Raw genomic sequence first — 55729 nt, 5'->3', positions numbered from 1 at the left:
CGGTTCAATATTCGCTTGGCCTTCCATACGAAAAGACCTAATTGCTTACTTTGATGAACGGTTTGAAGGAAATGACACAGTTTAATGAACACTCCCGGACTGATGACTTCTTTCAGAATACTGAACACTTCCCACTGCTTACTATACTGGGACTTCCTACTGAACACTGCCTACTGAATACTGAACACTGCCTCCTGATTCCGCCTAAACCATCTCCCCCATCACCCAATTGGTCCTTGCGGCTGTGCGGCCGGTACTTGGACAAGTCCCTGTTCCCAATAAGTCCTCCACAATGGTTTTGATCAGTGGCTGTTGGATATGCTTGGGCAGGTCGACATGGTAATGGATTGGATCCTCCTGGTCTGATTCCAAGGTAAATTCCCCTTTTCCAAAGGTCTCAAAACGGATCAGCCCCTTGCTGCCATAAATGATTATCTCATCGATCTCCGCTGTCTTGGAGGTAGTAAAACACCAATTTCCTGATCCCAAGACGCCGTTTTCAAAGACAAAACTTCCTGTCACAATATCCTCTGCATTATAAGCTTTGGCTTGGTTGGAGGAAAAACCGCTTGCCTTGATCACAGGTCCAAAAAAGAAATCCAGCAAATCCAGCTGATGTGAAGCAAGGTCAAAGAAATACCCCCCACCTGCAATTTCCGGATTGATGCGCCAGTTGTTTTCCAGGTGTACGACCACATCAGGCTTGAGTACCTGCTTCAGGTTGATGTGGACTGTTCTGATTGCGCCGATGGCACCGGATTCCATGAGCTCCTTGATCTTCAAAAAATGCGGCAATGCCCTTCTGTAATAGGCCACATACAGCGGAACTCCGGCTTCCTCACAGATGGCGATCATTTCCCTGCACTCTGCATAGGTCCTAGCCATGGGTTTTTCGACATAGACAGGTTTGCCGGCAGCAGCCACCAACCTTGTCAGCGGCAGGTGCATGTGTGGCGGGGTAGCAATGTAGACCGCATTGACTTCCGGGTCGTGGACCAATTCCTCAGCCGATGTATACCACTTGGGAACGCCATGACGGAGTGCATAGTCCTTTACCTTTGCCTCATCACGTCGCATGACGGCTACGAGTTTGCTGTGGGAAATATGCTTCATGGCCGGTGCGGACTTGACTTCGCAGACATTGCCGACACCCAACACCCCCCAACGGACTTCCTGGTCTTGGATCTTTTTCATGGTGTTAAAAGTAGGGAAAAAGTGGGAAGGCTGGAAGTTTGGAAGGTGGGAAGTCAGGAGGATAGGAAGTGGGAGGTTTGGAAGTTGGGAGGTACCAAGTACTAAGTACTATGTACCAAGAGTTAAGGAATGACCGAAATCAAGAAACAGGATAAGCCTATCCTTGTCATTTCGAACGCAGAGAGAAATCTAAGAAAATGAGTCTCGCAAAGACGCTGAGACGCAAAGAAAGACTTGTAAACAGAAGTGATTTTGGGACTCCTCCATATGGTATGCAGGAAGGTGACAAGGCAAGATTTTATACATTCTCGGGAGGGAAGTCGGGAGGTTGGGTGGTGGTGTCAGTTAAACAAATAACCAATTAACCTATAACCCAATAACAAATAACCACTTTTTAAAAAAAGGATCGTTAAATTGAAATACTGACCAAACGCAACAACATGCTCCGATCTGATAAACTCAACAAAAACCCAAAACTTTACATTTTTCTTCCGCTCTATTATAGCCTGTGGGCGGACAGCGAACTCACCACAACTGAAGCGGAAGGCATGCAGCAACTCATCGAAAAGCAGCCTTGGGTAAGTTCAGAAGAAAAAGACTGGCTGCAGTCCCACCTCGAGCCTTCAAAACCACCAAAGCCCAAGGAACTGAAATCCTGGAAAGCCATCATCCAAAAGCTGGAACTCGAAGGCCTGACCGACCTGTATGAAATCGGGAAATCATTGGCGCAACAACATGCCGGAGATGAACCGATATCATTTAAAGAAAGTCTGCAGGAGGAATTTCATCAAACTGAACTTTCACTTGGGCTCTTGAGCAAGGAAGCAAAATACAACTTCAAATCCGGGCATGAAACCATTTCAACCGAATACAAAAAGGAAAGCAACTTTGATATCGCCAAAATGGCTGCGCTGCTCGATGGCAATCAGGCTGAACTGATCCAAAAAGTAAAGCAGGTGATCTCCCAACCTTCATTTGCGTACCGGGAATATGATTCACTGACTGAGCAAAGGGAACAAGTTTTGACTTGGTGTCAGGAGCTCAGCAAACACGGTTTTGGAGCCTGGGCATTTCCCGACTATGCCGGAGGCAAAAACGACATGGAAGGTTACTTCACCATCATGGAAACGCTCAGCTACCATGACCTCAGCATGGTAATCAAGTTTGGGGTGCAGTTTGGGCTTTGGGGCATGAGTGTTTACTTTTTGGGAACAGGAAAACACCACCGCAACTACCTCAAAGACATCGGAAGTCTGAAGCTTCCCGGTTGCTTTGCCATGACCGAAACAGGTCACGGTTCCAATGTCCGTGGCTTGGAAACCACCGCCACCTACGATCACAAAAACAAAACCTTTACCATCCATACGCCAAATCCGGATGCGAGAAAGGAGTATATCGGCAACGCAGCCCTGCACGGACAAATGGCAACTGTCTTTGCAAAGCTGATCATAGATGGAGAAGATTATGGGGTCAATGCTTTTATTGTACCACTCAGGACTACAGATGGCAAGATGATTCCGGGTGTCCGGATAGAAGACTGTGGCAGAAAGATGGGACTCAACGGGGTTGACAACGGCGTTATTTATTTTGACCAAGTAGTCATCCCAAAAGAAAACATGCTCGACAAATACGCTTCGGTCAGTGAAGAAGGTGAATTTGAAAGTTCCATCAGTTCGGACAACCGGAGGTTTTTTACCATGTTGGGAACACTTGTCGGTGGCCGGATCGGGATCCCGAGATCGGCCATCTCCGCCACCAAAACAGGGCTGACTATCGCCATCCGGCATGGAGAAAACAGGAAACAGTTTGGGCCGGAAGGAGGGGAAGAAATCCCGATCCTCAACTACCGCATGCACCAAAGGAGACTGATGCCGCCCTTGGCAGAAGCCTATGCCATCCATTTCGCTTTGAAATACCTTACCCAAAGGTTCCTCGACCGGACCGAAGCAGAAGCCATGGAAATCGAAGCTTTGGCGGCAGGCCTGAAATCCTATGCTACTTGGTTTGCCACGGCCACTTTGCAGGAATGTAGGGAAGCATGTGGCGGCAAAGGGTATCTCTCCGAAAACCGGATCGATGCCCTGAAAAATGACACCGATGTCTATACCACCTTCGAGGGCGACAACACCGTCCTGATGCAGTTAGTAGCCAAAAACAGGCTGACGGAATTCAGGCGGGAATTTGGAGACATGAACATTTCCACCATTTTCAATTTTGTGGTCAGCCAAGCCCGCACTTCTTTCACAGAGAAAAACCCCATCATCGTCCGGAGTACCGCCACGGAACACCTCTTGGATTTTGAATTCCACCTCAACGCCTTCCGGTATCGGGAAAATTCCATCCTCAGCAGTGCTGCCCAAAGGCTCAAACGGCACATCGAGCAGGGCATGGATTCCTTTGATGCCTTCAATGTCGCACAGCACCACCTCGTCAATGTAGCACAGGCCTATATCGAAAGGATTGTTTTGGAGCAGTTCCAAAAGCAGGTGAATGAAACCGAGGACGAAAGCTGCCAAATGGCCATAGCCCAACTCTGCCAACTTTATGCCCTCCACACCATCGAGAAAAACAGCGCTTGGTACCTCGAGCAGGGCTATATGGAAGGCGTCAAATCCAAAGCCATCCGCAAGGAAGTCAATCAACTTTGTTGGGAAGTGAGGAAAAATGCCTTGGCTTTGACAGATGCTTTTGGGATACCGGAAAGCTGCATAAGTGCTCCTATTGCAGTAAAATCAATTTAAAAGAAACGAGAGACGAGAGACGAGAAGCGAGAAACGAGAGACGAGAAGCGAGAGAAAAAGTTAATGCTGAATTCTGAATTCATAATTATAAATTGCTGGAGCCGTCATTCTGAACCGGAGCTTGCGGAGGTGAAGAATCTCTTTGTTGGGAAAAAGAAGCGAGAAACGAGAGGCGAGAAGCGAGAGAAAAAGTTAATGCTGAATTCTGAATTCATAATTATGAATTGCTGGAGCCGTCATCCTGAAGGAGGTACGACTGAAGGATCTCATTTACTTTACGTGAGACACTTCGCTTTACTCAGGTTGACGTGCGGCCCAAGAGTAGCTCAAGGGTAAGGCAGACACGGAGTATCCTTAGCTATGACACGGAGTATCCCTAGGACAGACACGGAGTATCAGTAGGAGAAAGTATACTAGGGGTAAGGAGAAGTCTAGGGGAAAGGCAGGAGAACCATTAGGGAAAACGGGTTAGATTTAGCCGATACATCACAGCTACCTGCCATTCTTTCAATCAAAAATATGAAATCCAAACCCGGCCTATTATTTCTAATACTTACAATTCTACTTTTTGTAATTGGGATTTTTACGACCGACAGGAGCATCGACATCCAGATTTATGACACCTATTATGTGATTGGCTATTTTCCGATTTTGATGATTTTATGGTTCATTTTGGTTATATCCATTGTTGTTTATTCAGATTTAAAGAAAAAATCTAAATCAATAAGCTGAAGAATGAATTGGATATTTAACTAAAAAATACTATGTTTAAATAATTGGAATATAACTTTACTATTGTTGACATACAATCGTTAGCAGTAATTGGACTGGCTCCGTGGATAGGTCGATAAACCAAAAAAAGATATGAAATATTTATTCTTCATTATTTTATTTGCCTCCTTGACGGGTTGCCATTTCGACAAACAAGAAACAACATCGGCAGATTTAACTCTTTATTTCGACTCTGACATAAAAGTAGACAGCATTCTATTAACTAATATTACTCAAGACAGGGAGTTCCATACATTCAAATATTCCGATAATATTAATGTAAACTTAAATGACAGTATCAATGACCTATATGCTATTAATTTCTTTGTCGGAAATGACCATAGAATGGTTCAGGTTTGGTTAAATGGTGAGAACTTAATAATAAAAGGTAAAGTCTTTGATAAAATAAAAATACAAGTCGATACGGTTATTGGTTCAGACTTATATTACAAATCGCTTGATTTTCGACAAAAATATGAGGACTTATTGACTGATAAGCCTGATTCAACTTTTATAAATAATTTTTTAATTGCCGAATTAAAAAAGGAAATCAATAGTCCGTTTTCTATTGAAATCGCTCAAAACTTCATGATTAGAAATATCAGTAATGCAAATGAACTGAAAAAGCTATTTACAGTCCTATCAATCCAAAATGATTTGATCAAAAATCATTTACTTAATCCATATCGAAAACTTGAGAATATTTTATCGGTTACCGAGATTGACTTTTCAAAATATAAATTTTTTGACAAAGACAATACACTTACATCTATAAGTCTTTCTGAAAACAAGAGATATCTAATCGATTTTTGGTTTATTGGGTGCGCACCATGTATCCAAGACCATAAATCAATAATAAAAAAGCTTAACTCATTAAATGACAAAAATGTAGAGATAATAGGCATATCGATAGACAGGGATCAGGAGCAGTGGAAAGGCTTTTTAAATGAAAAGCAGTATCCATGGAAGAATTATAGAGAAGTAGATGAACATGAAAACAGAATGCGGACTAAAATGATGATAGATGTTTATCCTACTTACCTAATATTGGACAGCAAAGGATTCATCCTATATAGATCAAATGGGTTTTCGGATATAGAAAAGTATTTGGGCATCTAGAAGTCGAGACTTGTAGACAAAAAACTTAAGAAAGGGAACAGCTTGATGACTTAAAAATAACCCGACTGAAATTCAGAAACGACTTGATAACTATGAAGAACGAAATCTAACAATACCCCTCTGGGTGTAGATAGGATTAACCTCTAGATGTAGATTGCCTGCCCTGCATTCTGGCTTCTCGCTAAATAACTTCCTCAAAGCTATTCTTTACGCTCGCCCCTACCTCTTTATTTAGTAGATCCTGTACAGCTGTCGGGATGTAATTCAATTTGCCATGAATTATCTTTCGTTTGGGTGTTTGGTTGAAAAGTCCAATTGCTTCCCTATGGCTATCGTGGATGTAAAGGATAAAGGGTTGGAATTACATGCCGATAGGTATCGGCATGTAATTCCACCCAGTCCACTATCAATCGCTAAACTACACCTATTTGGGTCTTAGAAATATGATGGTCGTCTGAAACCAAATACAAAAAATTTTCTAGTTTCAAAGGGATTGTAAAAGAAGTGACCTAAAAACCAGCAGTGACTTTATTCATATTCTGACCTTGAAGCAAATGGTACAGTCGACACGAAAAATTGACACACATTTAACTTAGAAAACATACCCGATTAATTAACAAGAATTTTTTACTTTGCCACCAAAATATATTTAACCCCCATATGGCTTCAGGATTTTTTGCAATATTAGACGACATCGCTGCTTTGATGGATGACGTTGCTGTCACCGCTAAAATCGCTACAAAAAAAACAGCAGGAATACTTGGTGATGATTTGGCCGTCAATGCCGAAAAATCAACGGGCTTTGTATCCAACAGAGAAATTCCTGTTTTGTGGGCTATTACAAAAGGCTCATTTATTAACAAGTTAATTATTGTTCCGGTAACAATATTGCTGAATGTATTTTTACCTTCTGCCATCATAGTAATACTCATCATAGGAGGTTTTTATCTTGCTTTTGAAGGTGTAGAAAAAATTGCAGAATACTTTTTTCATAAAAAAAAGCCGGAAAAGAAACTGACAGTTGAGGTCCTTAAACAAGACCCTGATTTGGAAAAAGTGAAGATAAAATCAGCCATAACCACCGACTTTATTCTTTCTGTTGAAATTGTAATCATTGCTTTAAGTACGGTTTTAGACAAAAGTCTAAGTGTACAGATTTTAACCTTGTCGGTTGTTTCTATCTTAGCTACTGTTGGTGTATATGGCATAGTAGCGCTGATTGTCAGAATGGATGATTTTGGATATAGCCTGATAAAAGGATCCAATAATAAAGGTCTATTCAATGCAGTAGGCTTGCTTTTGGTAAAATCCCTACCGATCGTTATCAGGATATTAGCTGTCGTAGGAACCATAGCATTATTACTTGTGTCGGGTGGGATATTTGCGCATAATATTGAATTTTTACACCACATATTACCCAATTGGCCAACCATGCTTAAAGAATTTGTACTAGGCATAGTGGGTGGGATAATTGCTTTGGTTTCAATAGCAATTGTTAAAAAAATTATTTTGCTGTTTAAAAAATAGGTGTTCAAAAGCCCAAATTTCAACACTTGAAAACAGCTTGACAGTTGCAAGATTTGAAGCAATATTAAAAGAATTCAAAGCACTTAGCGAAAAGGGTAAATCCCACCCAGACCACCATCAATGGCTAAACTATACCTAGGTGGCAATTGGTAGATGGAACTTGCAAGTCCTCTTTGCCATTTCGCCCAATTTTCCCTACTTTTCTATCTTACTCAAAACACAAAATCCACATGTTAAAAAAGATTCTTATCGGTGTAGGCATATTGGCTTTGTTGCTGGCCGTGGCATTTATTTATCTGAACAACCGTAACCGATCCATGAGCCCGCCCGACACGGCACATCTTGATGTCAATGGACTTCATGTGGAAATCAGTTATAGCCGTCCTTCGGTTAGAGGCCGTGTAATTTTTGGATCGGAAGATGAGGGCGCCCTTCAGCCGTATGGAAGCTATTGGCGCTTAGGCGCAAATGAGGCTACCACCATCACTGTAAGCCAAGATGTGACTTTCAACGGTATGCCATTAAAAGCAGGAAGTTACAGCCTGTATGCCATCCCCGGCGCAGATTCATTTCAGATCGGTGTCAACACAGAAACCGGACAATGGGGTGCTTGGGAGCCTGATTTTAGCAAAAACGTATTCGTCACCGAAGTGCCCGTAACCCGACCTGTGGTGCCTGTGGAGCAATTTACCACACGGATTGAAGAAGGGTCCGGAGGCGCTGTTGTTTATTTCGAATGGAGCAATGTCCAACTCATGATACCGGTTGTCCCTAACTAAGGGATGTAAATAGAAAATATAATATATTACAAGACCTGTCTGCTTCTTCTAAATCAGACAGGTCTTTTTTTTTGTGATGCGGGGAAAAAATATCTCTCACGCAGAGACGGGGAGAAAAAAAAGAGAAATTAGAAAGGATGAAGGAAAAGGGATGAAGGATGATGAATTCAGAATTCAATATGAATGCGATCTCTGCGCCCTCAGTGCGCTCTGTGGTAAATTATTCCCACTGATACTCCTTCTTTTTCCTATGAAGTAAAATCCCATCGACCCTGCAAGGGAGAAACTGGTTGAAGGAATTGTTCCGCCCCTTCAGGGCTCCTGAGAATCCGCCCAAACCTTAAGGATGGGCTGCACCCATCCCTTTGTTATTCCGTCCTTTCAGGGCTTTAACCAAGATGAATTAATAACCGCGCGGTCTCTGTGCCCTCAGTGCGCTCTGTGGTAAATAATTATTCTCGACGATTCTCCCTTTGCGTCCATTGCGGAACCTTCTTTTCCCTTGCGGTAAAAATAAATTACCACGGAGTTCACAGAGTACGCCGAGAAAAAAAGAGAAAAGAAACTCTGCCTCTTTTACGTCTCTGCGTTAAAAACTTTGCAGGAATGCCTATTTACTTTGCAGCCTTGCTGAAACCTAAATCTTTTTCATAAATTCATTCTACACTTTGAAAATTCGATATTGAATTTCAATTCCAGGATAATTTTTCAGACAAACCTATTTTCTATAAAACCATACCTATTGCTTTGATGATGCGGCTTTTAGTAAGATTGAATTTGGTGTTTACTTTTTTTGTTTTTAGCGGGTGTGAAAAAGAGGACCTGATCTCGGTATCTGTTTCAAAAGATAAAATTGAATTCACCGAAGAGGGCGGCACAGCAGATTTTTACATCATTACCAATGCGGATTCATGGGAAATAACATCAAACCTACCATGGATTCAGCTGAGTAAAAGTACCGGTACGCATGGAACCTCTACCATTGAAGTTACCGCTTTGACCAATCCGGACAATGTCATCAGAAGAGGAAATCTGACCCTGAGAGCAGGAAATGCAGCGCCTAAAGAAATCAAAATAAGCCAGAAAGGGCAACTCTATCCAAGTTACAACAGCTCCCCTATCCCACCAGATGCGAGCGGGATGCCGAGTACCGCTATTGAATTGGCTGCCAAAATCAAGTTGGGTTGGAATATCGGTAATTCATTGGAAGCCAGCGGAAGCGAAACAGCCTGGGGCAATCCACTCGTTACACCGGAACTGATCCGATTGGTCAAGCAAAACGGCTTCAACGCTATCCGGATCCCCTGCTCTTGGAACCAATATTTGGAAAACAGTGCCACTGTCAAAATTAAACCTGAATGGCTGGATCGGGTTAAACAAGTGGTTCAATACAGTATTGACGAAGGTATGTATGTCGTTCTGAATATCCATTGGGATGGAGGTTGGCTGGAAAACAATGTCACTCCCGCCAAGCAGGCTGAAAACAATGCCAAACAAAAAGCCTTTTGGGAACAGATAGCTACGCATTTACGGGATTTTGATGAACACCTGATGTTTGCAGCTACCAATGAACCCAATGTCGATAACGCCACAGAGATGGCAGTACTCGACTCTTACCTTCAGACTTTTGTGGATGCTGTAAGGTCTACCGGAGGTAGGAACAGCTATCGGGTACTAGTTGTGCAGGGACCCTCCACCGATATCGAAAAAACGAATGCCTTGATGACTTCTTTGCCTGTGGACAAAATACCAAACAGGATGATGGCAGAAGTCCACTTTTATACCCCATATCAGTTCACTTTGATGGAAACAGATGCTGATTGGGGTAATATGTTTTACTATTGGGGAAAAGATTTCCATTCCCTGACGGACCCTACACGCAATGCAACCTGGGGCGAAGAAGCTACTGTTGACAGCATGATGGGGCTAATGAAAACCAAGTTCGTGGACAAGGGAATCCCTGTGATACTAGGCGAATATGCAGTCAGCAGAAGGCTTATCCTGACTGGGGCAGACCTAGAACTCCACTTGGCTTCTAGGGCATTTTACCTCAAATACGTCACCCAGCAAGCCATCGTAAACGGAATCATTCCTTTCTACTGGGATGCAGGAGGAACAGGCAACAATGGTTCAGGACTTTTTGACCGAAGAACCAATACCGTTTTTGACCAACAGGCGCTCAATGCTTTGATCGAGGGTGCTAAAGATTAATAATTTATAAAGATTGGTGGAAGGTAAATACATCAATGGATCCTGTCCGGATTTCTTAGATAGAACTTTGGTCTATTTCGTCAAGGTAATCTTTTTGACATCCTTTTGGCTTTCACTTTTTCCCTGAAGGTCTAAGCCTTTCAATGTCCCCAAAAATTCTTCGAGGTATTTGTTGAATTCCTTTGGTTGCTCCAAATTGGAAACATGGCCTGCTTTATCGATCACCTTTAGGATAGAGTCCTTAATGCTTTTATGCATCTTTTCAGATTCGCTAAGTGGGGTGACTGCATCTTCCCGACCGCAGATGATCAATGTTGGAACTTTAACCGATGCCAATGTGCTGCAGGTTTCTGTGCGACCGGCAAGTGCCAATAAGCCTTGGCGGATAATTTGGGGGGAATTTGCATAAACCACTTTACTCAAATTTTCTACTAGATCCTTTTTGCTTTTTAAAGAATCTTTGTGAAATACATTTTGGATAAATTTTTCATTGAACTTTTCCACTCCTTCAGCCTCAATATCAAGAATGGTATTTAGCCGTTTTTCCTTGACCTCTGGGGTATCAGCAATGCATTGGGTATCGCATAGAATCAATGCCTCAAATCTCTCAGGAAATCTTTGGTGGGCATTCAAAGTGATAAACCCTCCCATAGAAAGGCCACAGACTACTGCTTTTTCAATGTATAAAGCGTCCATCAAGGCGATCAGATCATCTGCGAACATTTCTATGCTCAACTCTGATTCCTCATCAACCGACTGCCCAAATCCACGGATATCAACCGCAATCACCCTATAGGAAGATTTCAAAAATTCAAGTTGATCGGCCCACATTGTCTTGTCAAATGGAAAGCCATGCAAGAAGATGACCGGAATGATACTTTCTCCCATTTCATCATAGGACATATGGAAATTGCTTACAGAGATGGTCAAATCGGATCCTATTTTTTCGTTTTTCATTTTGGTTTATTCAGCGCGTATTGTCTTTATTTTAGTGAATTGAATCTGTTTTGGGAAAAATTGTGAATGAAACCCATCAGTAATCTTCCTATTGCAAAGCTAAATTTTGCAGGACTGAGATATGTTACACAACTTTTTATGAGCCTTGTACAATTCTCACCTTTGAAAAGGATATCCAATTGTCAGTCTTTTGTGAAAGGAATTTGGGAAGAGGTTGAAACAAAAAAATAAGCGGTATTTTTAAAACAATATTTCCACAAATCCATGTTTCTGAAAAAACGCCTCTACTTAACCACTATTATCACTTTTGCCATTTGGTCATTGTTACTTTGGAATCATTTTCACGGCGGCGTTCCAAGCCACCATATTTTGGCAAGGGAAGATTTGCCCGAAATCTCCAATTGGTGGGGTGGGATTTTGCTTCCGCTTTTGACTTTGTTTTTGTCCTATCGGGTAGAAAAAAGGTTAGAAAAGTCTTTGGGCGTAAATGCTGTCAAGACCAAAATCCCAGAAAGTGTCATTATCGGTTTTGTTGCTGCATTGCTCTACGGGATCACTTTGGCTACATTTTTCAGTTTTGGCAATGAAGAGGTACCCGGTTATTTGTTGATAGGGATTTTTGGAATTTCCCTTTTTTATCCCACCTATCGGGCGGAGTGTCTGCTTGGGTTTGTGATTGGGATGACATATACCTTTGGTGCTATTCTACCGACAGGCATCGGAACCATTTTGGCTTTGATAGGTGCCGTGATTTATTTGGGAATTAGGCCTGCGATTTTGTTTTTAGTTCATAAAGTCAGAAAATTAGCCATAGGAAAGTAAATGAATCCACCCAATCCTGATAAAAGCTTTAATTTGGATTTAAAACCCTATTGGTCAAGGTTATTAAGTTTTGACTGGAAGTTTAGGTTTGTAATTGTAAATCTTATCTAGAAATCCCCAATGAACCACCAACTTCAAGATTTTTACCATAAAAAACCTGAACCAGTGAAGGGTTGTCTGCTCGCCTTGCGGGATATTGTCCTTGCCCAGGATGATCTGGTGACAGAAACAGTAAAGTATGGTATGCCTTGCTTTTGCTACAAGAAAAAGATGTTTTGCTACCTTTGGACTGAAAAGAAATCAGGAGAACCCTACCTCTTGATGGTGGAAGGAAGACACCTGCAGCATCCTGGTCTGGAGAAAGGTAACCGAAGCAGGATGAAGATATTTAGGATTGATTCCAATTTGGATATTCCTGTCGATGAAGTGAAGGGACTACTTAATGAGGCTTTGGATCTCTACCGAACCGGAAAGATCAAAGTTTGACGGAATTAATGTAGCTGTAAGGAGGTGTTTTTATTGTACTGCTTCCGCTCCAAAAAATAGTTTAATGACAAAACAACATATCAAGCAAACACTCAGAATTTTATTTATCCTCGCAAGCATTGGCTCCCTTTACTTCGTGCCATGGGTTCTTGTAAAAGCTTGGATTTTACCTCTCCCTGATACGATACAGGGACAAATGGATGAGGCCATTGGCTATGGATTTGATGGAATGATTGTCTATGTAGACCAAAAGGGAAAACAACCGGAGCTTTATGCTGCCGGCTGGCATGACCGAAAAAAGAAAATACCTGCTTACCCCCAGGCATTGTTCCAAATAGCCAGTATCACCAAATTGTATGTAGCGGTCGCTACCGCAAAACTAGTTAAAGAAGGGCGCTTGTCTTTAGATAAAACACTCGCTGGATACTTTCCGGAATTGGCTGAAAGAATTGAATATTCAGACAAAATAACCTTGAGGATGATGCTCCAACACCGAAGTGGCATTCCCAATTTTGTAGACCATCCTGATTATTGGACAAATCCGCCAAAAAACCGACAAGAAACACTTGGTTACGGACTGGATTTACCTGCTGACTTCAAACCGGATGAAGATTACGGTTATTCAAATACCAATTATATGTTGATTGAGAACCTCATGGATACATTGTTAGGTTATCCGCATCAGCAATATATAAAGGAGCAAATATTGATACCTCTTGGGCTGAAAAATACTTTCGGATCACTCAGTGAAGTAAATATAAAGGATGTAATGAGCGGCTATTATTTTGGCATTGATAAAGATTTTAAGAATGAGGATACAGGCTTAATGCTGGCAACGGCAGAGGACGTGGGGATATTCTTGAGAGCATTGAACGATGGGTCGGTGTTTAAGGAAGGAGAAAAGGAAATCTATTCCTCTATCTATGTGTATGAACATACCGGTTTACTTCCCGGCTATCAGAGTATTGCCAAGTACCATAAAGACATTGATGCAGTTGTCATTCAGTTTAATAATACCAGCAACTTCGATGGATATGACTGGAGTTTGGCAGAAATCATTTATGGCCGAATCATCAAGATCTTAAAAAAGTAAGCCGCATCAAGATGATTTTCAAACAGGCTTTGGACTTTTGAAGGCTAGGTAAAAAATGTATGGGAGGATTGTAAACTTCCTCCAGAAGCATTGGAAGACATCTTTATGCAAAAAGGCAAGTGAAATGGGATTTTGAAAAATAAACTTTTTGGAGGAGGTCAGACCGCTTCTATGCTTATTTAGCCGTAATTTGCAGGAATAAATCAAACCGCCAAGCTAGTAATGACAGGCCATACCATAGAAGAACCTGCAAGATTGGGAAACCTCCTGTTACAGGCCGGGATCGCATTGATCAAATCAGGTGCCGGAAGCAGCCGGGTCATTACCAACCTTTCCAGGTTTGCAAATGCCTATGGCTATGAAGCCAACGTAGACCTTGGCACCCGAAACATTTCGATATCCCTTCACCAGGAAAACCGGGGGAATATCTTTTCAGGATCAAAGAGCATCGCTACCTTACCCGGCGCCAACTTTAAGGTTGTAACTGTTATCAGCCAATTGAGTTGGGATGTGGTGGAAAAAAAAATCAGCCTGGAGGAATCGGAAAAAATCATTAACCAAGTTTTTGACATCCCTACCTACAAAAGGCCTGTCATTTTACTATTTACTGGAATTGCGGGATCAGCCTTCTGCTTTACATTTGGAGGAAATCCACTGGAAATGGCCATTACATTTTTGGCAACCGTCATCGGTCTTTTCTTTAAGCAGGAAATGGTCGTCAAGAAATACAATCCCTTTATGATCACCTATGGCAGTGCTGTGGTGGCTGCTGCAGTCATTGGGATCTGTTGGAAAATTGGGGTAGAAAACGACCTGGATCATGCCTTTGCCACCAGTATTTTATTTTTAATTCCCGGAGTACTTCTGATCAATTCTATCATTGACCTGATCGATGGCCATATCATCAACGGTGTGGATCGCGGTATCAATGCCATGTTGCATGCTTTTTCCATTGCTGCCGGACTGGCGACAGTACTCTATATTTTTAAAGTATTATGATGACTGACTGGATGGATATCATATTCAAGGCCTTTTGGTGCGGATGTGCTGCCGTGGGATTTGCCATTTTGTTCAACAGCCCCGCACGGGCATTATTTGCTATTTTTCTATGTGGGTCTTTGGCAGGATTTTTAAAGTTTGCCGTTCTTCTCCCTCATGTCGGCGGGGGAATTATCATGGCTTCAGCGGCAGGTGCTGCTGCGGTGGGCTTTGCGAGTATTCCTGTATCCCATTGGAGGCATGTGCCGCCAATTGTGATCAGTATTCCTTCGGTCATCCCGCTTATTCCGGGATCATTTGCCTATCAGACCATCTTGGGTTTGATTTCTTTTGTCAGCCATAACGAAATGGAAGTCCTGACCAAAACTGCCCATGACGGGGTAATGACCTTTTTTATTATCCTCGCGCTTTCTTTGGGGGTAACTCTGCCCATGTTGCTTTTTAGGATTGAGAGTGTGAAAAAGGTGAATTATTTTGTGCCATTTTTGGGTAATAGGAAAAAGTGATATTTTGTTATTCCTAGAAGCAAAAGATAAAAACCCAAACTCTGATATTGTTTCAATTTATCTTTTCAAAAAACCCTATTTTGGTATTTATGAAACGATTCCTGATTGTATTCTTTGCCCTGCTGATTTTAAAATCAGGAGAAACCGCCGAATGCAGAACCCAATCTGATTCTGTTTACACCCTTCCTTTCCATATCGATGCCGGTCTTCTCGTATTCAAAGGCCAAATGAACGGCGTGGACACAGATTTTGCATTCGATACCGGTGCGAGTATGGGCTTGGCAAACTCCCTTGCCGAACCGGCCGAAAGGCTGCAGGTCAAAGGCAAAAAAATCAAAATGCGGGATTCCAACAAGCAGGTGGCCAAAGTCCCGACAGGACTGACAAAAGAAATCAGGATCGGCGGAGTCAGCTTTCCCAAAGTACGGAGTCTTGTCAATGACATGGCATACCTCTACTGCATGGATTATTACCTGCTCGGCTCTGACATCATTTCACAGCTCAATTGGGAGATTGATTTTGAAAACATGGTGATCCGTTTTTCGAAAAATCCTTTCCCAGTCGAAAATGGATGGACAGACATTCCGGTTTATTTTTTCAATAAGAGGCCTTATGTTACGGTGAAGTTTGCCGGGGAGGAATTTGAAAACATCCTCATCGATACAGGATATACGCATTTTTTCAGTTTTCCGGCCAACAACCCTTCCATTCAGGATTTCCTGTCACTGAAGGACAGCCTCGGCCTCAGTAATCCCGATATCAGCAGTTCTATGGGGGCATTGAGTATCCAAACAGACAGCACAAGAACGATCTTGGTGGACAGTCTCCAAATCGGCGAAAACTATTTTGAAAAAATCCCGATAAGTTTTGAGCCTATTACCGGGGCGAAACTCGGCATTGGTTTTTTCAAAACTTTGGGCAGCAGCCTGGTCATCAACAATTCCGAATCGAAATACCTCCTCCGCATGCGGAAAGCGGTGAAGTTCAAAGATCCGATCCAAGTCGGGGTGCATTACCTAGAGGGAAAACTCGTCGTCATGAGCAAATCCATCGGGGCAGTCCCTGAAGACATTATGCTCAGCATCGGAGAAGAAATCCTTTCTGTGAACGGCCGCAGGGCGGAAGATTTTGAGGATTCCTGTGATTTTATGAGGTGGTCATTTACCAACAAACCCAAATCCATGACCATCACCAAATTGGATGGCACTTCTTTGGTTTTTGAACCGATAAGGTTGAAATAGGAAAGAACCCTAATTTCTATAAAGCTGCTTTCTCAACTTGCCAACAACTTGCTGGCGATTGGAATACTTACAAAAGAATTCTCAAGCTTGTGACTCGCTATTGAACAGCCCTTATCTGGGGTTTAATATAAAGCCTCACAGATAAAAAAGGTCCGTTTTCTAAGCTTAAATCGATATCATCACTTCCAATTATATCGAAATCATAGGTTCGTCTTGCAGCAATTCCCCCAAAAAGTTCGATGAATAAAGGTCCGACGATTCGATACTGGAATTCAGGTCCCAATCTTACCCGTGAGAATCGAAGCAAGTCCACTTCAGATCCATTGAATGTTTCATTGTTGAGATTATACTGACTCCCATTTACGTCAAACTTTAACCCATAAGAGAATCGATTGGTATAATTCCACATCGTTTTCACAAAGAAAGGTAAGTTAATGTCCAATTTCATTTTATCTCCCACTCTAGTCATACCTAAGGAAGGTAAAATCAAAGGTCTACCAAACCTTGACGTACTGATTACGCCTAAGCTATAAGAAAACTTTTCAGTCTTTTGAGTTTTAAATAAGACTCCACCTTGCATCAAAAAATTATTTCCGGAAAAGCTTCCTGGTTCGTCAGTTGTGGAAATAGCTGGAAAAGCACTAACAATCAATTGTTTATTTTCAGATACACTGAAAACACCCGCCATGCGCAAACCAAGAAAAAACAGGTCATCATTTGATTGACGATCGGCGCTTTCCGGAACTACCAATCGATAGGTGGCTCCGGCCAGGAGGAACCATTTTTCTTTCCGTATCGCAGGTAACAGAAACGAAACTTGGTATTCTGAAATAATGGCCTCAATACTATCAATTTTGCTAAGGGATGTTTTAGGATATCTTGCGTATTCCACTTCTAGCAATTCAAATTCCTGACTCCAGCAATTACCAGCAATAGCCAACAGTAAGATCGTCCCAAATATTTTATTCATTGAAATGATATTTTTTTGTTTGGTAGTAAAGTCCACATACCCCAATTTCAGCTATTGTTGATGCTGTCAATTCAACAGACGGCCATCACCCAATTCTAGAATCCTGTCACTTTTCTGTGCAAACTCATCGTCGTGAGTAACTGCAATAATGGTTTGTCCCCTTTCGGCTGCTAGCTGGCGAAAAATCTCAAACACGATATCTGTATTCTTCGAATCCAGATTGCCTGTAGGTTCATCCCCCATTATTACAGCAGGCTGGTTGATTAATGCCCTTGCTATTGCTACCCGTTGTTGTTGTCCACCGGATAGTTTATTGCTTTGCTTCATTGCTTGGGCTTCAAGACCAAGCATTTTTAGATTTGAATATGCATCTTCTCTGATTTCCTCTTGGGATTTTTTACCTAGTTTGAGTGCCGGAAGCATCACGTTATCCAATGCTGTAAACTCAGGAAGCAGGTAGTGAAACTGGAAAACGAATCCGATGTGCGCATTTCGAAAGGCTGCTAACTGATTTTGGGTCCGTCCTGTAAGGCATTCCCCATTGATGGTAATCTCACCTGTATAATCTGTATCCATGGTAGATAATAGATAGAGCAAGGTTGATTTTCCTGAGCCCGACTTACCGATCATGGATAAGAACTCCCCCTTTTTGACATCAAAAGAAATATCCTTCAACACCTGAAAGGTCTCCGGTTCGTGAAAGTATTTGCTAATTGCTCTGGCTGATAGTGCTATTTCTTCGTTCATCCTCTTATTATTTCTACAGGGTCCACTTGAGAAGCTTTTTTGGCAGGGAGATATCCTGCTACAAATGTTGTGATCAATCCAAAAATGAATGCTAGGATATAATCCTGGGGATCGTAAACCATTGGAAGTGTATCCAATGTTGCCACGCGAAAGGGTATATAGCTTACCAATACTGAAACTAAATAGCCGAAAATGATCCCTACTATTCCACCGATCACCCCTATGATGACAGACTGAACCAAGAATATTTGAATGATGTCTGTTCCGTCAAACCCCATAGCCTTAAGGATTGCGATCTCTTTTATTTTTTCATTCACAGTCATGTTCATTATGTTGAAAATTCCAAAACCGGCTACCAGAAGGATGGTGAGTGAAACAGCTACAGCAATGATATTCCTTAAGTCATTTCCGGCTTGAAGTTGGCCGTTAGACTCATTCCAGGACTCCACTTTATAGGCAACTTTGGGGGCTAGTTGAGTGGCTACTTTGGTTGCCTCATTGAAATTTTTGATGTTGATCTGAATATCAGTAACATAACCCTGATTTTTGGAAATCAACTGCCTTGCTGAGCTGATGCGGACGTAGCCTTTGGCATTGTCTACCCCACCGATAGTTGTTTTGATGATACCGATTACCTTAAAATTGCGACTGACACCATCAGCAGTAATCACCGTCACATTATCATCTAGGGTCAAACTTAATTTCGCAGCCAAGCCTGCTCCTAGTACCACTCCATCACCTCGGTCTTCCAAACTCCTCCAGCTACCCTGTGTAATGTATTTTTCAGTGCCGAAGAGGACACTCTCCTGTTTCACATCGATGCCTGATAAAACTCCGTTGAGTTTGGTGGCTCCATTTCTAAAGAACACATTGACATTGACTTGGGGAGTAATTCCGGTAATGGCAGGATGGTCTTCAATGGCAGCAATAATTTTTGCAGAATTCTTAATTCCTTCTGTATACTGGATCACCTTTGCATTTCTGAGATTTACCAGTTTATCCTCTCCGTATTTCTTTTGTAAAAGATTGGTATTGTCTTCAGGAAGATCATTATAGATATGAATGTGCGCCAGTGTACTGAAAGCGAGCTCAGTTTGTGTATCATTGACACCAGTCATGAACCCATTCATAAAAATGTACATGGATATCCCGAAGGTTACGCTTAGGATCGCCACCATGGTTTGCTTGACCCTTGAGGTAAGATGGGCACGGGATATTTTCAGATTGGTCACCCGACTCATGGCTTTTTCATCTGTTTAATTTGCCTGGATTGGTCAAGTCCGGATATGATCTCCACCCAGTCACTAGTGCGAATACCTACTTTTACTGCTTCTTTTTCCCCATCTTTATAGAGAATACTATCACCCGGCAGAAGGTAATTGCTAGGGATGACCAAGGCATTTTCTTTTTGAGCGATGATGATATTTGCCTGCAGCTGTGTGTTCACATAGAGCTCGGGAGCTTCTACAAATGCTGCTTCACAAATAAAAGATTGCTGCAGCTCGTCAAAAGCGGGATAGATTTTTGAAATGCGGGCCTCGAGTAAGTCGTCTTTTTGGGTATTCAGCGAGATGGTAGTCAGCTGCCCTACTTTGATCTTGTCAATATCCTCCTCTCCCACAAACAATTTTACCAGCGGTTTTCCTCCTCCAATCCTGGCTATAGTTTCTCCTCGTCTTACCAGGTCCCCTTGATTTTTATAAACTTCCAGTACCCTGCCGTCAATAAAAGAGGAGAGGTAATAATCGCTGGTGTTTTCCTTTTGGATATTGAGTTGGGTTTCTGCATTGATGAGGTTAAGCCTCAATTTTTCTACCAGATCACTCAGTGATTTTTGTAGGATATCCACTTGGCGGCTGGAGTTTTCATATTGCACCTTGGCACGCTCGAGCTCTTGCTGCGATACCGCTCCAGTCTTAGATAGATTCTGATATCGTTTGTAATTGGCAGCATCTATTTCAAGTTGCGCTTTGGCCTGTTCGATTTGCAGGCGAAGTTGACTCTGTTGAGGTGAGTTTTCATTCAGATTCTTAAGGGCGTCCTGGTAGGTGGCCTGCGCTCCAGACAACTGCTCGTTTTGCACCTCACTGGAGAGCTGAAATAATGGCATCCCTGCATTTACAGAATCCCCCTCTTGAATCGGTGCTGCCACTAGGTAGCCCTCACTGTTTGCGGTGACCAGGTATTCATTTTCCATGATGATATGACCACTTGCAAATACCGCATCTACTATTGCTATCTGCCGGGCACTGGTAGTTTCTGAAGTATTGCAGGAGCTAAGGATGGCCAAAATGCCACAACAAAGCGATAGGTTTCGGATAGTTTTCATTGGATTCTTGGAATGATTTGGCTGTAATAGGAATAAGTGTTCAACAGAGAATTTAAAAATGCATTTTCAGCTTTTAGGTAATCCTCAAAGGCGTAGAGATAGCGATCCAGGCTGATCAAGCCTTCTGAATACTTTTGAAGGGTAAGTCTTTCGTTTTTTTCATAGAGTCGAAAAGCCTCTAGGGCAAGACTCGCGTTGATCAGACTAGAGTGATACTCCTCAATCAGCTGGGCATCCTGAATTTGGCTCTCGAGATTTACCTGATTCAGCTCATATTCTGCCAGTTCAAGATCCACCTTACTGGCCCTAAGTTTATTTTTAGTAGAGAAACCGGTGAAAATGGGAATGGAAAAGTTCAGTCCGAGGTAACTGTAATTTGTCCAAGAATTATTGCCAAATTCAATCCCGAAATTTTCCCTGAATTGTTGTTTCCCATAATAGCCATATAAAGAAAGCTTAGGAACAAATAGGGATTTTTGGATGTTGACCTGATTTTGTGCCTGCTGCGCACCGATTCTGGCTAGTCTGATTTCCTCATCAGGAACAAGCTCTTTAGTGCTATATTTTGGAGGCAATTCATAATTTATATCAGCCACAACATGTATTGAATCCACTGCCCGCAGTCCCAACAGAAGCTTAAGGTCATTGCTATTGTTATGATATAGTTGTCTGCTGGTAGTTAGGTTTTGCCTAGTGACATTGGAATTGATTCCTGCTTGGTTCGCAGCTATCGCATCCAATGTGCCTTCTCTGAATTTTTGCTCACTCAACGAAGCAATGCTGTCAGCTATTTCCATATCCTTCTCAGCTAGGGCTATGGCTTGCTTGGAAATGACCAGGGAGTAATAAATGAAATGTACCTGCTGATCAAGTAGTTGTAGGTAAGCCGCTTGTTGTGCCTCAGCGGCTTCATAAGTCAACTTAGCCATTTTCACCTTCAGCATAGATTGCCAGTCGATCAGACTCATCGTTAAATTGAGGCCAGCATTGTAGGCGTATTCCTGTCCAAATTGGGCATTTACAGTGCCGCCAGGCTGACCAAAGAAATCGCCTGGAACGGGAGTGACGGGCAGCTCGAAGTTCTTTTGCCCACCGAAGCTGCCGGTGACTGAAGGCAAGAATACTGACTTTGAAGCCTTTACTTCAAAACTGCTCTTTTCCACATTGAGCAAATAGCTCTTCAGATCTGGGTTTTGCGTTCTTATGAGCTTGATAAGCTCTTCCACAGAAGCAACATCCACCAAAACAGGATCGGTCTGAGCACCAGCTTTAAAGGAAATGATCATAAAAAGCAAAAGCATGAATTGCTTATTAAAAGTCATTCTCGGTTTTTTTTTCATGTTTAGAAAATTTGTTTTTCACCGGCCACTTGGAATAGCCTGTACGTTTTGGAATGGAGATCGTCTTTCGACAGGATTATTCATTAGGCATGGCATCCTTTCAGTTAGTTCATCTCACTCGATTCCATTTGCCAATAATGAACTGTAATGCAAGCGTGGAAGTAATTCCTCCGGGAGAAATAATACCTCCTATATTCTTTGATCTTGAAGCATGTAGATAGCCCATGTTAATATCAATCATCATTCTTGGCGAAAGTCTATGGGCAAGACCAAATAAAATATTACCATAGTTGTAGTTCCTACTTTGACGGATGGTTTGTTGATACTGACCTTGTGCAACCGTAAACCCCCCGCTTCCACCTTCAGCCACAGCTTTTATTATCCCTAACTTTAATCCCGTATATATCCGGGTAAAAGCTCCGACATTGAAAAAATACTTGCCCCCAATTCCAACATTAACCATTGCCCCTCCACTGCCACTACCCTCGACTTGTATCCCATTGGGTCCGCCAATTGTCAGGGAAGTGATGGTTTGGTTTTTAGGTAAAGACATAAAATCCAATGCAAGGAAAACTTGGATGTCTTTTGAAACAAAATACCCGCTTTCCAAACCGATAAACGATCTCTTGCTCGTAAAATCTGCTAGGGTGATCGTATCCGGTAAAGTTGACCGACCAGAATTGGACACGAACCTCAGACCATATTCCAATCCGATAGTCCATCTTTTTTTGTAAACCCTTTTAAGAGAGTCTATAAAAACCGGTCTTTTTTCCAGTTCTTCTATCGTTTTGTTGGCATAAGTGAAGGGGACATATCCTGTGGTCTGGGCCATTAAGTTGCCTGAGGTTATCAGCAGGGCTAGCATTACCAGTATCCTTTTCATCCTACTTGAATCTGCGAGCTTATAGTGTCGACCGAGTCCAGGTTTGCTTGCGTGTAAACCCCCGATAGGTTACATTTAATTCGAGCTTGTCTTTTCCGAAACTTACTATTGCAACATCCATTTTCATTCCGCGCTTTGGTGCATAGAGTTTACCGTACCACTTTCCGCTTCGATATTGAAGATTTTCCAGCATATCAATCCCCAAAACCTTACGATTTCTTAAATCCTTGTTTGGGTTGTTTCGGTCGGTGACGGGATTCCCATTTTGGTCTGTAGGTTGCTCCAGCCAAACCACTTTTCCAAAGGAGTTGTCACCCTTTTTGTAGATTTCAATCTTACTGTTCCCTTCCTCTGTCAGCCAGATTCCTTCGATTGATTCTTGTGCATGTGCCTGAAATGCGGCTATAACCAAAAAGATTGTTACTATTACTTTATTCACCTTTTCCATACATTTTGAATTATTATTTAATCAAAATAACATGGGATACTTTTTCTAAAGTAGGCTAAGGTTGCTGAAGCAGAAAAATCAAGGGTTGAACCGTTCTTTATCTGCCTAAATCAGAAGACTCTCCTCCCCACTTCAGGTATTACATCATGGTGATACTTCAGGACAAGGATTAACTGATACCTGATGGATGGCTTCTTTGGCATAAAATTAGAAAATGGCTCCAGCGGATGCCGGTAATTTCTATTGCACCTTCAGGGTTGCTTAGGCAGCATGTTGGGTGAAAAGTTGCTGCTGAGCAAGTGAAAGATGTTCAAGGTCAAGGAAGCAAAAAAGTTTATGGTTGACTTTACTTGTCAAAATCAATAATCCGCCCACCGTTTAAACTCCGAAGCTTTTTCTTTGCTGATGATAATCGGTGAAGGTGGCTCAGGGTGAACCTTGAGCAATAAACGTCCCGTAAAATAAGGCTCTATTTCTTCTATTGCAGATCGGGCAACCAAGTACTGACGATTGGCCCTAAAGAACATTGCCGGGTCCAATTGCTTTTCCAATTCATCCAGAAAAAAATCAATGACATATTCCTTTTGGTCCTTCTTTCGAAGAAATAATCCCCTTTCCTTTACATAAATGAAGGCCACGTCAGATACATCCACGAGGTGCATTTTTTGCTTAAAATCGACTAGAAAGCTCGAGCGGTAGCTTTCAGGCCTAAATTCCCTGGCCAAGGTTATCAATTGATGCATGTAATTTTGACGGTTGTAATCTTTATATGATGCCAGATAATTGTTAATGGCTTTCTCCAGTTCAGTGGGATCTATCGGTTTAAGAATATAATCCAATCCTTTCACTTTAAATGCCTGCAAGGCATATTCATCGAAAGCAGTAGTGAAGATCACAGGTATAGAAACCTCCACGTGCTTAAAAATCTCAAAACTAAGTCCATCCGTAAGCTGGATGTCCATAAAAATCAAATCTGCTTCCTGTCGTGTCCGCATCCAATCCAGAAAACCTTGAACACTATTTACTGCACCTATCACTTCAAACCTTATAGGTAGTTTTTCCAACTCTTTCAAAAGGCGTTTTACGGCAATATCTTCATCTTCAACGATTAGAATCTTAATTATGAGGTTCATAATTGTTTCTTTTTTAATGGCAAAATCACTTTAAACAACTCATTATCTTCACCGTACTCGATTGGGGCCACCAGCAATGAAAAACGTTTCTGTAAATTTTCAAGACCAAGTCCCTCACTGTATGATACAAATGGTTTGGGATTGATATTGTTTTGAATGACTAAAGTATCCTTGGTCTCAAATACTTCGATCCGGAGCGGATTTTCGTGGGTTGCTTGGTTGTGCTTCACTGCATTTTCGATCAAGAGTTGCAAAGAAAGTGGAGGGATCAGCACCTTACGCATTTCGTCAGGGATATTCACTTCGAGATGAACCGCCCCATTAAACCGGATTTTCAGCAACTCCCAATAATCATTTAAAAAGGTCAGCTCATCCTCGAGAAAAACAAAATCCCGCCTGCTGCTTTGTAAAACCACCCGGTACAGATTCGAGAAAACCCTGACAAAGCCAACAGCTTTTTTTTGATCCTCTTCAATCAAATCAATCAATGTGTTAAGGCTGTTGAATAGAAAATGTGGATTGATCTGCTGCTTCATAGTTTCCAATTCAGACTTTAGCTTCTCAGTCTGAAGCAGGAGGTTTTGCGCATAAAGAGACTCCTGCTTCTTGGTCATTTTCAGTGCTTGTTGGAATACTGCAAAGATCAAGGAGGCCATAGTAAGTCTGGTTGCCACAACCCATATGGGTACGGCAGAAGATAGACTTATCCATGATGGCAAAAGGAAATAATCCAAGACCAAAATAAAGCAGATGTATAGGAGATTGGTCAACACAAATACTGCTTTCACCATTTTGGTTTCCCCAACTCTAAAAATGAACCAGCCTGGGTGCTTGATCTGGTAGTCGTTTAACTGCCAAATAGAATATAGAAATAAGACACTTAACAGGTATTTTGGAAAAGCTTGTATCGGATCAAGATCACCCCTATTGCTTATAATACTGAGTCCAGGCAGCAGCAAGGAAAGGATGATGGGTAATATTCTTTCAATTCTATTCATAGCTCAACAAGCATACGAAAAATCATTTAAATAGGAATAAATCTTTGTTCAAAACCTTCAAATTGACAGCTCAAGTTTGATTTTAAAGGATTGAACTCTTCGGTTTTTAATTTCATATGATTATAATTTTTCTTCATAGGCCTTATGGAATCTCGCATGGATTATAATCATCTCTCTGTGTGTCACTTTAGGTCATGCCTGTCTGCCACAGGAAGGCTAGATTTCAACTGTTTATAATTTGTTTTTCAAAGGTCAGATAGGCTTTCCCGATTTATCTTCGGAAGAATACGTCAAGATAATCTTCTCCATGTGTGATCCCGTACATACGGGATCATGGGCATTTCATCATTCCTTTTTTATACCGATACTCCCAATTGAATCCAAAAAAAAATCCTGCATGAACAGAAGCAGTTTGCCACTTCAACTACTATCAAAGCCTATCCCAGTTCCCCCTTTTAACTCCTCAAAAGGGTTGATCGAAAACAATTTTCCGAAAAAATTGTATAAATTATTTATTACACTGCCAACCTGAACCATGAAAATCAGAAGCATATTAGCCCTTCTCAGAAATGTAAAGACCAAATCTTTGCAGCCCGGGGATGTTTTGATCAGCGAAGGTTCCAATAACTAGGAAGTTTTTTTATTTGGAAGGGTTAATTTTGCGCTCGCCCCTATGGGCGCAAAGGAGGTTTGAGGATGGCGGGGGTACAGTTGAACTGATTTAGTAGATATGTTCCTTTGATAGTATGTTTGTTCAATTCACAGACATCCTTGTTCAGTTCACTGCGTTCGATAAATACTAGGAGTGTAATAGGACGTAATTTTGGGGTAAATCAATCATGAAAAAGCATTAAATTTTCCGTGAATTTAGGACAAACCGAAAGTCGGTGAAGACACCTCAGAAGCTCCCTGAATCAGGAATTCCCATTTTTGGTAGATACACCAAAAAATCTTAACTAGTTGCCTAATCCTTGTATTAAATATTCTATTCTTAAAATTGAAACTCAACACAAAAACCATATTTCCCATTGCCCTATCCATGGTTTTGCCCCTTCTGGGGATATATGCAAACCCCGATACGGAGTCCATTTTTAATATGGGTTTCATCGGTAACTGGATAGTTGGGTTCATCACCTGTTACGCATTGTGGTATATGCTTTGGGAACTTTGGAGGGTAAAAAAAACCAAATATAGGGCGTTGCTATTTGTGTTGGGCATCCTTGCTTGTATTGTCGTTTTAAACGGTCTTTTCTTCCTATTTATGCCAGATGGAGTAGAGAATTCATTAAGGGCCCAATCGATACCGAGAATCATATTTGCTTCCATCATTTTTATGATTATTCAATATGCGCTCAAAACGCAGGAAAATATTTCGAAGTTATTGATTGAGAAGGAGCAGATACAGAAGGAAAATTACAGGGTCCAATTAAAAGCTTTGCAAAAAACGGTCGATCCACACTTTCTGTTCAACTCTTTGAACACACTACGTTCCATGGTGCGACAACAGCATCAACATGCCGAGGCTTTCATAATGAAGCTGTCCGACTTTTACAGGCAGATATTGAGGCATGACGATAACTCGACGCTACCGCTTTCTGAAGAGCTGATGGTGCTAGAGTCGTACCTTTTCCTGATGAAAAACCGCAACGAGGCAGCCGTGGAAGTGAAATTTGGGGTTGACGAGAAGTTGCATTCCTTGCATTTACCTGCTATGGCATTGCAGATAGTGGTAGAGAATTGCTTCAAGCACAACAGTATGACCGCCAAAAAACCGCTGACCATTGAGATCCTAAGTACGGATAGCGGTCATATCGAAGTATGCAATAACCTCCAACCGAAAATTGAAGAGACTGAAAGCTCCGGTTATGGCCTGGATGTTTTGAGAAAGCGTTATGCGCTTTTGAATCAGCAGGATGGGGTTACGATTAAAGAAACGGACGGACATTTTCTTGTACAATTAAAACTGCTGAAAAGATGAATGCCTTAATTGTGGAAGACGAAGCACATACCGCCTTACTTTTACAGGAAATCATTGAGCAAGATGACGACTTTATGGTCATCGAAAAACTAGAGTCGATAGCAGAAGCGGTCCAGTACTTGAGTAAATACCAGAAAAACCTGGATATTCTCTTTTTTGATATCCAGTTGGCAGATGGGAAGAGCTTCGAAATCTTTAAACATGTGGATGTAACCGTGCCCATCGTGTTTTGCACCGCCTACGATGAGTATACACTCGAAGCGATCAAAAACAACGGGATAGACTATGTGCTCAAGCCTTTTAAAGAAGAAGAAATCCATGGGGCGCTTCAGAAATACAAAAGGCTGGTCAGCAGTTTGCAAGCTAAAAATGCAGCACCTGTAATCATGCAGACACAGGATGATAAGAAATTTCAAAAGAACTTTCTGACCCAGCACCGTGAAAAATCTATAATCAAAAAAGTGGAAGAAATCGCCGCTTTTACCGTGGAGTATGAAAACGTGTACCTCTACACCTTTGAAGGGGAAAAATATCCCATCTTTAAAAAACTGGAATACGTAGAATCCGTCTGCGATCCGAGCCAGTTCTTTCGGGTCAACAGACAGGTATTGGTGAACAGGAGGGCCATACAATCTTTTGAGCCTTATTTCAACCGAAAAATAATCTTACATCTGAGTATACAGCTACCCGAGCAAGCGGTGGTCAGCCGCTTGAAAGTATCGCCATTTAAGGAATGGTTGGAGAGATAAGGTAGTATCTTTTTTAAAATGTTGAAATTCCCAGTTTTTTGACCGAAGTCTTGCTTTGCACGCTGCATAAAAACCTGCAATCCTCATAAGCTAAACCTCTCCACAAATTACCTGTGCGATCTATTGAAGAAGCAAACAGGAAATGGAATCAAATTAAGGTATATCGGTGTAATTCGCCCCTATTAATATCCTGTGGCTTGTGGTGTAAAAGACTCCATCTTTAAACAGAATTAGCCTTTGTCTATGTACTTCTGCAAACGGGACTTTATTTAATGATCCTGCTGAACAAATTTACGGAGTATGTGAAATTGTTATATAGGCCTTCAAAAAGCTCATTTTTTAATCGATCAATAATTTTTTTGGTACAGACCAACCGATTAAAACCTTAACTCCCAACCTGTTCAATTGACTTGCCTTTTGGTGCAGTTCAGTCAGTTTACACCGAATCAGCACGATCAAATAGGACAATTTTACGATGTATTCAATAAAACAAACACTTTAAATTTTGGTAAAATGAAAACATCTAAATTCAGTTATTTCTTATTTCTACCACTGTTTGTGGTGCTCTTGAGCTGTGTAGAAGATGAAGAGCAACAACCTGAAATCGAACCTGTAGGCTCCTCCGCTTTTCAAGAACTCTATGATCAAGGGGTAGATAGGTACTTGGGCACCATTAAACCAATTTCGTCCGCACAAGCGGGCCCTTCAGGCGTTACCCAATATTTATTTAGTAATCTGGATGGTCCCGTTTGTTTTACAGGCAGCCAGTTTTCCATGTTTACTAGAAATGGGAGTAGCAATAACCTGATGATCTTCCTACAAGGAGGGGGCTTTTGTAGCCCGGTAGTTTGTGAAGCAGTGGAAGAGGGCATTCCTTATATTCCTTTCGGGATTCTTAACCCATCCGACCCGCAAAACCCTGTGGCAAATTTTAATGTAGGGTATGTGCCTTACTGCGATGGGTCTATGATGGCTGGCGACAACGAGGTAGACAGCGACGGGGATGGGGTAAAGGACCGTTTTTTCAAGGGTTTGCAAAACCTATCCGCATCCCTGGATGTGATTGTTCAAAACTATCCCTCGCCCGATAAGATTGTCCTTGCCGGAAACAGCGCAGGAGGCTTTGCGGTGCATACTGCTTTACCCTTAGTTAGAAAATTATATCCCAAAGCCCGTATTTATGTAGTAAATGATTCAGGCCAAGGTCTTGGTAATCCTGGAGGCTTTGAGGGCTTATTTACTTATTGGAATGCTAATGCCTTTATACCTTCAAGTTGCAGTGATTGTATCGGAGCTGATGGAAACTTGACCGGTTTGCATAAGTATCAGCTGGAGCAAGATGATAACATTAGAATGGCCTACATAAGCTCCAAGCAAGACTCCATTAGTTCAGCTGCTCTAGGTGCTCCCGCTTTTGAAGCCCAACTCATAGAAGCTGCTATGGAACTTAACAACGCCCACCCCGAACGCTTCCAAAGTTTGATTGATAATGGTGATGCTCATACCTATATCATCAGAAGTTTCAATCTTGAAATAGGAGGTATATCCGTGAGGCAATGGATAAAAGAAATGATCAATGAAACTGCGGATTGGGAAACAGTTATCGAGTTATAGAAGCTCGTCTTAAAAGCATTTCCCAACAATTTTTTCCATCGAAGATGGATGCTAGCTAATCATTTACATCAAAAATTCAATGTTAAAAAGGATTCCATTTCATTATGAAAAAGCTCCAATTTATACCAGTATTTATATTCTTATCCATTGCTTTATTTATAGTTTCTTGCCAAAATGAGGACATGGAGGTTTCTCCTCTGGAAGAAACAGCAGTTGAAATTTTAACTACAGCAGGTGGCATTGAATTCGTCAGGACTCCTGAAGCACAATTTGAAAATTTACCAGACTGGCCCTACGATTATAAGTATGTTGAAATAGACGGATTACGCCAAGCCTATGCAGAAGCGGGGCCAGCAGATGGTGAAGTTGTATTGTTGTTGCACGGCCAACCAAGTTGGTCTTACCTCTACAGGAAAATGATTCCTGTACTCGCTGAAGCCGGATACCGGGTCATTGCGATGGACCACATCGGCATGGGACGCTCCGACAAACCCATCGATATCAACTACTACAGCTATCTAGGTCATGCTGATCGCTTAGGACAATTTATTCAGACCCTTGGGTTAAGCGACATCAACTTGTTTGTACAGGACTGGGGCAGCTTGATCGGTCTGCGGGTAGCCGGACTTAATCCGGACTGGTTTGCCACGATTAGTGTCGGAAATGGAGATTTACTACTAATACCTGAAGGCGTTCAACCCTTTCCAACTGTAGAAAACCCAAACGAACATGAAGATTTAAACTTCCCGCTTGCAAACCTGCCTGATCAACAGTTCCCCTTCTACAATGGTTGTGAATTGCTCTTTGAAGGAGGAAGTTCGCAGGAGGGCTTTGGACAATGGATAAACTATGCCATGAAAGACACTGCCTTTCACGCTTCTGAGGTAGTAGAAAGTGGCACTTGGTTCCCGTTATCAGAAGCAGAAGAAGCGGCCTACGATGCGCCATTCCCCAGCCGCGATTACATGGCGGGTGTCCGTACATTCCCGTCATTGATCAATCAAATGCCCGGACTCAACGAAGATGCCTGGGCGGGTCTTACTTCATACAAGAAGCCATTCCTGACTATTTGGGGAGGGAATGATCCTGGCAACTTAGGCAGTTGCAAAACGCAGCAAAAGTTTATTGATGAGGTTCCAGGGGCTGAAGGGCAGCCGCATGACCGTCTTCCTGAAGCCGGCCATTTCCTGCAGCATGATCAGGGTGTAGAGATAGCCACTAGATTGGTTGAATTTTACGGCAATTTCTAATTTGAGGTAAAGCCCATCCTATGAGCCATGAAGTGCCCACTTTATGGACCTAGCACCATACCCATCATTCCTGTTTCTGGATGAATTTTACCACAGCCATGAGGCTAAAGTTTGCCGAAATGGTAAATGAGACAGCCAAATGGGAGCAGGTTATAGTAAGATCTCAAAAGCTGATTCAAAGCTGTTTTCCACCAACTTCCTATTCTATCCAAGAGAGCCCTTGGGTACCCTTTTGTATCAAAAATTTAACGATAAAATAAATTCAAATTTTATGAAAAAGCTAAAATTCAAACCCCTACTTCTATTCTTATCCATCGTCTCATTCCTGGTTTCTTGTCAGGAGGATCTGGATTCCTCGCCAATTCTGGCGCCTGTAGAGACTGGACTCTTAAACCGGACATTTTTCCACGAAAATAAACAGCTTGAATATGCCTTGTACATTCCAACTTCTTACACTGGCAATGAAGAAGTACCTCTAGTAGTTTACTTGCATGGTGCTCCAGAGAACAAAGAGCTTGCACAGTCATCTACCGATTTTATTGATGTGTCTGAATCACAGGGCTTCATCATGTTATACCCAGAGGCGGGCCATGCAGGTTCCGGAGGATTTATTTGGGCAGAGGGTCGAGGGGGTATTGCAGACGCGCGCAGCGATGTCAGTTATATCAATGCGTTGGTTGACGCAGTAACTGAGGAATTAAAAATAGATCCATCCAAAAGGTATTTGTGCGGATTTTCCAATGGGGGCTTTATGGTTCAAAATGTGGCCAACCAAGACAATAGCCGTTTTGCAGCAATGGCCACGGTATCGGCTTCTTTACATGAAACATTTGCAAATACTAGTCCCAATCCCATCTCGATGCTATACATCTATGGCACGGATGATCCCATTACCAACTACGAAAACGGTGGCCTTCCGCCTACAGCTTTCAATGTCGATGGCTGGACGGTTCCGGCTTTAGCTATTGAATCTGCAGTTGACTATTGGGTGGGGATAAATGGGTGCAATACAACTCCAAAAGAAACTGACCTGGCTGACTCCGATTCAGGTGACAACTCAACGGTTACTGTATTGGAATATTCCAATGGGACAGGTGGTTCGGAGGTGAAGTTTTACCGCATCAATGGGGGTGGACATACTTGGCCTGGTCTTCCAATAAATAACCGACCTACGGCACTTTTTGAAGACACCAACAAGGATATAAAAGCCGGGAAAGAGATCTGGGAATTCTTTAAAAAGTTTGAAAGGAACTAGACTTCTGAACCACTTAAGTGGAGGGATAGAATGCACTGGATCAGTTTGGGAATCACAAACTGGACCTGATGAACTATTTCTCTTTTTAAATCACCATACATTCTAAACTGAAAACCAATGAAAAAATCCAATATCAAGATAATCGCCCTGTTAGGGATGCTGGCACTAGTTACCAGTTGTGCAGAAGCAGATGAGCCCGTGATTGCAGAAACTCCCGAGAAAGGTCTTTTCGATGAGACCATCAGCCACGGTAACCTTCAGCGGGAATACCTCTTGTACATCCCGGAAAGCTACACAGGTGACGAACCCGTACCCCTTGTTTTCAGCTTGCACGGGGCAGGAGGGACCAAAGAAAGTCAGTATAATTTGAGTCAGTTCAATCTACTGGCCGATCAAGAGGCCTTCATTCTGGTGACTCCACAAGCGACATCTTTGAGGGGAAACAACCTCACATTTTGGAACCAGCAAAGTATGCCCAATCTGCCGGATGATGTCGATTTTATCAATGTCTTAATTGATGAGGTAGCAAGCAGGTATCGAATTGATCTGGCGCGGGTCTACCTGGCAGGCTCTTCAAACGGCGCCTTCATGGCACTGGAAATCACCTGTCAGCTAAATCACAGAATTGCTGCCACAGCTGCTGTCAAGGGGTATATGTCCCCGGATCAGATAACCAATTGCAACCCTTCAAAGCCAACTCCTATTCTTCAGATGCATGGAAACGAGGACCCGCTTGTCCCATACGAAGGTGTATTGCCTACTCTTCAATATTGGGCCGAATTCAATCAAACAGAATCCCTACCCATCATATCCAACTTACCTGATATCGATCCAGGCAATGGAAGTACAGTGGTAAGTTATCTGTACCAAAAGGGTACCAACGGGGTAGAAATAGAACATCTGGAAGTGATAGGAGGTGTACACGATTGGTTTGGTGAGCCGGGCACCAGCTATGACATCAATGCCAGTGAATTGGCATGGGAGTTTTTTAAAAAATTTGATGTAAACGGGAAAAGATAAAAATCAGAAAAATGAAGAAAATAAAATTAATAACGATAGTTGGAATACTGGCTTTATTCATTGGCTGCGAAGAGGAAGAAATGGAACCAACAAATACACCCCCCTCCATTGCTGCCCAAACATTTTCAGTTGCAGAAAATGCCAATATTGGGACGTCTATCGGTACAATTGTGGTATCAGATGTTGATAATGAACCACTTACATTTAGCATTACTGCGGGCAATACAGATGCCACCTTCTCATTGGAGAGTACTTCGGGAGCACTATCGCTTGCAAAAACGCTAGATGATAAAACTACCAGCACCTATTCCCTAACGGTTCAGGTAACCGATGGCAGAAACAATGCTGAGGCAATAATGACGGTGAATGTAACGCCTCAGGTGGTTACCATTAGTACCCCCGGTTTTCCTGGAGGTTCTTTTTTTGATGGGCGTTTAGCCGATGCCGATTATTGGTCTGACCAACCTGAAATCCTTTCTGCTGGTTTGGGCTTTGCTGATATTGTGGGTATAGAAGTGGATGAAATTACTGAAGCGCTAGTAGAAAGTATTGGCGGGGCATGGGCTTCTAACATCGGCTGTGAAGATGCGGCTGACAGAACCTTTACTACTACAAGAACAACTATGGAACAGGTCTTTATAGTTCAAAACCCTTACGCAGATGAGTTTAAAGATGGGGCCATTGGTCTCGACGCTTTGCCAATGGTAATCTCCTGGCCGGTTCGAACCAATACCATTGATTTAAGCGACTTCAGGATCACGGTTAGCAATGGAGATGTGGTGATACCCTCTTCGGCTGGGGTTTTCCCTAATGTCGAAATCAATGAACGCAACGTGATTGTACTTGCAGGTGAATTTGCGAACAAAAAACCAAGCACCGACCCTGATGCTAGGTATGTAACCAAAGTGGAAATAGTGGGAGAACTGATACTGGTCGGCCCCAATGGGCAGGAGTTCAACGCGCAGGGCTTGTTCAAAGAAACATTTTCTAGTCCGTACGATGAAAACAACGGCCCACGATTGGTTGGCGCAAAACTGAATTACTGCGACCCCAATGCAGCTGAGGGCGCATCTATACAACTTCCTGTACAGCAACCGGGCAATGATGAGTATGCACTTTATGGTGATCTATTGGCACAGGCTGAAGCTGACGGGAAGAAAGCTTGTAGGTTGAGGGTACTGACTACCGGAGGTTTTTCACCTAACGGCGTTCAGGGAGTGCTACCTACTGACTATGAAAAATTCTTTAGGGTGCATGTAAAAGGGGCGGATGGAACTACTGTGTTACTGGAGCAGGAAAATGTAGATCATGCGGTGCAAGGTGGTTCATTGAAAGTAATTGGACTTTCAGATTTAGGCGGAAAAGAAGGGGAAAATGGGGTGGTGTATGATGATTGTTATGATGAAGATGGCGATAACTACATTGACATCATATTAGTAGGTGATGATGCGGCGATGCGGAATATTACCCATGTAGAAATCCCCAATTTGGCAGGTGGCTACGCCGCGTTTTATAACCCCGGAGGCCCTGGACCAACACCCTATCCAAATGCCAGTTATACTGCACCAGGCCCGGCCGATCTGGAACCCGTGATCATGGCCTTAGATAATCCGATGCGGGTAAGCAACTAATTTCAATAGGTATGTGAAGAAACCTGGGCATTCTCTAAAAGATTTGACCTCAATGGGAAAAGATAAAAATTAGAATAATGAAAAAATCAAACACCCAATCCCAGTACAAGTAATGCCCTAGGGTCACCTGACTTGGAACCTAGGATCAGGGCTCAGATCAATCCCTTGAGGGTATCAAATTAAAGGAATGAAGAAGCGTCCTTATTACCCTTTGTTAAGTAAAGGCTCAAAGCCTTCCCAATAGATAAACTGTATAATCAAAAGAAAAAATAATATGAAAACACTGACTATGATAAGTATATTTCTGTTAAGCTCAATTTCACTGAAGGCTCAGGAATCCATCCTTGGACACTGGAATACCGGACAGGAAAATACCGTAATTGAAATCAAAGAAACCGATGGCAAAATGGAAGGAAGAATCATCTCATCTGACCATCCAAAAGCACCTCTCGGCAAGCTAATACTCAAAGAGCTCCGCCGAGAGGAGAATCTGCTGAAAGGTAAATTGTATAGTCCTAAATTTGACAAATGGTTTGATGCTTCCTTTTCACAGCAGTCAAATGATTGTGAAGTCACCATCAAAGTCGGTTGGGTAGAACGAAAAGTCAACTGGACCAAACTGCAATAACATGAACATGAAATTGATATTTGCGGGTTTTGTAATTCTTGCCCTTTTTCTGGAGATAATTTGGTCTCAAGCCAAAAAGAAAGAGGTTTTCAGCTCGAGAGAAAGTCTGGCTAATCTTGGGATATTTATTGGAAATACCCTCCTGAAACCGCTCTCTTTGGCTTGGAAATATTTTGCACTGGGATGGGTAGAATCCTTTCAGTTTTTAAGTATTCCTACCAATTTCTTCACCATCGTTCTGACCTTCCTTGTTACGGAGTTTGGGTTTTATTGGTACCACAGGCTGAGCCATGAGGTCCCCTTGCTTTGGACCCTTCATCATACCCATCATTCCGGCATGAAGATGAACCTATCCACGGCAGTCCGATTAAATTGGATAGGCACATTCTTGAGTCCATTGATCTATGTTCCTTTTGTCCTCCTTGGTTTTTCTGCAGATCTGATTATTGTCAGCTTGCTCGTCAATTTATTCTTTCAATATTTCCTGCATACCGAAGCGGTGAGAAAGTTGGGCTACCTGGAAGGATTGTTTTTCAACACCCCCTCGGCCCATCGGGTGCATCATGGGTCCAACGAAAAATATATTGATAAAAATTATGGAGGCATGCTCATTATCTTTGACCGACTCTTTGGCACGTATGAGCCCGAGACTGAAAAAGTAACTTACGGAGTCACCACGGGCTTTTACAGTAATAATCCGCTAAAACTTAATTTTCAGCCGATTATTGATTATATCAGAGGAAATTGGAAACGTGAAAAACAACGCATCAAAGAGGGAAAATCCAACTAGCAGCCGATTGGGTTTGGCAATCCTTTGCTTTTCATTTCTCCATCTTTTTGGATGTGTCAATCGGGAGGTCACCTTATCAGACGCCATTCCGGAAATTGACAAAACACGGGAAGCAAAAATTTTAACTGCCTTTTTTGGTTTGGACAATCCATTTCTTATCGGAGTCCTTATCGGAATTGTGCTCTTCAGTCTGTTCAAGAGCACTTTTGGATTTTTGATGCTTATCCCCTTGTACTTTGTCCATAAGATGGTGAATGACCCAAGAAATAAAAGAATCAAAGAAGTTGAGGCATTGCCGAGCCAGCGAAATCTTAAAAAAACAATGGAGGGAGATCTGTAGTGATGAAAATAGGTTCAATCAGGTTTTTGAGTATTTTTTGCGAATCTTGTTCCTTACAACATCCCAGATTCTTGGGAAGGTAAAAACCCACTTCATAACATGATGAATTTCAATTCAAAGCTTAGGCAGTGGAGTTGCTTTCCAAGTCAAGTCCATTAACCCAAGCATTGGCTTCGGGTTCAGATTCAAAGATCTTGTAAGGAACAGGCTGTTTTTGAAATGAAAAAATCATCTTTAGGATGGCCCTGATCACTGCGTTGGGGATAATATAGGCTGTTCCTGCACAAAAGTCCTTCATGAGTTGTTCATTTTCTTTGAGCCATTTGGCCTGCATTTTTTGGTGATAAAGAGAGGGGATTGCCGCATCCGAAGCATCAAAAATAATCGCCAACCCCTTTGCAAACCGGTAACAAGCCTTCGTTTGGTCGAGATAATTTTGGAAGTTTTGATCTGTACTTTTGTGGCCTGTAAATCGAATCCGGATGATGGGAAAATTTGATTCGTCGATGATTGCATAGCTGTCCATATTGGAGAAACAGGATTTGGAGTAAAGAGTTTTGGAAAAAAATGGATAACTGTTTCTTAGCCTGTATCCAAATATTTGCCGCAGACAGGAGGGAAACAGGTAGACAACGAGGAGGTTTTTAAATTTTAGAAAACCAATATTCCATAAAATCAAAAAAACCTGCCAAATGGCAGGTTTTCAATTTTTTTGTTAGTTTACAAATTACTTTGGTAATAGCACTGCATCTACTACGTGGATAACACCGTTGCTACCTGTAAGGTCAGCAGCAGTGACAGTCGCACCGTTGATCATTACTTTGCCATCCTTGATGGATACTGTCAAGTCCTGGCCGTTCAAAGTTTTAACTACCTGACCATCCGAAAGGTCAGCAGCCATCACATTGCCTGCTACTACATGGTAAGTCAATACAGAAGTAAGTTGGTCTTTGCTTTCAGGCTTCAACAAGTTGTCTACTGTTCCTGCAGGCAATGCTGCAAAAGCAGTGTTGGTTGGCGCGAAGATCGTAAATGGACCTGTTCCGCTTAAAGTTTCAACCAATCCGGCTGCAGTAACTGCAGCAACTAAAGTAGTGTGGTCAGGAGAACCAACAGCGATATCAACAACAGTTTTTGGAGCTTCGGCCGGAGTTTCTTCCACAACCTCAACGGTTGTTTCTTCAACTGTCTCTTCCTTTGGTGCACCGCCACAACTTGCTAGAAAGGTTGTAGCTGCTGTTGCCAACGTCAATGATAAAATTCTAAATGTTTTCATTTTTCTTGATCTTGGTTTAGATATATTATGTAAACAATCAAGTTCCACAATAGTTTAAAATTTCTCTAAAAGTATTGGTTTGAGGAAATTAGCATACCATCAAAGTTCCCCATATACTGACTTGGTCTCATTAGCTTCTTCCTCCTTTAAAACATGTAATTATCCATAGAAAGGATATAAGTATTTTTTTTTTGATTTCCTGACTTTTGTCTCTGCTAAGCCAATTTCTATTTTGAACAAAGAATAAAATTGGTTTTGATTCTATTTTCCCCTTAGACTTTAATTATCCCAAAATTCAACTATCAAGGATTGAAACTCCCAACTATGAAAGTGAAAGGGAAGTTTTGTTCCATGAAATTACCTTTCCAACAACAGTACTTAGTAAGACCTTCACATTTAATCACCCCTATCAAGGTTATGAAAATCTATATTAAAAATATGGCTTGCCAAAGTTGCGTGGCCTATGTCAAAGAAGCATTGGATGAAATGGACATAGTTACGGTCAAGGTAGGATTGGGAGAAATTGAAACCAAAGCGGATGTGACAGATGATGAAAAACGGGAATTCAACAAAAAAATAAAAAAGGTTGGATTGGAACTCCTGGAAAAAAAACAGGGCGTCATCATAGAGAAAATCAGAAAAGTGATGGTTGAATTTGTATATCATTCGGATGAGAAACCGAATATAAATTTCTCGACTTTATTGAGTGGAAAACTAAACCTAAGCTATACTTATTTATCAAACTTTTTTTCAGAAGTAGAAGCCACCACGATAGAGCAATACCTTATTTCACTCAAAATCGAGCGCGTCAAGGAGATGATCATTTTGGAAGAATTTAACCTTTCGGAGATTGCCTACAAATTGCATTACAGCAGTGCGGCTCACCTTTCCAACCAATTCAAAAAAGTGACGGGCCTGTCCCCTTCACATTTCAAAAAACTGAAGGAGAAAAGAAGGATTGCGATTCAGGATCTTTGATATGAACATCCTTCAGATTGAAAATAAAGCCTATCGCCTATTTTTTGATTGTAGTTATTTCTTGATATTTAGAAAGTAGACAAGTGATATTTTGTATTTAAGGTCTTTTTCAGGTCATTGGTCAGATGTCAAATCTCATATTTCTCAAAAAATGGCAGCAGACAATAAGCAGGTGTGGGTTGAAACCGGGTACGGGATTTTTTCAAAAGAAGGTCCGAAAGGCCTCAAAGTTGAGGTGATCGCAAGGAATGTGAATAAAAGCAAATCGTCTTTTTACCATCATTTTGCTGACATGGAAATTTTTACAGGACTTTTGCTTGACCATCATTTGACCCGATCCAAAACAATTGCTGAGGAAGAAAAAAAATGCAGGAATATTGACCCTGAACTTATCATTGTATTGGTTGCTTCCAAAACCGACCTTTTGTTTAACCGCCAATTGAGGGTTCATAGGACTGATACAAACTTTAAGAAATGTCTCCAAAAATCAGATGAAATCGTCAGTCAGGGATTCATTTCGGTCTTAACCAAGGACCTCCAACTAGAGAATAATCCAAAGCTTGCGGCTTCCCTTTTTGCCCTAGCCCTGGAAAATTTTTACCTACAAGTAACCGAAGAAACACTGAATGTCGAATGGTTATCTGCCTATTTCACCAACCTCAAAAAAACTGTTTCACAGTTTAACGTATCCCAATAAAACCCTTGGAATTGTACGGAAGCGACTAAAATCATTCTTTCTGAATTTGGATACTTGTATTCCTGTCTCAAAGAACAATCTATCCTCCTTATGAAAAATCAAAGCCACAACCAATTCATTTTTAAAGCCATCCTAATTACTCAGACCATACTTTTGTTAGTCTATACTGCCTTTGCAGTCCGAAATGAAGGCTGGGGATTTTTACAAATTGCAGTTTCAAATATCGGATCTCTGACCTGGAGCGGTCAGTTTGCATTGGATTTTGCTTGTTATTTGATGTTATCAGGGATTTGGATCATGTGGCGCAATAAGTTTAAAACGCAATCCCTGATCTTGGGAATTGTAGCGATGATCCTTGGGATTGTTTTTTTTGCACCCTCTGTCATTTACCTCTTGGGCAAAGAAAAAGGGGACCTCAAAAAAGTGATTCTTGGGGAACATGCCTGATAGATTTCTTAATTTGTCTAGCGTTCAATTTGGTTAAGGTAAGTCATCAACCCTTCAACATAGTCACATTCCTTTTCAGGTATTTGGCAAGTACATCCGAAAAACGCTGTGCTTCCCAGATTTCCAAGTCCATTGTTGCATCACCAAAAATCCTGATTTCCAGATTTTCCTGATCAAGTTCACAATGTACTTTTTCCACCCATTGATTTTTGGTTTTGTCCAAGGCCACAGCAATCCTTAAAATCCCAACCAATCCTTTGAGCAAAGTCCTTTCTTTGGATTCAAGTTGACCGAAAATTTCATGTTTCTTTTTTGGCCCTGACTTTCTGTGGTAGCGCGCCATGAGTGCCAACATGATCCGTTCTTCATTGTTGAATCCCCTAAGCCGACCGTTTAGGATCAGGTAAGCAGCATGTTTATGGTAATCCTGAAAATTGACAAATAAGCCCACATCAAAAATCAGGCAGGCATTCTGAAGCAACTCCCTTGCGTCCGAATCCATTTGATGGATTTCTTTGAGTTGGTCAAAAAGCTGCAAGGCCAGCATGCTGACATGTTTTTTTTCTTCTATGTCAGTTTCATACCGCATCGCCATAAGAAGGCAGGAGCGTTCCCTGATATTTTTTCCCTCGACGAGGTCACTAAGTTTAAGTCCGTTTTTTTCAATGTAATCTATGATCAAACCTTCTCTAAGGGATGCATCAGATAAAGTAATCTCCTTGGCATCTGCCATTTTGAGCAGTTCCAAAAGCAACAAACCACCGAGGTGGATGGCATCCACCCTGTTTTCACTGATTCCCTTGACATCTGTACGTTTATCAGCGGGCAACTCCAGCAGTTTGTCCACGATTTTTTCCAGGTCTTTGACTTTGATTACTTCCGCATTGACAGAATTAATAATATTCACATCTTTCATTTCCAAAGCTGCCTCGCCCAAGGTCCTGATCGTACCTGATGTCCCGATGACTTTAGAAAATCCTGCCGTAGAAGCTTCCTTCATGGTTTTGCCGGCAACTTCTTTGACATGCTCACGGAGGGCTTCCTGTTTGGATTTATTGAGCGGTCCTTGGTCCCCTACCCAATCCAACAATCTCAATACCCCAAGTTTAAGGCTGTTTTTAAAAAATACTTCATCCTTATTTCCAATGACCACTTCCGTACTTCCACCTCCGATATCGATGACCATGGCATTTTGTTTATTGAGGTCAATGGCTTTTCTGACTGCCAAAAAAATCAACCTCGCTTCTTCTTTTCCGGAAATCATTTGGGGATTCAGGCCCACGTCCTGAATCAGCCTATCGAGAAATTCACGCCCGTTTTTGGCTTCCCGTGTAGCTGAGGTAGCTGCAGTAATGATATGCTCGACGCCGTATTCATCTGCAAGCTGCACATACCTTGATATGGTTTTAATTCCGGCATCAAAAGCCCTTTGGCTCAACATCTTGTTGGTAAAAACCCCTACCCCCAATTTGACCATCTCCTTTTCCTGAACCAAAACTTCATAAGACTGTCCTGAGGTCACTTTGACGATGATCATGTGGATGGAGTTGGTACCGATGTCGATTGCTGCTAAGTTCATGGATGGTTATTGGGTTATTTTTAAATATAAGGAAAAACAGGGGAGATTTCTTTTGAAATATCTTTAAAAAACCAAATTCAAACATTCCATTTTTCCCACAATGGAGATGCTTTATATAGGTATTTTCTTATAACTTTAAATAATCCACTGACTGAAATTATCCCGGTTTACGGGTTTCTTTTTTAGAATTAAAACACCAACATTTTATGAAAATCAAGTACAAATCATATTTCAAAGATCCGGATAAAGACATAGCTTATTTTGAAGATTGGGTCAAAAAATTGGAAAAAGAGAATAAGCGAAATTACCAAAGACATAAGGTAAAAACATTTTTGGGGAATACCCACGTCTGGAGTCTCAATGCAGACAAAAAAGACCTTGAAACTTTGGTGATATTTCCCGGAGCACGGACCACGGCTTTGATTTGGGATTTTGACAAAGGATTGGATAATCTGAAAACGAAGCACCGGATTTTTATGGTTGAGACCAATGGATTGCCCAATCTGAGCGATGGTGCCACACCTGATATCAAAACCTTGGATTATGGATTTTGGGCAAATGAAGTTTTGACAGGCTTAGAAATTGAAAAGGCATTTGTTGCAGGCGCTTCTTTTGGAGGATTGATCTGTATGAAGCTCGCTATCACCAATCCGGAAAAAATCAAAGCAGCATTCCTTCTCAATCCCGGTTGCTTGCAACCATTTTCACTGACTTTTTCAAACCTATATTACAACCTTCTCCCCATCCTCAGCACCAATGCCAAAAATGTTCTGAAGTTTTTGGACAAGGCTGTTTTCTCCAAACCAAATCACCAACTTTCCCCATTCTATGAACAAATGTTGGTGGATTATGAGGTTTTTGCCATCAGCCGGTATAAGGACAATACCCAAAAACCGTATTACATGGACAACGAACTTGCCAAAGTGAAAACGGAGACCTACCTCCTACTCGGGGACAAGGATTTACTTTTCCCATTTGAAAAGTCCAGGGAAAATGCCCAAAAGCACCTCAGCAACCTCAAAGAGATTAAAATTTTTCAACAAGTGGGACACGGGATTGAGACTTTTGAAAAGGCAATGAATTATATTGGGGTAATAATTGCATCTAGCCAAAAATAAATTCACACCAACCTTTTTTATCATGTCCCAAAACCTAATATCCTTCCTCCTTGGCTTTCTTGTTTTGGCGGTCGTAGGCTGTCAATCACCAAGCTCTCAAGAAAGTACCCAAATTGACAGCGTCCTAACGGAAATCGTAATCCCAGAAGAAATCTACGATCCGGATCCGACTGATACCATTCCAGGAAATCTTTATGGTATCAACAGCAGCGCAAAAGAAACCGCAGAATTGGTCAGGAAGACTGTTCAAACCTTGTTCAAAGATGATCTGGACAAGGACATCATCGACGAATACAGCAGGAAGTTTATCTTCTTTGAATATGACCTCAATGAAGATGGCAACAAAGAAATCATGGTGGGATTTACCGGACCGTATTTTTGCGGTTCAGGTGGCTGTACCCTGATTATCTTGGACCGTGAAGGTAATGTCATCACACAATTCACGGTCTCGGATTACCCTGTAGTGATCGACAATACAAAGTCAAATGGCTGGAAAGACCTGTTCATTTTATCCGGAGGAAAATACAGGATTGTGAAATTTGATGGGAAAACCTATCTTTCCAACCCGTCTATGCAGCCCGAACTCAAACTTCTCCCCGGAGACGGATTACCTAGGGCTTTGGATTTTGTCAATGAACCTTATCCTTGGTTCAAATTTTAAGGAATTTGCTTTTCCCTTTTTCCAGATAATACCCACAAAATGAACAAATCTATATCCCCGATCATATCAGCTTCTGATTTACAAACCTTATCAGCTTCGTCAGCATTTGTGCTGATTGACGCCAGATTTGGCAAAGAAAACTACGACAAATCCCATCTCCAAGGCGCTTTGCATGTGGATCTGAACAGTCAACTGTCGGATATCAAGGCGGATTTTGCGAACGGAGGAAGGCATCCTTTGCCTGAAGCAGAGAGATTTTCCCTACTTCTGGAGTCGCTCGGCATCAGCCCTGAGTCCCATGTAGTTGTCTATGATGACAAAAACGGAGCAAATGCTGCAGCTAGATTTTGGTGGATGATGAAAGCAGTAGGCCACGAAAAAATCCAGGTTTTGGATGGAGGAATGGATACTGCGGTTCAAGCAGGATTTCCGGTAAGTTCGGAGCTAGAAAAAATCCCTACAAAGGGAACCTACAAAGCAGATCAATGGAAATTGCGCATTTCAGACATCTCTGAAATCGATAAAGTATCCAAAGACAAAAACTACCTGATCATCGATGTGCGTGAAAATGAAAGGTACCGGGGAGAAAAAGAACCCATCGACTTGGTAGCGGGGCACATACCCAGTGCGGTAAATATCCCCTTTGCCTCCAATCTTGACCCTAAAGGATTGTTTCTTTCTCCTACAGAACTCAAAGCGAAATATGAGAAAGCTTTGGAAGGAAAATCTGCCGAAAACGTCATCGTGCATTGCGGTTCAGGTGTCACGGCCTGCCACACACTGTTGGCTTTGGCGCATGCAGGAATGGATATTCCAAAACTGTATGTGGGTTCTTGGAGTGAATGGTCAAGGAACGGCAGAGAAATAGCGACAGAATTAGGATAAACTTTTAATTTTTAAACTTCTTTGAACCCATGAAACCAGCCGCCAAAGACACCGACGCTTATATTTCGGAATTTCCGGAGGACATTCAGGAAAAGCTCCAAGTCATCCGAAACACGATCAGGCAAGCCGCCCCTGAAGCAGAAGAATGCATCAATTATGGCATCCCTACTTTTAAGATTCATGGCAATCTTGTCCATTTTGCGGCATACAAAACACACTTTGGCTTCTATCCGGGTGCTTCGGGAATAGCCGAATTCAAAAAGGAACTTGAGCCATACAACACCGCCAAAGGAACTGTTCAGTTTCCCTTGGATAAACCCCTTCCTTTGGAACTGATCTCAGACATTGTGATTTTTCGTTTGGATGAAAATATCAGGAATGCCAAACCAACTAGGAAGAAAAAGTAAATTTTTGGCCGATCATAAAAACCATTTATGTTTGGCATCAAATGAATTGTGATTAATTATCAGGTTTTCAGCCTATTTGGGAAAACAACCCATGAAAATCGGCGTATGGATTGGCGTGATGTAATCGAAGAATTCGTCCGAAAATCTAACCAAACCAAAAATGAAAACCTTATTCAAATTCCTTCCCATCCTTCTTGGCTTCTTTGTTCTCACTTCCTGCGGCAACCTCGAAAAGAATGTAGAAGACAAACTCAACAGCATTACTGACAAGGCGTTGAAGCTCGATTCGATTGTAAACAAGGAACTTGACAAAATCAATTCTCTTGATTCGATCATCAATTTGGAAACAGAAAAGGTCAAAGTCCTTGATTCCCTTGTAAACAAATCAAGTTCGAAGGTGGATTCCATCGTCAATGGGAAAATCGAAAAGATCAATAAGATTTTAAATTAACCTGCTCAATGGGATCTAAGGAGAAAAATTAGGTCGATGAAACAAGAAATTCATCTGCCTTTTTTGAATAATATTTTTAAATTCCACAATCGAAATTTTTAAACACCAAAACCATGCTCACAGAAATCAATCCCAAACTTCCCATGCGGAACAAAGCCATCATAAGGGAATATTACATCAACAAATTGGGCTTCCAGGAATATGGAAATGCGAATTATGATGGCTACCTGATGGTGCAAAAGGACAAGATCCAGCTCCACTTTTTTGAATTTAAGGAACTTGACCCTAAAGAAAATTATGGACAGGTTTACATCAGGACTGACGATATCGATGGATTTTATCAGTCCCTATTGGACAAAAAAATTCCCATTCATCCAAACGCACCTTTACAAGAGAAGCCTTGGGGAATGAAGGAATTTTCACTCCTTGATCCTGACCATAATTTACTGACTTTTGGGCAAGAAATAATACTCTAATTTATTTAACCAAAATCATAACTAACCGTTTTTAAGAAAAAATCAAAATTTATGAAAAATTTAATATTATCACCCGTAATATTCCTCTTATTCTTTTTTTCAGGATTTTCGCAAAGCGTCAATCCACTCCCAAACAATCCACAAAATAAACCATACTCTTTTTATGAATTAAAACCATACAGTTTGGGAGACTCTACCTTTCAATTTAAATCATGGAATGATTCTCTGAATCAGAAAAAAATTTTATTGCCAAATGGTGAATTACAGATTACAGAAATTCCTGGTTTAAATTTAAATGACATCTTACCGATGAATAACATGCCCGTTTTTGTACCAAAAGGAAATTATCCTATGCAGGTTTATGTACCTGATTCTACGGTGAATTATACATTAAAGATAAAGAAATACTAGCATCGAAAATTTCTTTATTATTTACAGCCTACAGAAAATTATTTTTTTTCCTTTTCTTCATTTATTCCATTGTCTTCTAAAATATTTAAAAACCAAAACGTTTTATATTTTTTAAATATGGAGACGATGATTAGTAAATTCAAACAAATAAAAGTCCTTCATCTTTTTGCAATTATTATAAGGTATTTGTTGGGAGGATCTTTTGTTCATGCAAGCATTTTCAAAATCCGGGGAATCAGATTTACGCCCGAATCGGGAGAAAATTCACCAATTGATACTTTGCCCCACTTTTTTGAAGCCATGTTTCAGGCTGGAAATTATTGGCAGTTTCTCGGTTGGGGGCAATTGATCGCAGGATTTCTGTTGATGTCTCAGGTTTTCAGCACTTTGGGAGCAGTCGCTTTTTTCCCCATCATGCTGAATATTTTTGTCATCACCATTTCCTTTGAATCCACCGGCATTCTCATTATTACTTCCCTGATGCTTCTTGGCAATATCTATTTGCTCCTTTGGGATTGGGACAAATTGAAGTTTATTGTTTTGCCTCGACCAGGTAATTATATACCTGTTCCACAAGAATTTTCAGATAAAAAGACATGGATTTATCTAGGCTTCGTTTTATGCGGATTGATTATTATTTCCCGGATTTTATAAATCGACCACTGTTTCCAAGTAATTAAATTCTTTGAAACCGAATTAACCTACCATTCAAAAATATAATTGCATGACATTTTCAAAAAAATCATGCAATTTGGCAAAGAACCTTCCTTTATCCATTTTCATGCGGTTGATCCTCTTTATCCTTTTCTTCATTCCTGTTTTACTACAGGCTCAAACCGTATGCACTTTGGAAAGCAGTCAAAGGCTAGATTCTGCTCTGAACATGCTTTCTCTTCAGGACCATTCTCAAAAGTCCATGAATGACCTGACCATCGAAATCGGCACTTGGTTTTTGAATACACCCTATGTGGAGAAAACTTTGGAACTACCCGGTGAAGAAAAACTGGTGGTGAACTTGATGGGTTTGGATTGTACCACGTATTTGGAAACTGTGGTTTCCTTGGCAAGGACAGCCCTGGCAGGGGAATTTACTTTTGAAGCTTACACCCAAGAACTGGAAAAATTAAGATATCGGAATGGGGTCAATGAGGGGTATCCTTCCCGTTTGCATTATTTCTCAGACTGGATTTTTCAGAATGAAGAGAAAGGGATTTTGAAGGATATCAGCAAAGAAATCGGTGGAAGTGTCTACGAAAACAATCCATCCTTCATGACTTCCAACCCAAAATTCTATCCACAGCTTTCCAATCCGGATTATATCAATCAACTCAAAGAAAACGAATCTGAAATAAAAACAAGGTCCTATTACTTTTTGCCGAAGACCGAAATTAGAACTCACGAAAACAAAATCAAATCGGGAGATTTGATTGCTATTACTACATCAATGACCAATTTGGACATTGTCCATGTGGGATTTGCCATCGAAAAAGAAGGTCGCATCCATTTGCTCCATGCGAGTTCGGGATCCAAAAAAGTAGAGATTTCGGAAAAGCCCTTGAGCGACTACCTTATGGCCAATAAATCCCAATCCGGGATTATGGTGAGCCGATTGGTGGCCATTGCAAATTGAGCAGAATTGATCTTATGTTTAGAAAGACGCTATTTTTCTTCCTGACCTCCCTCCTATTTCTGAATAGTATTTTTTGTTTTGGAGAATCGAAATACGATTTTCAAAATGATTCAATTACAAATACAAGATTAAACAAGCTTAGAATCAACGTTCAGCATGTCATATCCCAACACCAAAACCTCAAGGTCGGCATAGCTTTATTAAATGAAGAAGGAAATTTGTGGCTTGAGGTTTTAGGTAATTCAGATCAAGAAATTGATGCAAAGGATACTGAAAATACAATGTTCCGGATTGCATCTTTATCCAAAATGTTTGTCGCACTTTCGATTCTCAAGCTTCAGGAAGAAGGGAAATTAAAATTGGAAGATGAAGTGAAAAGTATTGTCCCTGAATTAAAGTTTGAAAATCAATGGGAAGAAGAACATCCCGTAAGGATTATACACCTGCTAGAACATACTACAGGATGGGATGAAATTCACTTGGTAGAAATGGTTCACAATCAGCATCCTCCCATTTCATTGAAAGATGCTTTGGAGTTTCATCCACACTCGAGGACTTCAAGATGGGTTCCCGGTACGAGGATGGCCTATTGCAATTCAGGGTATGCGGTTGCGGCATATATTGTCGAAAAGGTAACCGGCTTAAAATATGAAGATTATGTAAGGGAATCGATTTTTAAACCGCTTATGATGAACCATTCTACTTTTTTCAATGATCAAATATATCAAAAGTGGGGAGCGGAAATATTTAATTGGGAAATGAAGGAAATCGCTTTCAAAAATGAGCTTTTCCGGCCATCCTCTGCCCTCAATACATCTATTGCTGATATTTCTCAAATCCTACGCTTATTGCTAAACCGGGGAATCGTTGACAGTCTGCAATTTTTAAAAAGTGAATCTATAGATCAAATGGAAATTCCTTACAATAGTCCCGGATCAAATATCGGATTAGAATTGGGTTACGGCTTGGGAAACCAAACTTCTATCTACAACAACTTTACCTACCACGGTCATAGTGGTGCAATGGATGGAGGACTTTCGGAATTGGGTTACTTGCCTGAAGAAAAAATTGGACATGTAATATTGATGAACGCCAACAATGGCGCTGCCATGCAGGAAATATCCACCCTTATCCAGAATTTTGAAACTGCCGATCTCCCTTTAAGACCAGACAAAAAGGAAAAATATCAAGGTGAAATTCATATTGAAGGTGGCTATTATTTGGCTATCAATCCTAGAAATCAAGACCGGTTTTATCAAGATCTAATTTTCAATATTGAAAAAGTGGAAGTTTTTGAAGACAATCTGACCATGACTTGGATCCTGCCAAGTAGCAAATCAACTTACTATCCTGTTTCCCCAACTGAATACACTTATGGGAATAGCGGAAAGATTGGTTTGGTTCAGGATTCCGATCCTTTGGAAGGTAAAGTGCTATATACAGAAAGGTTTGTTTTTAAGCCCATATCAGGATTTAGGGTCTTTGGGCAAATTTCTATTTTGGTTATATGGGTTGTTTTGATGGTTTTGGGAGCATTTATAGCTGTCTTAAGCATGATACTTTTCCTTAGAAATAGGGCTAAATATGCTAATCTATTGAAAATATCAATCCTGCCAACTTGTACTAGCCTAACCATATTCCTTATGTTTTTTATTCCCAGAATGAATATTGAAGGCGCAGATTTACTTTTTTCCACGCCAAGTTATTTGTCAATTTGTGTACTGCTTTGCTCCATCCTTTTTGTAGTGGGATCACTGACTTCTGCGATTGTTATAATTCTTTCAAAAAGATTACCCCACAGCAAGTTGATAACTTGGCCGATCATTGCGCTCACTTTCTTTCATATGTTGGTTACGATTTTTCTGATTTCACAGAAAGTTATCCCCATGATTACGTGGAGTTGATTATTCACAAAATAATTCAAGGAAATTCTCAAAACCCGGTTGAGGGATATTGATTTTGAGAAAAAGAATTTCTTCATCCTGACTCGTCATAGAAAAAAAATATAAATAGCCTAAGACCCGGTCCAATTGATTAAATTTAAGAATTATGTTAGCCAAATGAATCCATGAAAAGCCAATCCATAGTCTTTCTTTTAGTAATAATTTTTATTGTTTCCTGTTCCAAGACGCAGCGAGCGGACATCGATTTTGAACAATGGGGCAAGTATTGGTTTCAGGGAAAGGCGGAAATCAGCAGTTTTGACCTGACACAATACCGGTATGGTGAAGCCAGGGAAGGTGAAGCGGTTTTGATCTTTGTAACGGAGGATTTTTCGAGAAAAAAACAAGTCAAGTTGGATGATCCGAAAGGAAATTCCTCTGATAAAATTTCGGTGCTGAAGATGAACCAAACGAGGGATTTTGTAACAGGTATCTATCCTTACCACATGATGATGTCGGCTTTTACCCCTACCAAAGAGCAAAGTCAGGGTTTGAAATTTACAGCTTCCTCCCAAGAATGGTGTGGGCATACCTTCACCCAACTCAATCTCAAAAGTACTGACAGCTACAACGGCAAGATTTTTTCTTACTTCGAAAAAGAAGGAGACGATTCGTTTTCATTTAATGGCATGGCCGAAGATGACCTTTGGAACCTGATCCGGATCGATCCCAAGCAAATTCCGACAGGAAGTGTGCAGATGCTGCCTTCTCTTTTTCACCAAAGATTCAGCCATCAGGAATTCAAAACAGAGGAGGCATTTATCCGGGTTTTGGACCTCAGTGCAGGCAGAAGTCAGATGGAAGTAGCTTACGCTTCGGGCAGCAGGGTTTTGAAAATTGACTTCGAAAAGGAATTTCCCCATGAGATTATGGGATGGGAAGAAATCCAAACCAAATCCGACGGAACCAAAGAAATCACCAAAGCCACCCGCAAAGGCCTGAAAACCGTGGATTATTGGACAAAAAACAAAGTCGGGGATGAGTTTTTGAGAAAAGAATTGAATCTGAAAAATTAAAGCCCTTCTCAAATAAATCTTAAAAAGGAATTTTGTCAATTCATTTTAAGCCTCATTATTTTTTTCGAAATAGCTTTTGGGAAAATCCAAGGTTCGGATGGGGAAAGGAATATTGATGTTGTTTTTGTCAAATGCTGCTTTGATGGCGATGATTGCCTTGGATTTTGCAATGGCTACCTGTAAGGCAGATTTGCTTTCCACCCAAAATCTTGTTTCAAAATTGATCGAACTATCTCCAAATTCCTTATAGATAAAAATAACTTCCTCCTCGGTATTGAATTCTTTAAATGCCTGAGAAATGGTTTGTTTGACCAGCTTCTTTACAAATTCAAGGTTGGAAGAATACCCAACTCCGCAATCCAAAATAACACGGGTTTTTGGGGTAGTCGAAAAATTCCGGATAGGATTTTCCAAAACAAGTTTATTCGGAAGATAGACAAGGTTATTGTCCCGCTGCTTGATGGTTACTGTCCTGAGATTGATATCGACTACCTCCCCTTCGTAGTCATTGCTTTGAATCCAATCTCCAAACTTGATCTGATCGATATATGAAAGTATGATTCCCGAGTAGGTATTGGAAATCGCACCCTGCAAAGCCAATCCAATGGCTAGACCTGCAACTCCCGCACCTGCCAAAATGGTATTCAAAGTTTTACTCAAATCCAAAATTCCAAGAATCAAAAACATGCCGAAGAAAACCACAAGGACCGACACTAATTTTGATATCAGGTGCTTCATCGACGCTTGAAGGCTACTATTCTTGAGTAATTTGAGCACAATTCTGCTCAGGTATTTTGATAAGAAGAGCACTATCAAAAAAACCAATATAGCGATGATGATATTCGGCAAACTCACGATGAGGCTATTCATCCAAGAGGCCAGCCGGTCCATCATTTTTTTCAAAGCATTAGCGAATCTAAAGTCCATTATAACCGATTTTGGTGAATGACAATTGAAGCAAAATCAACGATTTCTATCTCAAGATACCAAATTAAGTAAGGGTGCCTATTTGGTTTTATACCAAAGGCAAATCAAAATATCCCTCATTGAGTAAAAATCAAGAAATACGAGGGCGTATTAAGTAAACCCAAAACCAACCTCAAAATGTTTAGAATGGGCTAAAAAAATGATTTCATTCATGAAGGACACAGAGAAAAATACAGGCTATGAACACTTACTTTTCAAACCAATCCCATAAAACCTTTGAAATCCTTTTTTGCAAAACCTGAGCCTCGTTGTCATCTTCCCATCTTTGGTCTTCGTTGTTTTTGGTGGCGAAATAGAAGACATAATCGCCTTTTGGGGCATTGACCATCACGAGTTCTGAACGGGAGGCATTGACCATTCCCTGTTTGGAAGCAGTCTGAACCTGTGCAGGGATTGCTGATAGCGCATATTCATCGTAATAAATATTCCCCATCAACCGGTACATGCGGTCCGAAGCTGAGGGACTTATGACTTCACCTCTGCGGATTTTGACTAAAAGTTGGGCCATTTCCCGGGGAGTAGTTTGTCCCCAACCGTATTTTTTCCAGTCCTCTTCCCTACCGGGAGTTCTGGAATTGACGCGAGTATGTTGGAGACCGAGGCTTTCCATGATTTCATTGATCCGCTCTCCACCGCCCGCCAATGCCTGACACCAAAGCGAGGTGGTATTGTCACTGTAGGTAATCATCAGCGACATCAGGACGCTCAGTTCGGTTTCGGTGCTGTCTTTGAAATATTGCATCAGTCCCGAACCGCCGTATTTGATCGAATCCCTGTAAATCATCTTCTGATGATATGCCAATTCTCCCTTTTCGATTTTGTCCATCACACCTACCAAAATCGGAACTTTGACAATACTTGCTGTGGGAAAAATCGTATCGGCTTTGATTGCCGCCTCTTCACCCGTTTTCAGATGTAAGACATAAATGCCAACATCCCCCCGAAAACCTGCCGTTTCCTTTTCCAAAACCTGCTGCAGGGATTGTTTTTGAGCGAAAGTGAAAGGAGATAGAAAAAGAAAAACCGCAAGAAAATAAAGGAGACGCATAGAATTTGGTTATTTTGATAGGGAATTTATCCTTGCTATTCCATAAATCCAAATCAACTTTTCCCCATGGCCTCAACAACCACATATACAAGCCGAGCTTTTTACCATCCTGATATTTGGGTTTTTTTGATAGCCATTCCTTTTATCAGTGCCTTCAATTATTACCTCACTTATTCCAATATTCAGTTCAACAGCTTCTTACTTACCAGATTTACAATTGATACCCTACAAGGCTATGTTGCTTGGCTATTGGTCAGGTGGGTTATTTTTTCTTTGGATCAAAAGATACCCTACAAGCCAGATTTTTTAAGAAGGATTGTCATTCAAATGATCACCACAATGATTGTTGGGTTGGGGTTTTTGGCGCTGAGTACGGAATTGCTGAGTGTATTGATCAAAGGTGAAACTGCCCCGATCCACTTTTACACCAAGGATCTGGTGATTATAAGCATCTGGTTTTTTGTGATCAATGGTTTTTATGTGGGGATGTTTTTTTACAGGCAATGGGAAAGTGCCGAAACAGAAAAACAAAGCCTCAAACCTGAAATGGAAGGTTTTCCGGTGCGGACCGGCAACCAACTTCTATTGATCAAATTTTCTGAAATCGACCTTTTCTTAGTGGAAGAGGATTATGTCCAACTGATTGCCTCTACAGGCAAGAACTACCTTTTAGACCTTTCATTGGACAAAATAGAGCAGAAGCTTTCTCCAATTGATTTTTTCAGAGTCAACAGGCAGTTCATTGTCAGCCGACAAATTGTGACAGGATTTAAGCGGTTGGAGAATGGGAAATTGCTTGTCCAGGTTAATTGTGACATCAAATCGCCCCAAGAACTGACGGTCAGCCGCACCAAAGCACCTGCATTTAAGAGTTGGTTTTTGCCGCAGGGCTGACAGTTCAGGGTAAAATCCCCTACATCTCAGCAATTGGAATCAGGAATTTTTCAATTGACCGGCCAGTCAGTGATAGTTTTGGGAAAAATCCAACAGATATGAAAACTCGATTTTTACTGCCTTGCCTCTTTCTGTTTTTGATCATCCAAAATGGAAATGCACAGGACAACAAAGCCAAAGACTATCAGAATTTCCCGATTGTAGTCACCCTTCAGTTCCAAGCTTTTGCAATGCCCTTCAAGGATCTGAAGTCTAATTTCAAAAATGTCGGGATCGGAATCGGAACAGAAGTCAGTCACAATTCATACCATAATTGGGTTCAGAAGTTTGACATTACATGGTTTAGAAACAAAGCCATGGGAAGCGGATTGCTGTTCTCTACACAGGTAGCTTGGCGGCCATATTTGGTTTCGAATTCCTTTGCAGAAATCAAAGCAGGGCTTGGATACCACATCGCCTTCCGTCCGACAGAATCTTTTATCCAAAAAGAAGGAACTTGGCGGACAGTCCAAAAACAAGGAAAGGGAATGCTAGCCATCCCCGTAGGGGTTTCTTTGGGCTATCACAATTACCAATCCGAAACATTTGTATCCCCATTTGTCGGATACCAAGTAATGTTTTTAAAAAACTACAACAAAAGCATTCCTGTGGTTCCCATGACTTTTGTCCAGATGGGAGCCAGAATCCAACCTGTTTATCAAAACCAAAATTAAACCATGGAAAATTATAGCTATCTCCTGATTTTCATTTGGGCAATCTTGGTCACATCCCCCACTTTCGCGCAGGATTTAAATGTTGTCCAATGCAATGATTCCAAGCCTGTTCCTACCCACCCAAAAACCATTGCTTTGCAGCAAGCAATGGACGACCTGACGGCTGTTGGAATTCCGGGTGTGGTAGCAGCGATTTATGAGGAAGGTAAGCTTTGGACACTTTCCAGTGGCTTGGCAAAAATTGAAGGACAGGTTCCCATCCAGCCTTGCCATTTGGTTTATACCCAAAGCATCGCAAAATCCTATATGGCCGTGGTCATCATCCAACTTACGGAGGAAGGAAGGATCGACCTAAACGGGAAAATTTCAGATTATCTACCAAAAGAAATTTTGGCTATGCTACCCGAGGCAGACCGCATCACAGTCAAAATGCTGCTCAACCATACCTCAGGACTTCGCGAATATAATTATGATCCGACTTACGTCACCAGGCTTCTACAGAATCCTGAAAGGATTTTTCAGCCGGTAGAATATATCCAATACATTGCCGGTAAAGAATTGGATTTTGAACCCGGCAGCAGGTATTCCTACCGCAATATCAATTATGTATTGTTGGCTTTGATTGCTGACCAAATTACAGGGGATCATGGGAAATATATGGAGGAGCATATTTTTGAGAAATTGGGACTGAAAAGCACCTATTACAAAATCAGACAAGGATATTCTTATGAAGATAGGCTGGTCAATGGGTATTGGGATAGGCACAGCAATGGAATTGTTGAAAATGCTTCTGTGCTACAAAATACCAACGTCGCGTCAATGGTTGGAGATGACGGAATCATCACCACAGCCGAAGAAGCCATCCTTTATCTCAAAGGATTGATGGAGGGAAAACTGGTTTCAAATGAAAGCCTGACCCTAATGAAAGAATGGGTTTTGGATAAAAAGGGTGATCCCCAATATGGCTTGGGATTGGATTACACCACTTTCCTCCGAGAACCAGCTATCGGGCATAGTGGTGGCGGATTAGGATCAGGCAGCCAACTTTACTATTTCCCAGAAAAAGAGATTTATATGTTTTTCGGAATCAACCTCGGAACCGTCACAGACAGTCCGATTCATCGGGATGCAGAAAAGATCTTGGAGGAGATTTATGGGGTGGTTTTGGGGAAGTGAAGTTGGTTATTGGTTATTTGGTTATTGGATTTTTGGTTGTAGTGGTTGTAATTGTTGTAATTGTTGTCTGCTACGCGTTGTCAGGTTGTCGGGTTGTTGGGTTGGTGAGCCGTCATTTGGAACCAGAGCTTTCTGAGTTGAAGAATCTCATTTGCAGTTAGGGAAATGGTCCACTTCTGAAGGCTTGAACAATAAGGTCTAAAAGAAAAAGTCCAAGTCTTAAGACTTGGACTAATTGATTTAATGGGTTATTTGGTTATTGGTTATTTGATTAACTGAAACTGTGCAATTGAGACTGTTCAATTAACTGTGTCAATGTTTAATTTATTAAATTTTGACTATGAAAGAAAACGGAGATGAATTTGATTTCAAGGCATTTGCCAGACA

General features: G+C 41.3%; 55 protein-coding genes. 39 read left to right on the top strand and 16 right to left on the bottom strand.

Translation table 11 applies throughout. From position 1 onward, the window contains the following. Positions 1–204 precede the first annotated feature (204 nt). Positions 205–1194, bottom strand: coding sequence for a Gfo/Idh/MocA family protein (locus NK987_RS21120; protein WP_259265467.1), 990 nt, complete (start codon positions 1192–1194; stop codon positions 205–207). A 197-nt stretch (positions 1195–1391) separates the two neighbouring features. Here NK987_RS21120 and NK987_RS21115 point away from each other — a divergent pair, with 197 nt between their 5' ends. From NK987_RS21115 to NK987_RS21090, 6 genes are all read left to right on the top strand, one after another. Beyond that, entirely contained in the window at positions 1392–1559 is a 168-nt protein-coding gene (locus tag NK987_RS21115; RefSeq protein WP_259265466.1) for a hypothetical protein, read from the top strand. Positions 1560–1634: 75 nt separating this feature from the next. Next, entirely contained in the window at positions 1635–3935 is a 2301-nt protein-coding gene (locus NK987_RS21110) for an acyl-CoA dehydrogenase family protein (protein WP_259265465.1), read from the top strand. An 864-nt stretch (positions 3936–4799) separates the two neighbouring features. After that, a complete protein-coding gene (locus tag NK987_RS21105) occupies positions 4800–5825 on the top strand; it encodes a TlpA family protein disulfide reductase (RefSeq protein ID WP_258421513.1) in 1026 nt (341 codons plus the stop codon). Between the two features lie 660 nt (positions 5826–6485). Further along, positions 6486–7352 carry a DUF808 domain-containing protein gene (locus NK987_RS21100; protein ID WP_259265464.1) on the top strand — a complete coding sequence of 289 codons (867 nt, stop codon included), beginning with the start codon at positions 6486–6488 and terminating at the stop codon, positions 7350–7352. Positions 7353–7582: 230 nt separating this feature from the next. After that, positions 7583–8131, top strand: a complete 549-nt coding sequence (locus tag NK987_RS21095; RefSeq protein ID WP_259265463.1) for a DUF2911 domain-containing protein — start codon at positions 7583–7585, stop codon at positions 8129–8131. Positions 8132–8881: 750 nt separating this feature from the next. Beyond that, complete coding sequence (locus NK987_RS21090; RefSeq protein ID WP_259265462.1) at positions 8882–10342, top strand: cellulase family glycosylhydrolase; 1461 nt, start codon at positions 8882–8884, stop codon at positions 10340–10342. A gap of 72 nt (positions 10343–10414) precedes the next feature. On the opposite strand, the gene NK987_RS21085 is transcribed toward NK987_RS21090, so the two are convergent. Further along, complete coding sequence (locus NK987_RS21085; protein ID WP_259265461.1) at positions 10415–11299, bottom strand: alpha/beta fold hydrolase; 885 nt, start codon at positions 11297–11299, stop codon at positions 10415–10417. A gap of 264 nt (positions 11300–11563) precedes the next feature. Here NK987_RS21085 and NK987_RS21080 point away from each other — a divergent pair, with 264 nt between their 5' ends. From NK987_RS21080 to NK987_RS21055, 6 genes are all read left to right on the top strand, one after another. Further along, entirely contained in the window at positions 11564–12121 is a 558-nt protein-coding gene (locus NK987_RS21080; RefSeq protein WP_259265460.1) for a hypothetical protein, read from the top strand. Between the two features lie 120 nt (positions 12122–12241). Continuing rightward, the gene (locus NK987_RS21075; RefSeq protein WP_259265459.1) at positions 12242–12607 is read left to right on the top strand and encodes a DUF1801 domain-containing protein; all 366 of its coding nucleotides are present in this window, start codon (positions 12242–12244) and stop codon (positions 12605–12607) included. A gap of 64 nt (positions 12608–12671) precedes the next feature. Beyond that, positions 12672–13700 carry a serine hydrolase domain-containing protein gene (locus NK987_RS21070; protein WP_258421507.1) on the top strand — a complete coding sequence of 343 codons (1029 nt, stop codon included), beginning with the start codon at positions 12672–12674 and terminating at the stop codon, positions 13698–13700. Between the two features lie 222 nt (positions 13701–13922). Beyond that, on the top strand, positions 13923–14699 hold the full coding sequence (locus tag NK987_RS21065; RefSeq protein ID WP_259265458.1) for a threonine/serine exporter family protein: 777 nt from the start codon (positions 13923–13925) through the stop codon (positions 14697–14699). Next, entirely contained in the window at positions 14696–15205 is a 510-nt protein-coding gene (locus tag NK987_RS21060; RefSeq protein ID WP_258421505.1) for a threonine/serine exporter family protein, read from the top strand. The genes NK987_RS21065 and NK987_RS21060 overlap by 4 nt, the downstream gene beginning before the upstream one ends. An 89-nt stretch (positions 15206–15294) precedes the next feature. Further along, the gene (locus NK987_RS21055) at positions 15295–16446 is read left to right on the top strand and encodes an aspartyl protease family protein (RefSeq protein ID WP_258421504.1); all 1152 of its coding nucleotides are present in this window, start codon (positions 15295–15297) and stop codon (positions 16444–16446) included. A gap of 97 nt (positions 16447–16543) precedes the next feature. On the opposite strand, the gene NK987_RS21050 is transcribed toward NK987_RS21055, so the two are convergent. The 9 genes from NK987_RS21050 to NK987_RS21010 all read right to left on the bottom strand — a co-directional run bounded on the left by NK987_RS21050 (position 16544) and on the right by NK987_RS21010 (position 25294). Then, positions 16544–17416, bottom strand: coding sequence for a DUF6268 family outer membrane beta-barrel protein (locus NK987_RS21050; protein ID WP_258421503.1), 873 nt, complete (start codon positions 17414–17416; stop codon positions 16544–16546). A 66-nt stretch (positions 17417–17482) separates the two neighbouring features. Next, on the bottom strand, positions 17483–18163 hold the full coding sequence (locus NK987_RS21045; RefSeq protein WP_258421502.1) for an ABC transporter ATP-binding protein: 681 nt from the start codon (positions 18161–18163) through the stop codon (positions 17483–17485). Next, positions 18160–19404 (bottom strand): ABC transporter permease, encoded by a 1245-nt coding sequence (locus NK987_RS21040; RefSeq protein ID WP_259265457.1) that lies wholly within the window; start codon positions 19402–19404, stop codon positions 18160–18162. The genes NK987_RS21045 and NK987_RS21040 overlap by 4 nt, the downstream gene beginning before the upstream one ends. Further along, positions 19401–20492, bottom strand: coding sequence for an efflux RND transporter periplasmic adaptor subunit (locus tag NK987_RS21035; protein WP_259265456.1), 1092 nt, complete (start codon positions 20490–20492; stop codon positions 19401–19403). Before NK987_RS21035 ends, NK987_RS21040 begins: the two co-directional genes overlap by 4 nt. After that, positions 20489–21832 (bottom strand): TolC family protein, encoded by a 1344-nt coding sequence (locus NK987_RS21030; protein WP_259265455.1) that lies wholly within the window; start codon positions 21830–21832, stop codon positions 20489–20491. The genes NK987_RS21035 and NK987_RS21030 overlap by 4 nt, the downstream gene beginning before the upstream one ends. A 109-nt stretch (positions 21833–21941) precedes the next feature. Next, positions 21942–22715 carry a hypothetical protein gene (locus NK987_RS21025; RefSeq protein WP_259265454.1) on the bottom strand — a complete coding sequence of 258 codons (774 nt, stop codon included), beginning with the start codon at positions 22713–22715 and terminating at the stop codon, positions 21942–21944. 19 nt (positions 22716–22734) lie between these two features. After that, positions 22735–23163, bottom strand: coding sequence for a DUF2147 domain-containing protein (locus NK987_RS21020; protein ID WP_259265453.1), 429 nt, complete (start codon positions 23161–23163; stop codon positions 22735–22737). A gap of 359 nt (positions 23164–23522) precedes the next feature. Further along, positions 23523–24296: a LytR/AlgR family response regulator transcription factor gene (locus tag NK987_RS21015; RefSeq protein WP_259265452.1), complete on the bottom strand. Its 774-nt coding sequence runs from the start codon at positions 24294–24296 to the stop codon at positions 23523–23525. Beyond that, entirely contained in the window at positions 24293–25294 is a 1002-nt protein-coding gene (locus NK987_RS21010) for a sensor histidine kinase (protein ID WP_259265451.1), read from the bottom strand. The genes NK987_RS21015 and NK987_RS21010 overlap by 4 nt, the downstream gene beginning before the upstream one ends. Before the next feature lie 997 nt (positions 25295–26291). Here NK987_RS21010 and NK987_RS21005 point away from each other — a divergent pair. The 10 genes from NK987_RS21005 to NK987_RS20960 all read left to right on the top strand — a co-directional run bounded on the left by NK987_RS21005 (position 26292) and on the right by NK987_RS20960 (position 36549). Further along, positions 26292–27272, top strand: coding sequence for a sensor histidine kinase (locus tag NK987_RS21005; RefSeq protein ID WP_258421494.1), 981 nt, complete (start codon positions 26292–26294; stop codon positions 27270–27272). After that, on the top strand, positions 27269–28021 hold the full coding sequence (locus tag NK987_RS21000) for a LytR/AlgR family response regulator transcription factor (protein WP_258421493.1): 753 nt from the start codon (positions 27269–27271) through the stop codon (positions 28019–28021). Before NK987_RS21005 ends, NK987_RS21000 begins: the two co-directional genes overlap by 4 nt. Positions 28022–28579: 558 nt before the next feature. Further along, entirely contained in the window at positions 28580–29635 is a 1056-nt protein-coding gene (locus tag NK987_RS20995) for a pectinacetylesterase family protein (protein ID WP_259265450.1), read from the top strand. A 104-nt stretch (positions 29636–29739) separates the two neighbouring features. Then, positions 29740–30885 (top strand): haloalkane dehalogenase, encoded by a 1146-nt coding sequence (locus NK987_RS20990; protein WP_258421491.1) that lies wholly within the window; start codon positions 29740–29742, stop codon positions 30883–30885. Between the two features lie 271 nt (positions 30886–31156). Then, the gene (locus NK987_RS20985) at positions 31157–32140 is read left to right on the top strand and encodes a CE1 family esterase (protein ID WP_258421490.1); all 984 of its coding nucleotides are present in this window, start codon (positions 31157–31159) and stop codon (positions 32138–32140) included. 117 nt (positions 32141–32257) lie between these two features. Beyond that, on the top strand, positions 32258–33160 hold the full coding sequence (locus NK987_RS20980; protein ID WP_258421489.1) for a CE1 family esterase: 903 nt from the start codon (positions 32258–32260) through the stop codon (positions 33158–33160). A gap of 11 nt (positions 33161–33171) precedes the next feature. Beyond that, on the top strand, positions 33172–34791 hold the full coding sequence (locus tag NK987_RS20975; RefSeq protein ID WP_258421488.1) for a cadherin repeat domain-containing protein: 1620 nt from the start codon (positions 33172–33174) through the stop codon (positions 34789–34791). 274 nt (positions 34792–35065) lie between these two features. Further along, the gene (locus NK987_RS20970) at positions 35066–35419 is read left to right on the top strand and encodes a DUF2147 domain-containing protein (protein ID WP_259265449.1); all 354 of its coding nucleotides are present in this window, start codon (positions 35066–35068) and stop codon (positions 35417–35419) included. Between the two features lie 7 nt (positions 35420–35426). Then, a complete protein-coding gene (locus NK987_RS20965; protein ID WP_259265448.1) occupies positions 35427–36209 on the top strand; it encodes a sterol desaturase family protein in 783 nt (260 codons plus the stop codon). Next, the gene (locus NK987_RS20960; RefSeq protein ID WP_259265447.1) at positions 36172–36549 is read left to right on the top strand and encodes a hypothetical protein; all 378 of its coding nucleotides are present in this window, start codon (positions 36172–36174) and stop codon (positions 36547–36549) included. Before NK987_RS20965 ends, NK987_RS20960 begins: the two co-directional genes overlap by 38 nt. 121 nt (positions 36550–36670) lie before the next feature. Here the strand turns inward: NK987_RS20960 and NK987_RS20955 are convergent, their stop codons facing one another. Further along, entirely contained in the window at positions 36671–37075 is a 405-nt protein-coding gene (locus NK987_RS20955) for an STAS/SEC14 domain-containing protein (protein WP_259265446.1), read from the bottom strand. Between the two features lie 201 nt (positions 37076–37276). Continuing rightward, positions 37277–37825: a fasciclin domain-containing protein gene (locus NK987_RS20950; protein WP_258421483.1), complete on the bottom strand. Its 549-nt coding sequence runs from the start codon at positions 37823–37825 to the stop codon at positions 37277–37279. A 417-nt stretch (positions 37826–38242) separates the two neighbouring features. On the opposite strand from NK987_RS20950, the gene NK987_RS20945 reads away from it, so the two are divergent. The 3 genes from NK987_RS20945 to NK987_RS20935 all read left to right on the top strand — a co-directional run bounded on the left by NK987_RS20945 (position 38243) and on the right by NK987_RS20935 (position 39947). Continuing rightward, positions 38243–38803, top strand: coding sequence for an AraC family transcriptional regulator (locus NK987_RS20945; protein ID WP_258421482.1), 561 nt, complete (start codon positions 38243–38245; stop codon positions 38801–38803). 151 nt (positions 38804–38954) lie between these two features. Then, positions 38955–39500 carry a TetR/AcrR family transcriptional regulator gene (locus NK987_RS20940; RefSeq protein ID WP_258421481.1) on the top strand — a complete coding sequence of 182 codons (546 nt, stop codon included), beginning with the start codon at positions 38955–38957 and terminating at the stop codon, positions 39498–39500. A 90-nt stretch (positions 39501–39590) separates the two neighbouring features. Then, the gene (locus NK987_RS20935) at positions 39591–39947 is read left to right on the top strand and encodes a hypothetical protein (protein WP_259265445.1); all 357 of its coding nucleotides are present in this window, start codon (positions 39591–39593) and stop codon (positions 39945–39947) included. 46 nt (positions 39948–39993) lie between these two features. Here the strand turns inward: NK987_RS20935 and NK987_RS20930 are convergent, their stop codons facing one another. After that, positions 39994–41526: a Ppx/GppA phosphatase family protein gene (locus tag NK987_RS20930; protein WP_259265444.1), complete on the bottom strand. Its 1533-nt coding sequence runs from the start codon at positions 41524–41526 to the stop codon at positions 39994–39996. 206 nt (positions 41527–41732) lie between these two features. On the opposite strand from NK987_RS20930, the gene NK987_RS20925 reads away from it, so the two are divergent. The 11 genes from NK987_RS20925 (at position 41733) to NK987_RS20875 (ending at position 50524) form a co-directional block, all read left to right on the top strand. Continuing rightward, positions 41733–42644, top strand: coding sequence for an alpha/beta fold hydrolase (locus tag NK987_RS20925; RefSeq protein ID WP_259265443.1), 912 nt, complete (start codon positions 41733–41735; stop codon positions 42642–42644). A 22-nt stretch (positions 42645–42666) separates the two neighbouring features. Then, the gene (locus tag NK987_RS20920) at positions 42667–43305 is read left to right on the top strand and encodes a hypothetical protein (RefSeq protein WP_259265442.1); all 639 of its coding nucleotides are present in this window, start codon (positions 42667–42669) and stop codon (positions 43303–43305) included. Positions 43306–43344: 39 nt separating this feature from the next. Further along, positions 43345–44190: a sulfurtransferase gene (locus NK987_RS20915; protein WP_259265441.1), complete on the top strand. Its 846-nt coding sequence runs from the start codon at positions 43345–43347 to the stop codon at positions 44188–44190. Between the two features lie 29 nt (positions 44191–44219). Continuing rightward, positions 44220–44597, top strand: coding sequence for an iron chaperone (locus tag NK987_RS20910; RefSeq protein WP_259265440.1), 378 nt, complete (start codon positions 44220–44222; stop codon positions 44595–44597). A gap of 160 nt (positions 44598–44757) precedes the next feature. Then, positions 44758–45048, top strand: a complete 291-nt coding sequence (locus NK987_RS20905) for a hypothetical protein (RefSeq protein ID WP_113925405.1) — start codon at positions 44758–44760, stop codon at positions 45046–45048. Positions 45049–45161: 113 nt separating this feature from the next. Next, positions 45162–45524, top strand: coding sequence for a bleomycin resistance protein (locus NK987_RS20900; protein ID WP_259265439.1), 363 nt, complete (start codon positions 45162–45164; stop codon positions 45522–45524). Between the two features lie 51 nt (positions 45525–45575). Continuing rightward, complete coding sequence (locus tag NK987_RS20895; RefSeq protein ID WP_258421473.1) at positions 45576–45935, top strand: hypothetical protein; 360 nt, start codon at positions 45576–45578, stop codon at positions 45933–45935. A 117-nt stretch (positions 45936–46052) separates the two neighbouring features. Next, complete coding sequence (locus NK987_RS20890) at positions 46053–46589, top strand: hypothetical protein (RefSeq protein WP_259265438.1); 537 nt, start codon at positions 46053–46055, stop codon at positions 46587–46589. A 70-nt stretch (positions 46590–46659) separates the two neighbouring features. After that, a complete protein-coding gene (locus tag NK987_RS20885; RefSeq protein ID WP_259265437.1) occupies positions 46660–47565 on the top strand; it encodes a DUF1460 domain-containing protein in 906 nt (301 codons plus the stop codon). Between the two features lie 14 nt (positions 47566–47579). After that, complete coding sequence (locus NK987_RS20880; protein ID WP_259265436.1) at positions 47580–49469, top strand: serine hydrolase domain-containing protein; 1890 nt, start codon at positions 47580–47582, stop codon at positions 49467–49469. Between the two features lie 164 nt (positions 49470–49633). Beyond that, a complete protein-coding gene (locus tag NK987_RS20875) occupies positions 49634–50524 on the top strand; it encodes a hypothetical protein (RefSeq protein WP_259265435.1) in 891 nt (296 codons plus the stop codon). Positions 50525–50569: 45 nt separating this feature from the next. Here the strand turns inward: NK987_RS20875 and NK987_RS20870 are convergent, their stop codons facing one another. Continuing rightward, on the bottom strand, positions 50570–51451 hold the full coding sequence (locus NK987_RS20870) for a mechanosensitive ion channel family protein (protein ID WP_259265434.1): 882 nt from the start codon (positions 51449–51451) through the stop codon (positions 50570–50572). A 247-nt stretch (positions 51452–51698) separates the two neighbouring features. Further along, positions 51699–52559 carry a serine hydrolase gene (locus tag NK987_RS20865; protein ID WP_259265433.1) on the bottom strand — a complete coding sequence of 287 codons (861 nt, stop codon included), beginning with the start codon at positions 52557–52559 and terminating at the stop codon, positions 51699–51701. 66 nt (positions 52560–52625) lie between these two features. On the opposite strand from NK987_RS20865, the gene NK987_RS20860 reads away from it, so the two are divergent. The 3 genes from NK987_RS20860 to NK987_RS20850 all read left to right on the top strand — a co-directional run bounded on the left by NK987_RS20860 (position 52626) and on the right by NK987_RS20850 (position 55342). Then, positions 52626–53453, top strand: coding sequence for a LytR/AlgR family response regulator transcription factor (locus NK987_RS20860; protein ID WP_259265432.1), 828 nt, complete (start codon positions 52626–52628; stop codon positions 53451–53453). Positions 53454–53551: 98 nt separating this feature from the next. Continuing rightward, entirely contained in the window at positions 53552–54166 is a 615-nt protein-coding gene (locus NK987_RS20855) for a hypothetical protein (RefSeq protein ID WP_259265431.1), read from the top strand. 3 nt (positions 54167–54169) lie between these two features. Then, entirely contained in the window at positions 54170–55342 is a 1173-nt protein-coding gene (locus NK987_RS20850) for a serine hydrolase domain-containing protein (protein ID WP_259265430.1), read from the top strand. Positions 55343–55729 lie beyond the last annotated feature (387 nt).

It is taken from the genome of Aquiflexum gelatinilyticum, assembly GCF_024813435.1.
GTDB classification, from domain to species: Bacteria; Bacteroidota; Bacteroidia; order Cytophagales; family Cyclobacteriaceae; genus Cognataquiflexum; species Cognataquiflexum gelatinilyticum.
The sequence above is the reverse complement of the archived record's forward strand: the minus strand, read 5'-3'. Positions and strand labels throughout refer to the sequence as shown.

Bases quoted from the DNA above. Each gene is read 5' to 3' on its own strand.
- NK987_RS21045 (WP_258421502.1), bottom strand. From the start codon at position 18,163: ATGAACGAAGAAATAGCACTATCAGCCAGAGCAATTAGCAAATACTTT.
- NK987_RS20860 (WP_259265432.1), top strand. From the start codon at position 52,626: ATGGCCTCAACAACCACATATACAAGCCGAGCTTTTTACCATCCTGAT.
- NK987_RS20895 (WP_258421473.1), top strand. From the start codon at position 45,576: ATGAAAAATTTAATATTATCACCCGTAATATTCCTCTTATTCTTTTTT.
- NK987_RS20990 (WP_258421491.1), top strand. From the start codon at position 29,740: ATGAAAAAGCTCCAATTTATACCAGTATTTATATTCTTATCCATTGCT.
- NK987_RS21090 (WP_259265462.1), top strand. From the start codon at position 8,882: ATGATGCGGCTTTTAGTAAGATTGAATTTGGTGTTTACTTTTTTTGTT.
- NK987_RS20985 (WP_258421490.1), top strand. From the start codon at position 31,157: ATGAAAAAGCTAAAATTCAAACCCCTACTTCTATTCTTATCCATCGTC.
- NK987_RS20900 (WP_259265439.1), top strand. From the start codon at position 45,162: ATGCTCACAGAAATCAATCCCAAACTTCCCATGCGGAACAAAGCCATC.
- NK987_RS21010 (WP_259265451.1), bottom strand. From the start codon at position 25,294: ATGAATAGAATTGAAAGAATATTACCCATCATCCTTTCCTTGCTGCTG.
- NK987_RS21080 (WP_259265460.1), top strand. From the start codon at position 11,564: ATGTTTCTGAAAAAACGCCTCTACTTAACCACTATTATCACTTTTGCC.
- NK987_RS21030 (WP_259265455.1), bottom strand. From the start codon at position 21,832: ATGAAAAAAAAACCGAGAATGACTTTTAATAAGCAATTCATGCTTTTG.
- NK987_RS21110 (WP_259265465.1), top strand. From the start codon at position 1,635: ATGCTCCGATCTGATAAACTCAACAAAAACCCAAAACTTTACATTTTT.
- NK987_RS21120 (WP_259265467.1), bottom strand. From the start codon at position 1,194: ATGAAAAAGATCCAAGACCAGGAAGTCCGTTGGGGGGTGTTGGGTGTC.
- NK987_RS20970 (WP_259265449.1), top strand. From the start codon at position 35,066: ATGAAAACACTGACTATGATAAGTATATTTCTGTTAAGCTCAATTTCA.
- NK987_RS21095 (WP_259265463.1), top strand. From the start codon at position 7,583: ATGTTAAAAAAGATTCTTATCGGTGTAGGCATATTGGCTTTGTTGCTG.
- NK987_RS20955 (WP_259265446.1), bottom strand. From the start codon at position 37,075: ATGGACAGCTATGCAATCATCGACGAATCAAATTTTCCCATCATCCGG.
- NK987_RS21100 (WP_259265464.1), top strand. From the start codon at position 6,486: ATGGCTTCAGGATTTTTTGCAATATTAGACGACATCGCTGCTTTGATG.
- NK987_RS20930 (WP_259265444.1), bottom strand. From the start codon at position 41,526: ATGAACTTAGCAGCAATCGACATCGGTACCAACTCCATCCACATGATC.
- NK987_RS21040 (WP_259265457.1), bottom strand. From the start codon at position 19,404: ATGAGTCGGGTGACCAATCTGAAAATATCCCGTGCCCATCTTACCTCA.
- NK987_RS20940 (WP_258421481.1), top strand. From the start codon at position 38,955: ATGGCAGCAGACAATAAGCAGGTGTGGGTTGAAACCGGGTACGGGATT.
- NK987_RS20880 (WP_259265436.1), top strand. From the start codon at position 47,580: ATGTTTAGAAAGACGCTATTTTTCTTCCTGACCTCCCTCCTATTTCTG.
- NK987_RS21070 (WP_258421507.1), top strand. From the start codon at position 12,672: ATGACAAAACAACATATCAAGCAAACACTCAGAATTTTATTTATCCTC.
- NK987_RS21050 (WP_258421503.1), bottom strand. From the start codon at position 17,416: ATGAATAAAATATTTGGGACGATCTTACTGTTGGCTATTGCTGGTAAT.
- NK987_RS20855 (WP_259265431.1), top strand. From the start codon at position 53,552: ATGAAAACTCGATTTTTACTGCCTTGCCTCTTTCTGTTTTTGATCATC.
- NK987_RS20865 (WP_259265433.1), bottom strand. From the start codon at position 52,559: ATGCGTCTCCTTTATTTTCTTGCGGTTTTTCTTTTTCTATCTCCTTTC.
- NK987_RS21060 (WP_258421505.1), top strand. From the start codon at position 14,696: ATGATGACTGACTGGATGGATATCATATTCAAGGCCTTTTGGTGCGGA.
- NK987_RS20885 (WP_259265437.1), top strand. From the start codon at position 46,660: ATGACATTTTCAAAAAAATCATGCAATTTGGCAAAGAACCTTCCTTTA.
- NK987_RS21015 (WP_259265452.1), bottom strand. From the start codon at position 24,296: ATGAACCTCATAATTAAGATTCTAATCGTTGAAGATGAAGATATTGCC.
- NK987_RS20980 (WP_258421489.1), top strand. From the start codon at position 32,258: ATGAAAAAATCCAATATCAAGATAATCGCCCTGTTAGGGATGCTGGCA.
- NK987_RS20875 (WP_259265435.1), top strand. From the start codon at position 49,634: ATGAAAAGCCAATCCATAGTCTTTCTTTTAGTAATAATTTTTATTGTT.
- NK987_RS20910 (WP_259265440.1), top strand. From the start codon at position 44,220: ATGAAACCAGCCGCCAAAGACACCGACGCTTATATTTCGGAATTTCCG.
- NK987_RS20890 (WP_259265438.1), top strand. From the start codon at position 46,053: ATGGAGACGATGATTAGTAAATTCAAACAAATAAAAGTCCTTCATCTT.
- NK987_RS20975 (WP_258421488.1), top strand. From the start codon at position 33,172: ATGAAGAAAATAAAATTAATAACGATAGTTGGAATACTGGCTTTATTC.
- NK987_RS20935 (WP_259265445.1), top strand. From the start codon at position 39,591: ATGAAAAATCAAAGCCACAACCAATTCATTTTTAAAGCCATCCTAATT.
- NK987_RS20850 (WP_259265430.1), top strand. From the start codon at position 54,170: ATGGAAAATTATAGCTATCTCCTGATTTTCATTTGGGCAATCTTGGTC.
- NK987_RS21105 (WP_258421513.1), top strand. From the start codon at position 4,800: ATGAAATATTTATTCTTCATTATTTTATTTGCCTCCTTGACGGGTTGC.
- NK987_RS21020 (WP_259265453.1), bottom strand. From the start codon at position 23,163: ATGGAAAAGGTGAATAAAGTAATAGTAACAATCTTTTTGGTTATAGCC.
- NK987_RS20905 (WP_113925405.1), top strand. From the start codon at position 44,758: ATGAAAACCTTATTCAAATTCCTTCCCATCCTTCTTGGCTTCTTTGTT.
- NK987_RS20965 (WP_259265448.1), top strand. From the start codon at position 35,427: ATGAAATTGATATTTGCGGGTTTTGTAATTCTTGCCCTTTTTCTGGAG.
- NK987_RS21115 (WP_259265466.1), top strand. From the start codon at position 1,392: ATGAGTCTCGCAAAGACGCTGAGACGCAAAGAAAGACTTGTAAACAGA.
- NK987_RS21055 (WP_258421504.1), top strand. From the start codon at position 15,295: ATGAAACGATTCCTGATTGTATTCTTTGCCCTGCTGATTTTAAAATCA.
- NK987_RS20915 (WP_259265441.1), top strand. From the start codon at position 43,345: ATGAACAAATCTATATCCCCGATCATATCAGCTTCTGATTTACAAACC.
- NK987_RS20870 (WP_259265434.1), bottom strand. From the start codon at position 51,451: ATGGACTTTAGATTCGCTAATGCTTTGAAAAAAATGATGGACCGGCTG.
- NK987_RS20945 (WP_258421482.1), top strand. From the start codon at position 38,243: ATGAAAATCTATATTAAAAATATGGCTTGCCAAAGTTGCGTGGCCTAT.
- NK987_RS20925 (WP_259265443.1), top strand. From the start codon at position 41,733: ATGAAAATCAAGTACAAATCATATTTCAAAGATCCGGATAAAGACATA.
- NK987_RS21065 (WP_259265458.1), top strand. From the start codon at position 13,923: ATGACAGGCCATACCATAGAAGAACCTGCAAGATTGGGAAACCTCCTG.
- NK987_RS21035 (WP_259265456.1), bottom strand. From the start codon at position 20,492: ATGAAAACTATCCGAAACCTATCGCTTTGTTGTGGCATTTTGGCCATC.
- NK987_RS20950 (WP_258421483.1), bottom strand. From the start codon at position 37,825: ATGAAAACATTTAGAATTTTATCATTGACGTTGGCAACAGCAGCTACA.
- NK987_RS21025 (WP_259265454.1), bottom strand. From the start codon at position 22,715: ATGAAAAGGATACTGGTAATGCTAGCCCTGCTGATAACCTCAGGCAAC.
- NK987_RS20920 (WP_259265442.1), top strand. From the start codon at position 42,667: ATGTCCCAAAACCTAATATCCTTCCTCCTTGGCTTTCTTGTTTTGGCG.
- NK987_RS21075 (WP_259265459.1), top strand. From the start codon at position 12,242: ATGAACCACCAACTTCAAGATTTTTACCATAAAAAACCTGAACCAGTG.
- NK987_RS21000 (WP_258421493.1), top strand. From the start codon at position 27,269: ATGAATGCCTTAATTGTGGAAGACGAAGCACATACCGCCTTACTTTTA.
- NK987_RS21085 (WP_259265461.1), bottom strand. From the start codon at position 11,299: ATGAAAAACGAAAAAATAGGATCCGATTTGACCATCTCTGTAAGCAAT.